Origin of the sequence: Paraburkholderia acidipaludis NBRC 101816, assembly GCF_000684975.1 — a bacterium.
GTDB classification, from domain to species: Bacteria; Pseudomonadota; Gammaproteobacteria; order Burkholderiales; family Burkholderiaceae; genus Paraburkholderia; species Paraburkholderia acidipaludis.
In genome coordinates this window covers 1-54,610 of the sequence record NZ_BAXZ01000008.1, presented here as the reverse complement: position 1 = coordinate 54,610, position 54,610 = coordinate 1, and the positions used below count along the sequence as shown (strand labels likewise).

Here is a 54,610-nt window from a genome sequence, read left to right as displayed (position 1 = left end):
GAACCCGTATGAGCATCAATCAGACCATGAGTTCTTCCGATACCGTCGAAGTGGCGCGCGAGGCGCCCTCGCTCAACTGGCGCGCGAAGCTCGCGCGCAACCCCGAGTGGTTCACGGCCGCGCTGATCGTGATCACCTGCGTAGTCGTCGCTTCCATCAACCCGCGCTTTCTGCAGTGGGCGACGCTCTTCGACCTGCTCCACTCGGCCACCACCACCTCGCTCTTCGCGCTCGGCACGCTCGTCGTGCTGGCTTCGGGCGGCATCGACGTGTCGTTTACGGCCATCGGCGCGCTCACGATGTACTCCATCACGAAGGCCGTATTCGCCTGGTGGCCCGACGAGCCGTTCTTGCTGATCCTGCTGACGGGGGCGCTAGGCGGCATCCTGCTCGGCCTGATCAACGGCTTCATCGTGCACCGGCTGCAGGCGCCCTCGCTGATCGTGACGATCGGCACGCAGTACCTGTATCGCGGGATCCTGCTGACCTTCGTGGGCACGACGTTCTTCATGAACATCCCGCACAGCATGGACCACTTCGGCCGCATTCCCCTCATGGCGTACCGCACGGTCGACGGGCTGGACGCCGTGCTGCCGATGTCGGTCATCGCACTCGTGGCGGGCGCCGTGCTCACCTGGTGGCTGCTCAATCGCACGATGATGGGCCGCGGCGTGTATGCGATGGGCGGCAGTCCCGCGATTGCGGAGCGGCTGGGCTTCAACCTGCGTGCGATCCGGCTCTTCGTATTCGGCTATACGGGATTTCTCGCGGGCGTGGCGGGCATTCTGCACGTTTCGAACAACCGGCTCGCCAATCCGTTCGATCTGGTGGGTTCGGAACTCGACGTGATCGCGGCCGTGATTCTGGGCGGCGCGCGCATCACGGGCGGCAGCGGCACCGTGGTCGGCACGCTGATGGGCGTGGCGCTCGTGACGCTCATCAACAACGTCCTGATTCTCGTGGGCGTGCCCAGCACCTGGCAGAAGGTGATTATCGGCGCGTTCATTCTCGTGGCCGGCACGCTGTTCGCGCTGCGTCGCCGCGGCTGAGATGCCGCGCGGCTGGGCCGGCCGGGGATGCCGGCCGCAGCCGGCAAGCCGACACAAGAGGCGGGGCAGACGAGGCGCGGCTCAGGCGCTACGCTTGCGCGGCTCTTCGCCTTTTTCGGTGATGATGGAGTCGAAGTCGTTCATCTGCGAAAAGCGCCAGGCCTTCACCACGCCGTACTTGCTCGTGTCGACGACCAGATGGCGCTGGACGGCGCTCGCCATGGCGGCCTGCTTGATCGCCACTTCGTGAAAATTCCAGCACGTCACGCCGCGCGTGACATCCAGGCCACCCGCCGAAATGAACGCCTTGTTGATGCCCATGCGGCGCAACATCTCGAGACTTTCCTCGCCGGAAAACGAATCCGACGACGGCACATAGACCCCGCCCAGCAGAATCATGCGCACGTTATGCATGCGGCGCAGCACTTCCGCAACGTTCAGCGAGTAGCACACGGCCGTGATCTGCAGATGCGAGGGAATGAGGCGCGTGAGCGCGGCCATCGTGGTGCCGCAATCGATGAAGATGGTGTCGTTTTCGGCAATGAGCCGTGCCGCATGTGCCGAGGCTTGCGCCTTGGCCGGCGCGAAATGGTCCTTCTCCGACTCCAGCGAGTAACCGACGGCATTGGGCACGTCTGCCGCGCTCACGATGTAGCCGCCGAGGTAAGTGAATCGCTCGGGATTGGCGGCAATATCGCGCCGCACCGTCATTTCGGAGACGCCAAGCAACGAAGCCGCATCGCGCAGATGCATGACGTTGTGTTTGGCGAGCGCGTCGGCAAGCGCTTGCAGCCGGTTCGTTTTGGCCATGTGGAGGTGGAACGCGGCGCCCGCCTCGGACGGCTTTGCCGCAGTTTCGTTGCTGTTCCGTCGCAGTTTCGTGCGGCGTTAGATTTGTTTCGGACGCTTGATCGAATTATAACAAATCGGCCGACTTGCCGATAGTCGCGTGAACGCGCAGACGTTGTAGAACGTCTGCGCGCAAAGGGGAGGGTAGGAGGGGCGGCGCGGCCTGGGTCGTGCGAACGAACGCTACGACAACGCACTCGGCAGTCTGGACAGGAGCGAAGCGAACACGGTGCGTAATTCCGTCTTGCCAAAGCGGCGCTCGCTGCGATCGCTTTCCACGTCGATCTTGCCCGTGTTGTAGACGTCGTAAAGGTCGGTAATGAGGCGCGCGTGATTTTCGCTGAGTCCTGCGCGCAGCAGCGTGGGTGTCCACGCGTCGCGCGGCAGCGTTTGTGCCCGGATCGGCCGTCCGCTGAGTTCGCCTAGCGTTGCTGCGATTTCGTTCACGCTGACGCGGCGCGGTCCCTCGATGCTCACGATGCGGAGGGGTTTGGCGCGTGGCGCGTCGAGCAGCAATTCGGCCGCGACTGTGCCCACGTCCTCGGCCGAAACGGTCGGGATCGGCTGGGTGAGCGGATGATGCAGGCTCGGCAGGACGCCGGACGCCAGCGCGGGCGGCAAAATCCTCGCCCAGTTCTGCATATGTTCTGCTGAACGAAGCAGGGTCAGGTGCGGTGCGACGTGCGTCAGCCGATGTTCGAGATAGTGATAAAGGCCCGTGATGCCGGTGTTCAAGGGCAGTTCCGCACCATAGTCGGAGATGGCGAGAACGACCGGAGGCGGGTTGGTGCGCAGTGCACTGGCTGCGGCGTCGATCATCTGGCGCATCGTCGTTTCGGGCTGCGTATCGCCTTCCGGCACGGGGCAGAGCATCTGCACGGCGCCGGCGCCCTCCAGCGCCGCTGCCACCGACTTCGTGTCTCTCAGGTCGGCGAGAGCGATTTCGCAGCCCAGCGCAGCGAGACGCTCGCCTTGATGGGCGCCGCGCACGACGGCGCGCACGCGCCGCCCGGCCTTGCGCAATGCGCTCGCACTCGCGTATCCCGCGCGGCCCGATGCTCCGAAGATGACGAACATGATTCGATCCTTGCTGACAGGGTGTGAGTCGATCATAGAGGGGCGAGATCGGCGGGGCGCGCAGGAACGGATGGAATCGTGCAGGAAAGGATGGCGCGCGACGCGCGGCGCCTTTGCGTTTCGTTGCGGCGGCCGCCAGGGATCATTAGACTGGCTGAAGGCGCGGCGGCACCGTAGCCGACGGCTTTGCACGGGACCGGAGACAGCATGGACGCACGGACGGCAGATTCGAACCGGGAAGCGAGCGCTCGCGCCAGCCTGCGTTCCAGCGCCAGGCTGGGCTGGCAGGGATTCGGCGCCGAACTGCTGGCCATTTCGGCGGGGCAGCATCGCATTCCCGCGGCGGATCATCACCGGATCGGGGTCCATGTGGGCTCCCCCGTGCGGGCCAACTGCGTATGCGACGGCCGGCATGTCGCGCGCCTGCAGGCGCATGGCGATGCCGACGTCGTGCCGGCCGGCCTCGAGGGCGTCTGGACCGACGATGCGGACTGCACCATTCTGCGCATCTGGTTCGAGGAATCTTTTGTCCGCACGATCGCGGAGCAACTGGACGGCCGCCGCGCCGGCAGGCAGATCCGGCCGCGCTTGCAACTGCGGGATTCCCGTCTGCAATATCTTGCCTGGACGTTGCAGGCCGAACTCGAAGCGGGCGAAGTCTCGGACCCGCTTTTCGCGCAGAGCATAGGCACGGCAATGGTGGTGCGACTGCTCGACGGCGCACCGCTACCCGGTGGCCGCCGCTCCACGCTCGGCCCGCGCGCGGCGGCGCGTGTAACCGATTACATCGAGGCCTGCCTCGATCAGCGGCTCATGCTCGACGAGCTTGCGGCGCTCGTGGACATGAGCGTGCCGCATTTCAAGGTGCTCTTTCGCGAAACGGTGGGTTTGCCGGTGCATCAGTACATCGTGCGCCGTCGCGTCGAGCGCGCGCGAGCGCTTCTGGTCGAAGGCGAATTGAGCGTGAGCCAGATCGCCCTGGAGGCGGGGTTCGCGCATCAGAGCCATATGGCGCACTGGATGAATCGTCTTCTGGGACTGACGCCGCGCGAAATCATAAGGAATTCGAAGTAGGCGAAGGCGCCGGCACGCCCGATCCGCGGAGCCGCTTTTCCCCCCATCGGTCGAACGGCCCGACCGTCCCCCGGCGCCTGGTTGCGCGCCATTAAACATTTCTTCATTTTGCTGCGGATTTCGCGCGAAGTGCGCCCCTCTATCCTTGCCTCACGAGATGCAACGCGATTCGGCCGGCGCCGCAAGGCCGACGGATTGAGCCACGGAGCGGCCGGCTGGCCGTAGAGGAGAGTGAAATGAAAACACGCTGGAATGGGGTATGCGCTGCGCTGATGTTGTCGATGTCCGCCCTCGCGCAGGCGCAGGGCGTGTCCGGCACACCGGCCGCCGGGCAGACCGGCACGGCGCCGCGGGCTGCGGCCACCGTGACGAGCGGCGGCCCGCTGACGCGCGCGCAGGTGTACCGGCAGCTCGTGCAGGCCGAGCGCGACGGGCAGCTTCAGATGCTCAACAGGACGATCTACGCGCACCACTGAGCGCGATGTTTGCATCCGTTGTGGCGAGGCGGCCGCGTGTTGCAACGGAACCGTATTGCGGCCGCTCAACCGAGATTCGATCTCATGAAATCACGTATCGTCACTTATGTCTTGCGCGCGGCAGTCTGCGTCGCGGCAGTGGCCGCCATGTCCGGATGCGCGAGCCTGAATCCGCAGCCGAACGGTCCGGGAGATTGCGTCGGGCCGCCGGACTTCTGCCAGCCGTTCTTCGGCTCGTGAGCGCTTTTTCGCGAGCGATCCCGATTGCGCGGCGCGCCGGAGCCGGCGGCGGCTGCGCTCGTGCGTCAGCGCGCGGCGGCGTGGCACACCGCCTCGACGCGGTTGCCCGCGGGGTCGAACAGGAAAGCCGCGTAATAAGCGGCGTGATAATGCGGGCGTAGCCCAGGCTCGCCGTCGGAGCGGCCGCCGTTCGCGAGTCCCGCTGCGAAGAACGCATCCACCTGGACGCGCGTCGCGGCCTTGAAGCACCAGTGCCGCTTGTTCGTGCCGATGGCGCTGGCGTCGAGATAGACGGCAAGACACGTGGACGCCGTGTCGTCCTGCGAGCAGCGTTCGCCATAGCCCAGGGCCTGGGGGCGGTCATAGACCTTGGCTGCGCCCAGTGCGCTCATGATGGCGTCGTAGAACGGCCGGGCGGCGTCGAGATCGGGCACGCCGATCGATACGTGGTCGAGCAGTTGCATGCGGTGCGAGTCAGAGTAGGTGGAGCGATCCTCATTCTATCGCTGGCCGCCTCACCATCGGGGCGCCTGGTCGGCAGCGAGCATCGCGAGACTCATGCGCGCGGTTCCGACGCGAGAGTCGAATGCTTGCCGCGCAAAACCCGACAGGGGCGCGACGAATTCGGGCGACGTCAGCGTCAGCGGGTCGACCGGCCGGTCGTTGATGCGTGTTTCGAAGTGCAGATGCGGGCCGGTTGTCGTTCCCGTGCGACCGACGTAGCCGATCAGTTGGCCTTGCTCGACGCGTTGTCCGGGTTTGAGCGCGCTTGCGTACGCCGATAGATGCCCGTAGCAGGTCGAATAGCCTTCGGCGTGGTGCAGCACGATATGTTTGCCATAACCCCGGCGGTCGGTCGCCATCTCGACGGTGCCTGCTGCGGCCGCGTAGATTGGCGTGCCAACGGGGGCGGTCAGATCGACACCCTTATGAAAGCGCAGTTCGCCATACACAGGATGCTCGCGCATGCCGAACGGCGAGCTGATGCGGCGATAGTCAAGCGGCATCGCGAACCGGCTTTCGGTGAGCGGCGCGCCCTCGGGCGTGTAGTACGCGCCGTGAGTTGCAGCCGGCGCGGCAAACCACAACGCGTTGTACGTCTGCCCCTGGATCCTCACTTCGATGGCTTCGATGCGCGGTTCCGCCGAGCCGTCCGCCGTGTCCATCACGATCCTGTACCTGTCGCCCACCTGCGCACGGGCGTCGACGTCCACGCGATGGCCGAAAATCCGGCCGATCTGCGCAATGACTTCGGCGGAAAAGCCGGCTTGCGCGAGCGACTCGCGTAGCGTCGAGTCAACCGCAACGGTACCCGCCTGCCCGGCTTTGATAAGCACTCCAGAACTCATGGCATCGCCGGGCGTGGTCGCTTTCGCTGTTTGCGTGAACGCGCTCGCGCCGCCCAGCGGCGTCACCCGGCCGGACCATTGATGCCCATTGCTGGAAAGACCTCGGTTCGCGAGCAGGCGCATCGATTCCAGCACCGAGCAAAGCGCATCGGCGGTGCGCTCGTTCGGCGGTATCGTCATCCTGCCTGACGTGATCGAAGCGGCAGGCCCGAATTCCGGCCTGCCATCGGACAAGCCGGCGAACGGTCCGGTGCAGACACCGCCGCTGACTGGTGCCGACGACCAGGCGTTCTCGACGAAATCGGCGGACCGCGCGACCGGCAACGCGCCTCGCGCGACGAGGCGGGGCCGGCCCGTATGACTGAACGCGTCGAATGCAGCCGCGGCCGATGCGGCGCGAGGAGCGCCCGTCACAGCGATGCACAGGGTCGCCAAAGCAATAACGCCAAGGATTTTCTTGCGCTTGATGATGAGGGAACGATCGGTCGCGGCGGCAATCGGCTGCCGCCAGGCAAGGGATGAATTCGAGCAAATCACGTCAGGATCTCGCGGTTAAAGCAATGGGTCGCTGCGGGGCTCGTATGCGGGTGCGGACACATGCTCTGTCCGAGAGATCTGCAACTCAGAATGGCCGAATGCAGAGGAAGCATTCGACGGACACGGTTAATACGAGACAGAGATCAGGATAGCCAGCCAGGCCTGCTGCCGACATCAGACTTTATCGAGATATTTGGCGCGGCTTCGTCGCAGCAGTTGGGGCGAGTGCGGCAGGCCGCCGCAGTCCATTCACTATAGGACTAGTTCGGTGTTTCTGGTGTGGGCGTAAGCCTATTCTGACATCCGCCTTGAAAACAACCTTGCCGGAGAAAAGCCATGAGCCCGAATTTGCTGCTTGATACGTTGCTTCTGCGTCGTCGCGCTGCCGTGCGATCCAACGACCGCCTGGTTCAGGCCGCCGCGCTGCTTTGCGGCACGCTGCTCTTCCTGCCCTTCCTGATCGGCTACTTCGTGGCGTGCAACGGCCAGTAACGCCTTTTGACCGGACCGGAGAATCTCTGTGATCCCGTATCTACTGCTCCAAATTTCCAATCTCATGAACTACTTCGATACCAGGATCAAGGCGACCGATTTCGTTGGCGCGGCAATGGCCGCCACGAAGCCGGCCCGCGACGCGACCGGCTTCATTCGACAGAACCACAGCAATCTCATGGACTTTGCGTGTGCTGCCGGGTGTGCCGCGTTTTCGATGGGCGTGATCGTCGGCGTTTATTTTTTGCTCGACAGCCTTTGATGTTCTGGTTGTCTATGCAACGACAACGACGTTAGAACCACGCGTCCTGCATGTCCAGCGTCGTGCGGTCGAGTGTCGTTAGCAGATCGAATTGCGGCGCCGTTTTCGGCAACTCCCACGCGAAGAAGTACTGAGCGGCGGCGAGCTTGCCGCGATAGAAGTCCGCGTCCTGTGCGACGGTCTGTGTCAGCGCGGCATGCGCCGCCAGTGCCTGTTCGAGCCAGATCCATGCCATTGCCACATGGCCGAAGGCTTCCAGGTACACCGAAGCATTGGCGAGCGTTACCGTGGCGTCGCCCGCCGACCACAGCGTCTGCGTGACCTCGACGAGGCGGTGCAGCGCGGCATCGAGCGCACGTGCATGCCCGGCCTGGGTTGCATTGCCGCTCGACTGAGCGCGGTCGAGCGTGGCCCGCACGCGCTGCACGAACAACTTCAACGCCGCGCCGTTTTCGATCACCACCTTGCGGCCGAGCAGGTCGAGCCCCTGGATGCCGTGCGTGCCTTCGTGGATCGGATTCAGGCGGTTGTCGCGGTAGAACTGTTCGACGTTGTACTCGCGCGTGTAGCCGTAGCCGCCGTGGACCTGGATCGCGAGGTCGTTGGCCGCAAGGCACCACTGCGAGGGCCAGCTCTTGGCGATCGGCGTGAGCAGGTCGAGCAGCAACGTGTACGGTGCGCGTTCGGCGTCGTCGGCAATTGCCTGCGCTTCGTCGATGAGCTTGGCGCAGTAGAGATTGAGCGCGAGCGCGCCTTCCACATAGCTTTTCTGCGCCAGCAGCATGCGGCGCACGTCCGCGTGCTCCATGAGCTTCACCTGCGGCGAAGCCGGATCCTTGCCGCCGGCGCCGGGCGGCCGCCCCTGCGGACGGTTGCGCGCATAGTCGAGCGCGTGGAGGTAGCCGGTGTAGCCCAGCATCGTCGCGCCGAGCCCCACGCCCACGCGCGCCTCGTTCATCATATGGAACATGCAGGCGAGGCCCTGGTGCGGCTTGCCCACGAGATAGCCGATCGCGCCTGCATGGCCGCCCGGCGTGTACTTCGTGCCCTCGCCGAAATTCAGCAGGCAGTTGGTCGTGCCGCGATAACCCATCTTGTGATTGAGGCCCGCGAGCACGACGTCGTTGTGCTCGCCGCGCGAGCCGTCCTCGTTGACGAGGTACTTCGGCACGACGAAGAGCGAGATGCCCTTTACGCCGGGGATCAGCTTGCCGTCCGGGCCGGGAATCTTCGCCAGCACCAGATGCACGATGTTTTCCGAGAGCTCGTGCTCGCCGCCCGAAATCCACATCTTGTTGCCGCGCAGCCGGTATTGCGCGCCGAGCGGCGCTTCGCCCTCGTATTCGGCGCGTGTGGCGATGTCCGAGAGCGAGGAGCCCGCTTGCGGCTCGGATAGGCACATGGTACCGAAGTAGCGGCCTTCGAGTTCGGGCCGCACGAACGTGTCGATCTGCTTCTGGCTGCCGTGCGCCAGCAGCAGATTGGCATTGCCGATCGTGAGGAACGGGTAGGCGCTCGTGCCCACGTTGGCCGCCTTGAACCACGCGAAGCCCGCTTTTTCGACGACGAGCGGCAACTGCATGCCGCCATATTCGTAGTCCTGACCGGCCGCCATCAGACCCGCCTCGCAGAACGCCTTCAGCGCGGTTTTCACCTCGGGGATGATCGTGACGGTCTCGCCGTCGAAGTGCGGTTCGTGCTGGTCGTTCTTCTTGTTGTGGGGGGCGAACAGATCGGTGGCGATCTTTTCGCACGTGTCGAGCGCCGCGTCGAAGGTCTCGCGCGAGTGGTCCGCGTAGCGCGGGATGCGCGTGAGGCTTTCGACGTCGAGCCATTCGTAGAGCAGGAAATTCAGGTCACGGCGGGAAAAGATCAGCGACATGGCGCACGCTCGCAAAAATAGTCGATTCCCGAAAGCGTACACAAAATAGAACGATCGTGCTATTGGAATTTTGCCGGGGTTTCACTTCGCCGCCACGCTGGCCGGATGCGCTGCGAGCGCGGCGTCGAAGAAGGTCAGTACGCGGGCGGCGGTCGCTTCATGCACCGCTTCACGATTCACCCCCGGGCCGTCCTTGCAAACGGAGGGCAGACGTTGCGCGCCGGCGGGCAGGCAAACGTCGATGAACGTGTAGTGCGATGCGCCCGGCAGCATCAGCAGGCTCGCCTGTGGCAGGAAGCCCGCAATCCGCTGGACGTTGGTGGCGGGCGGCGCGGTCGTGTCGTTGACGCCGGCGGCCAACGCCACCGGAATCTCGACGTCGGCGAACGAACTGGCGTCGAAGGCTTCGCCGAGGGCCGGCGCGATGGCGAAAACGGCTTTGACGCGCGGGTCGCGATACGAATCCCCGGCGTGTGCCATCGACTCCTTCATGGTGGGGGTAGGCGGCGCGCTCAGGCTCGGGCCGCCCGCTTGCCGTTTCGCTTCGGGCGGGGTGCAGATCGCGTCGGCCGCGGGCGAGCCGCAGAAAGCCTCGAACGCCGCGAGACGCGTGCGGGCGCCGGCCAGTTCCAGCACCGTGTAACCGCCTAGCGAGAAGCCGAGGGCGCCTATCCTGGCTGTGTCGATACGCGGCCCGAAAACCGGATCGGCAGTCAGGCCGTCGAGCGCTTCGCTCACGTCGGTGGCGCGCTCCCACCACAGCAGGAAGCCCTCGCGCGTGAGCGGTTCGAGCGCGTTGTTGCCCGGGTGATTGACGCCCGCCACGATGTAGCCGTGTGCCGCGAGCGCGGCGGCAAGCCAGTCCTCGTCGGTTGCCGTGCCGCCCGTGCCGTGCGAGAGCAGGATCAGCGGATAGCGCGCCTGCGCATTCGAAGGCGCAGTCGCCTGCGCGACAGGATGCCCGCGAAAGATGGGGTCGTCCGGCGGCCCGAATCCCCGGGGCATTTCGGGCAGGCCGGGATCGACGGGATACCAGATCGTCGCGACGAGCCGTTCGGTCTTTGCGCCGCGCCAGTTGCGTGCGACCGTTGGAACGAACGCGCGTTGCGCTTCGCCGACATGGTAGGGGGCGTCGCCGTCGGGCGTGTCCGCGCGGGCCGCGTCAGGCATCACACCCGGCGCCGCAAACAGCATCGCCGACAAGACGACGAACAGGGTCGCGGCAGGCGCGAAGCGGCCGTTGCGGCGGGGCATCGGTTTGCTTCGCGTACGCTGGCTTGGGTGAGTCGTGTCGTCTGAACGATTCATCATGTGGCCCTCAATTTCGCCGAGTTGCACCGGGTCTGCGTAGGTGTCCGATTCTATTGAATCCGCCCCGCGTTCGATACGAATGCGAGCAGGCCGGCGCTGCTGCATGAATGCTCTACCTGTTGCGGTGCGGCTCATGCTATCGTGCAGCCGCCGCGGGGTGGCAATGACAGGGCCAATAAGGAGAGCCGACAGTGATGACCGTGCTGGGCTGTATCGTCGGGAAGCACAATCCCTGGATCGTCCTGATCGCCGTATTGATATGCGGGGCGGGGTCGTGGGTCACCGCGCGGCTCGCACTGCGCGCGTTCGCTTCAACCGGCATGCAGCGCGCCGGCTGGATCTTCCTCGCGAGCATCTCCTCCGCCGTTGCGATCTGGTGCACGCATTTCGTCGCCATACTCGGTTTCGAGCCGGGCGTGCCCGTGGCGTTCGATCCGGTGCTGACCATCGACTCGCTGTTCATCGCGCTGGCCGGCAGTCTCGCGGGCTTCGCCATTGCCACGAGCCGCTGGAGGCGGGTCGCGCCCGCTTTGGGCGGCGCGGTGCTCGGGCTCGCCGTGGCGCTCATGCACTACACCGGCATGCTGGCGTACCGCGTCGAGGGGGCCGTCAGCTGGAACCAGACGTATCTCGTCGCCTCCATCGTGCTTTCGGTCGGCTTCGCCGCGTGGGCGCTGCAGCATGCGGCGTCGCGCGGGCCGGGCTCCGCGCTTTCGATGTCGGCGCTGCTCGCGGCCGGCATTGCCGCACTGCACTTCACCGGCATGACGGCCTTCGAGGTCGTGCCCATGACGATCCCCGGCTCGTTCTCCAATCCGTCCGCGCTTCACGCGCTGGCGCTCGCGGTGGCCGGCATGGCGTTCATCATTGCGGGCGCGGGGCTCGTGAGCTTCCTGCTCGACGACTCCGTGCGCGCGGAATCCGTCGAACATCTGCGGGTGATGGCGATGAGCGACATGCTCACCGGCTTGCCCAACCGCGCGAGCTTCAACGAGCGGCTCGACCTGGAGCTCGCGCGCGCGCAGGCGGAGCAGGGCAAGGTCGCGCTGATCGGCATCGACCTGAACCGCTTCAAGGAGATCAACGACCTGCGCGGCCACCACGCGGGCGATGAGGTGCTGCGCATTCTCGCGCGGCGGCTCTCGAGTCTCGTGGGCGAAGGCGAATTCGTGGCGCGCGTGGGCGGCGACGAATTCGTGGCGGTCAAGCGCTTCGGCACGCGCGACGATCTGGCCGAATTCCTCGGGCGTCTGGAGACGGCATTGTTCCGGACGATCCGCTACGACGACTGGGAAGTCGTTTCGGGCGCGAGCCTGGGCGTGGCGGTCTATCCCGACGACGCCACGACGAAGTCGGTGCTCATCAATAATGCCGACCTCGCGATGTACCGCGCAAAGGCGGACCTCACGCACGCGGTGTGCTTCTACGAGCCCGCGATGGACGAGATCGCGCGAGCGCGCCGCACGCTGGCCGCCGATCTGCGCGATGCACTGTCGCGTCACGAACTCAGCGTTCACTACCAGGTGCAGACCTCGGTTTCGAGCGGCGAGATCTGCGGCTACGAAGCGCTCCTGCGCTGGGAGCATCCGCGCCGCGGCTTCGTGCCGCCCTCCGAATTCATCCCGATCGCCGAGGAGAATGGCCTGATCCTCAACATTGGCGCCTGGGTGCTGCGCGAGGCGTGTTCGCGCGCGGTCTCGTGGACGCCGCCGTACAAGGTGGCGGTGAATCTTTCGCCGGTGCAGTTCGCCCATGCGGACCTGCCGAAGCTCGTCGAGGACGTGCTGCGCGAGACGGGTCTTGCGCCCGCGCGGCTGGAACTGGAGCTGACCGAGTCGACGATCTTCGCCGACCGCGAGCGTTCGCTGAAGGTGCTGCAGGAAATCAAGTCGCTTGGCGTGAGCGTGGCGCTGGACGATTTCGGCACGGGTTATTCGTCGCTCGATACGCTGCGCTCGTTCCCGTTCGACAAGATCAAGCTCGACCAGTCGTTCGTTCGGGAGACCGAATCGAACCGCCAGACCACGGCGATCATTCGCGCCGTGCTGGCGCTCGGCAAGAGCCTCGGCATTCCGGTGCTGGCCGAGGGCATCGAGACCCACGACCAGCTCGCGCTGCTTGCCGGCGAAGGTTGCGATGAAGTGCAGGGTTTCCTGCTGGGCCGGCCGGCGCCGCTCAGCCAGATCGTCGCGAGCGGCCAGCTTTCGCTCGACGTCGCGAGTCTCCAGCAGGCCGCGGCGGGCTGAGGAGACGGACGGCCTCAAGCCGTGACGCGCCCTTCGATAGGGTAGCCCGGATCCGTATAGCCCGGCGTCGAGGCGTGCCCCGGCGGAACGAGGGCATCGACGAATCGCTCGTCGGCCGCGTCGAGTTTCAGTTCGAGCGCCTTCATGTAACTGTCCCACTGCGCCTCGGTGCGCGGCCCCGCGATGGTCGCGCTGATCAGCCGGTTGTGGAGCACCCACGCCAGCGCGAACGCAACGGGTGTGGTGCCGCGCGCCGCGGCGTGCGCGATCAGTTTTTGCGCAACGGCGAGCGATTCGGGGCGCCATTCGGTCTGATGGATGCGCCGGTCGCCGCGGCCCGCGCGCGAATCCGCGGGCGGCGCGCCGTCGGTGGCGTACTTGCCGGTCAGCACGCCGCGCGCGAGCGGGCTGTACGAGACCACGCCCACACCGTAGTGCGCCGCGGCGGGGAGCTGCTCGATTTCCGCGGTACGGTCGACCATGTTGTAGAGCGGCTCGCTTGCCACGGGGCGGTCGATGCCTAGCTGGTCCGCAATGCGCGCAACTTCGGCAATACGCCAGCCGCGAAAATTGGATACGCCGAAGTAGCGGACCTTCCCCTGGCGGATCAGGTCGGCCACGGCGCGCACGCCTTCTTCCAGCGGCAGGCCGGGCAGCGCGCGGTGGAAGTACAGGACGTCGATGTAATCGGTGCCGAGCCGTCTCAGACTCGTTTCGACCGACTGCATGATCCATTTGCGCGATTGTCCCTGCTCGTTCGGACCCTGGGTGGTCGGGAATCCGAACTTTGTCGCGATGACCCAGTTGTCGCGGCGCGCGCTCACGGCGCGGCCCACGACTTCTTCCGAGCGTCCGGCGTGATACACGTCGGCGGTATCGATGAAGTTGATGCCCTGATCGAACGCCTTGTCGATGATGCGCTTTGCGGTTGGCTCGTCCGTCTCTCCGCCGAACATCATGGCGCCCAGACAGAGCGGCGATACCTTCAGGGCGCTGCGGCCCAGGTAGCGATAGTCCATTCGTTGCACTCCGTTTTCGTGATTCGTGATCCCAAAAGGGCGGGCATGTTGCCTCCACCGCTATTTGAATACGTTCGCGCGCGCGGATAAAGGCCCCGGGGCCGCATGCACTTATAAATCGTATTGATCAATGCGGTACGGTCCGTGACCGCCCGATGCCGGTCAGACGCGGTATCTCAGGGCCTCGACCACGAGCGCGAGTGCGCGCGAATGCTGGCGGCGGCTGGGATAGTAGACATGGAAGCCGGGAAACGTGGGGAACCAGTCTTCGAGCACCCACGCGAGGCGTCCCGCCGCGACGAGCGGCGCCACGAGGTCCTCCGGCACGTAGGCGAGGCCGTGACCGGCCAGCGCCGCGTCCACCATGGGATAGATGCCGTTGAAGACCAGTTGGCCTTCCACGCGCACCTGCAAGCTGCGCCGACCTTTGCGGAGTTCCCACGCGTAGAGGCCGCCGTGCGTGGGCAGGCGCAGGGCGATGCAGTCGTGGTCGACGAGTGCCTGCGGCGTCTTCGGCATGCCGCGACGTGTGAGATAGGCTGGCGCGCCGACGATGGCGAGCCGCATGTCGGGCGCGATGCGCGCCGCAATCATGTCTTTCGCGACCTGGTCGCCAAGCCGCACGCCGATGTCGTAACGCTGCGCGACGATGTCCGAAAGCCCGTAATCGGTGACGAACTCGATCCTGATGTCCGGGTATTTGTTCAGTAGTCCGGATAGTCTGGGCAGCAGGACGGTCTGGATCGCATAGTCGGTTGCCGTGATCCGCACGGTGCCCGACGGCTTGTCGCGCAACTCGCTAACGGCGTCGAGCTCCGCTTCGATCTCCTCGATGCGCGGCGCCACCGTTTGCAGCAGGCGGTCGCCGGCTTCGGTGGTGGAGACGCTGCGCGTCGTGCGGGTAAGCAGGCGTACGCCGAGCCGCGCTTCGAGCGAGCGGATCGTGTGGCTCAACGCCGGTTGCGAGACGCCCAGCTGCGCCGCCGCGCGGGTGAAACTTTTCTCGCGGGCGACAAGGACAAACGCCTGCAGATCGTTGAGGTTGTCTCGCGCCATGCATAAACATCGGTTAAAGGCTGGCCTGCATCGTACCACCGGCGGTATCGGCGAGCGCGCTGCGGCAGCCCATTCGTCAGACGTAAACCGTTGTCGGGCCTGCGCCGAGGGCTCCGTTATCCGGCATAGCGACGAGGCAGTTCTCTGCGCGATTGCGGGCGCGTCGCGCAGCGGTTTTCTCCCGAAGGCGACCTCGTGAGGGAAGTCTTCCTGTTTCGCAAACGTTTGCTGAACGGGTATCAAGTTGGCCGGGGATCGAGCCGAAAACGCGCACATAGCCATGAAATCCTGGAGGGGCTGGACGTGAAACGGGCCTTGTTCTTACTCGCTCTGCTGGCCGTTACCGGCTGCGCCCAGCTGCAGCAGGCCAATACGGCGCAGGCGGCCAAAACGCAGGCGTCGAACGAGATCATGCACTTCAACATTCCTGCCGACGCGCTGGGCGCGCGCGATCCGCAACTGAGCGCCGTGCTCGCGAAGGCGGGCGCGCTGGCGGCTGCGCAAAAGCAGCCGACGGTGATCCGTGTGACGGCACTGGGACAGGATCTGCCGTACCTCAATCAGGCAATCTGGAAGGGGGTGCCGCCGCAGGAGGCGAGCAGACTGACGCTTGAAAACCTGACCGCCGGTGCGGGCCAGACGTACAGCGTGTCGATCAAGCCGCAGCAAGCGGGGGGCTGACGCGATGCGCTTTTCCTTCGTTTTCCTTACGATATCGGTTTCATTGGCATCGACTGCGTATGCCGCATCGTCGAGCGCGAGCGCTTCCGTGCAGCCCGCTGCCGGCACCGTACCCACCGCCGCACCTGCTGCCACGGACAAGGTTTATCCGCCGTTGCCGACGCTCGCCATGCTGCCGCCGCCCACCAGCGACGACGATGACGAGGCGGCCCCGGCTACCCGCCACACCGCGAAGCACGGGAAGAAATCGCGCCACCCCGAGTGCCATTGCACTGCGCCTTCGCCGCATCTCGTGGTGTCGGACGAATCGCGCGCCTATTTGCAGGACGTCGAGCGCCAGCTCGATGTCGCGCTGGCGCGATGACGCGCGCCACAAAGGAACGACTCATGCCCGTGCCCGCTAACCTCAAGACACGCCGTTCGCGGCATTGGGCCGATCGCGCGCGCGCCGTGTGTATGGTGTGTGCCGCGTGGGCGGCGCTGGGTTCGTCGCCGGCAAGCGCGGCTACGGTCGCCGACGACTGCTTCGAGAAGGCCGGCGCCTATCAGGGCGTCAATCCGCTCGTCCTGCGTGCGGTGGCGTGGCGCGAGTCGAAGGGCGATGCGACGGCTATCAACCGCAACGCCAACGGCTCGATCGATGTGGGGCAGTTGCAGATCAACTCGGTCCATTTCTCGGACCTCGCCCGCCAGGGCATACCGAGCCGCGCACTGACCGACCCGTGCGTGAACATCTACGTGGCCGCTTGGCTGCTCAAGCAGAAAATGGTGCGCTACGGCAACACCTGGCGCGCGATCGGCGCTTACCACTCGGAATCGCCGCGCGAGCGCGACGCCTACGCGCGCAGCATCCAGGCGATTCTCGTTGCCTGGGGGCTGCTGCAGCCGGCGCACTGAGACGCACTGCATTCCCGGACGACATCGTCATGGAATTGACGATGTCGCCGCTAACACACCCGGCGGGCCGCTCGCGTTCTACGAGTGCGGCGCGCTCAACGGCGGCAAGTGCGCCAACAAGGTCGGGAATACGAGCTGGAACCCGGGCGTCCACGCTTGCGGGGCGTGCAGAAAGCTGCGGTGGATCTTGTCGATCGATTGATAGCTGAAAGCGTCGGCTTCGTCGGGGGCAAGCACCGGTCCGCCGTCCGAGCGTCCAAAGAAGATATGACCGTACTCATGCTCGACGAGTCCGCCCGGCAGCATCGCGCGGTAGCTGAACTCGAACGCTTCGGTCAGATCGCAGGCGAGGCCCATTTCTTCCAGGAGCCTTCGCTGCGCGGCATCGACAGTCCGCTCGCCCGGCAGCGGATGTCCGCAGCAGGTATTGGTCCACAGGCCGCCGCAGTGATATTTGCCGGCGGCGCGCCGTTGCAGCAGCAATTCGTCGCGCGAGTTGAACACGTACACGGAGATCGCCCGATGCAGCCGGCCTTGCCGATGTGCCGCGAGCTTTTCCATCGTGCCCAGTTGGTGGTCGTGTTCGTCAACCAGGATCACCTCGGTATCCGCCATAGGTCCGCTCCCTTGCACCCGTCCAGTCGAGCACGCCAAGCCGAATCAACGCATAGAACACACATGCCGGATGTCCATTGTTCAGGAGTGCGCCAGATACCAGTCGCGACCGCACGCTGGCGAGCGGCAGCAATTCGAGGTCGATCTGTTCGTCGGCGTCCGGTTGCAGTGCGCCCGAGGGTACGCCGCCCGTCGCAAGGAAACAGTGCGGCGTGCGATCTTCCATACCTGCTTTTTGGTGCGGGGTTTGGAATTCATCATAGTAGATCGCGGCACGGTCTCCGAGGTTATATGCGGCAGTCGATCGATTTTATGCCCGCTGGTTAGGGGCGAATAAAGCGAACGTCTATTTAGCTCTCCCAATAGCCTTCGCGGCGGTATAGCGCGGTATAGAAGTCGATGAATGCACGCACTTTCGAGGACACCGTCTTTTTCGGCGGATAGACCGCCCAGATGGCGGGTTCGGCGCGCGCAGGCCGTGCCTCCCAGTCGGGCAGCACGCGCATCAGGCGGCCTTCGCGGATTGCGGCGCCTGCTGCCCACGCGGGCAGCAGGGCAAGGCCGCGTCCGGCGACGGCAAGCTCGAGTAGCGCGTCGGTGTCGTCTACGCGCAGGCGGCCTTGCAGTTGCACGACGGCTTCCTGTTCCTGGCGTTCAGTCTTCGCTCGCGAGCGGTTGACGAGGAACCAGCGGTCGTCGGGCGCGAGCGCAAAGCGCAGCGCCGTGTGCTGTGCGAGGTCGTCGGGTGCGCGCGGCGAGCCATGCTGCGCCACATAGCTGGGGCTCGCGCAGACGATACGCCGATGCGGCGCGAGCTGGCGCGCCATCAATTGCGAATCGGGCAGCACGCCAATGCGGATCGCGAGGTCGATACCGGCGTCGATCACGTTGAGTACGCTTTCGGTGATCACGCAGTCGATATCGATCTTCGGATAGCGGTCCATGAAGTCGGGCAGGTGGCGCACGATGTGGCGCCGCCCGAACGCCCCCGGCATCGTCACGCGCAGGAGCCCGCGCGGCGAGCGGTTCAATGAGGCCGCGGCCTCGCGCGCTTCATCGAGACTACGCACGACCTCGTGCGCGTGTTCGCGAAACACCCGGCCGCCTTCGGTGAGCACGAGGCCGCGCGTGGAGCGGTTGAAGAGGGCGATGCCGAGATCGCGTTCAAGTTCGCTGATGTGGCGCGAGACGGTGGAGGTTTTGACGCCGGTTCGCTCCGCGGCCTGACTGAAGCTGCCGAGTTCGGCCGCGTGGAGAAAGGCGCGGACGGCGGAGAAGTAGTCCATGGGCAGCGCTCCCTGGGGATATCGGCCGATTGTACGGGAGCGGGCAATCCCCGCGCACCGGTTATCCCATTTCTGCAAAGCTGATTTCGGCAACGGGCCGTTCTGGCTCACGCGGCTCAAACCTATAGTGGCATCCAGCGACGCCGTGCAAGGATCGCACGGCGCGTATCCCCCAATCTTCGAGGACTGCTGCCATGAACCCGATCACGCACCCCGCACTCGCATTCGACGACGAGACCGTCACATGCGACGCTCAGTACTTCGAATACACGTCGTCCGCCAATCCGATCGGCGCAAAGCTGATTTCGCGGGTGCCGTACCACACGTTTTCCGGCGCGCTATACGACAGCGGGCACACGCGTGTCGTGCCGCTCGATCTATCGGCGGAGCTTGGCTGTGCTTATCAGGCTACCGGTCCGGGGCTGCTTGCGCATTTCGTGCGCATTCTGGCTGGCGAGTCGGTGCGCCTGAATCCGCAGGCCACTTCTCAAGTGTGCTATGTACTGGAAGGCTCCGGTGTCGTCACGCAGAAGGAGGCGGCATTCGAGTTCGGCACGGGCGACTTCTTCGCACTGCCCGGCGGCGCCGAGGCGCGGATCGAGGCCGTTTCGACGGCGCGCCTCTATTACGTCAACGACGCGCCGTTGCTCGCGTATCTGGGAGCCGGCTTCGGTCGCGCGCGCTTCGCGCCGACGCTCTATCCTGCCGCGCGTGCGCAGGCCGAGCTCGACGAGGTGGCGCGCGCGCCCGGTGCTGCGCAGCGCAACCGCGTAAGCATCCTGCTCGGCAATACGCACTTTCCGCAGACGCGTACCGTGACCCATACGATGTGGGCCATGTTCGGCGTGATCGCGGCAGGCACCACGCAGAAGCCGCATCGCCATCAGTCGATCGCGCTCGACTTCATTCCCGATTGCAAGCCCGGCGTCTATACCCTCGTGGGCACGGAACTGGATGCCGGGGGCAATATCGTGAGTCCGCAGCGGGTGGACTGGACACCGGGAATGGCGTTCGTCACGCCGCCCGGTTACTGGCATGCCCACTTCAACGAATCAGGCGAGGCCGCTTACGTAATTCCGCTGCAGGATGCGGGGTTGCAGACGTATCTGCGCGCGCTGGACATCCGCTTCGCGCATTGAGCGAGGCGGCTCGTCACTGAGCTTGACGTTCGCGCCGCGCGGCGACGCTGGGGCGGGCCTCGGCGAACTGCCAGGCGACGAGGCCGGGCACGTAGAACAGCAGATCGCGAACCCGCCGGGCGCCGGCGAGTGCGAGACAGGTGGGTGCGTCGAAGCCGAGCAGCCCGCCGATCAGCACGAAGCCGCCTTCCTGCACGCCAAGGCCGGCGGGCACGAGAAAGGCGGCGCTGCTGACAAGCTGGATCAGCGCCTCGATGACGAACGCTTCGACGAAGGTGGCGTCTGCGCCCAGCACATGCAGCGCGACCCATATCTCGAGCGCGAAGCCGGCGCATTGCAGCGTCTGCCACACGAAGAGATAGCGCACGACAACGCCGGGTTGCCGCCAGATCAGCTTGATTGCCTGGTCGATGCGCGCCGATTTGCCGACGAGTTCGTAAACCTTGCCGCTCGTCACGTGATTGAGCGCCTGGGCGGCGCGCTCAAAAGGACGTGCGTGCTGGACGACCGCGAAGAGGAGCAGCACGGGGGCCAGCGCCGCGATGCCCCAGGCGAGCTGGCCGACAACGCGTGCGGTATCCGAAGAAGTCTGTTCGAGCAGATAGCCGGCCGCCGCCAGGGCGTAGAGCAACTGGCTGATGAGCGTGAGCTGCATGTCGCCAACGAGGCTTGCCGCCGCCGTGGCGGGCCGTACCCCCATGCGCGTGAGCTGCCGGAACGACACGATCTCGCCGCCCACGCGCGCCACGGGCAGCAGGCCGTTGATCGATTCGCGCAACCACACGAGCCGCAGCATTGCCGAGAGCGCGGGGCGCTCGGCGGGACGGATCAGCGTGCGCCAGTCCCACGCGTTGACGAGCATCGGCAGGATGTGCACGGCCGCGGCCAGCAGCAGTCCCGTTCCCGCAGCCTGCAGCAGGTGGAAAATCGCAGCGGGATGGTCGTGCAGGACGAGCCAGATCGCGATAGCGAGGCCGACGAGGGCCGCCGCGCGTCCGAGATGTTTCATTGTTAAGCCACCACCCCTTATGTACCGTTCAAACGCCGTCCGGTCGTCATTCAATCGTCATGGAGCGGGGACAGGCGGCCGTCGCCATCGACACTGAAGCTGAAGCCGCGCCAGACCACGCGCGACGAGCCGAAGCTGGCGACGTAAATCATGAACTGCACGATATCCCATAGCGGCAGCAGCCACAATCCGCGGCAGGGTTCGCCGATGGCGCGGTCGGTCTGCCATTTGAGGCCGGCGCGGGCCGCGAGGGCGGCAAGCGCGAGGGCCCACGCGGCCGGCGCGCCGCCGCAGGCGATCAAGGCGGCGAGCGCGAGCGCGAACGGATGCATCAATACCGAGCCCAGATGGCCGCTGCGGTCGGCGGCGCGAATGGTGCGACTCCAGCGCAGTTCGTGCGTGAACAGCGCCGCGAAGGTGGTTTCCACCGAAGCGTGCCGCACGGTGAACGGCGGCACGGCCACACGCGCACCGGTGCGGCGTACCGCGGCGCCCACCGCGTGGTCTTCGGCGAGGTGGTGCGCGAACTGCGCGAGACCGCCGATGTCGTCGAGCGTCGCGCGCGTCATCGCAATCGTCTGGCCAAAGCAGGGGCGGGCGCGGCCGATGGCGAGGCCGGTCACGACCCCGGGCAGGAAATGGTAGTTCGTCGAGGCGGCGGCAGCACGGGGCCAGAAGCCCGGCGCGCACAGGCCGCGATAGACGCAGGTGACGAGTCCGACGCCCGGCTGCTGGAGCGCGCCGACGATGCGGCGCAGATAGTCGCGCTCGACGCTCACGTCGCTGTCCGCGAAGCAGAGCATGTCGTGCTCTGCATGGCACAGCATGTTGACGAGGTTGGCGATCTTGCGGTTGGGACCGTAGAGCCGCGAATCGGCCACGACGCTCACGTGCGCCTGCGGATAGCGCGCGCGCAGCGCCTCGACGGTTCGCAGCGCCGCGTCGTTTGCGTCGTGAACGCCGAACAGGTAATGCACCGGGCCCGGATAGTCCTGCTCGAAGAAACTGGCGAGATTGTGCTCGAGATGCCATTCGTCGCCGTGCAGCGGCTTGACGATCGTGACGGCGGGGTAGCTGGTGGGCTCGTTGCAGGACTGCGCGAAAAAGCGCCGCACGAACACGGCCGCGACACAGCAGTAAATGATGCCCAGCGCGGCGGCGGCCCCGCAGACGATGGCGAAGAACGATGACAGGGTAAACGCGACATGCAACAAGGTTTGCGGCGCGGCGGCGGCGAGCGCGAGTGCCGCGAACAGCAGCGCAAGCGCCGCCACGCCTGCATGCCCTCGGGTTCGGAGGGAGCGCGGGACGTCCATTACGTATTGTTTGCGCGCGCGGCGCGACGTACGAATCCTGTATTGCCGTAACAGCAAGCCTGCAGATGCAGCCAGTTCATGCGCGGTGTCCCCCGGTCGCGTGACGCAACTCGCAGTATAGGGGGCCAGTGTTGACGGCGGTGTGACTTTTTACGGGCTTTTATGTCACCGTTCATTACGCCGCGGATGCGGATGGGCGCTCAGGGCAGCGCCGGATCCAGGGTGTGGCGGTTCAGCCGGACGTGCAGCAACACGAGGCTCCGCCGCGGGCACTGCGCCGAAAGGGCCACGGTGCGGCGCTCCCATCCGACGAGGTGGGCATGGCGGCTGGCGAGCGCGCTGCGAAACGCCTCGCGGGCGAGGTGCCGCAGCCCCCAGGTGACACCCGCGATCGCGACGGCGATGCCGATGCGAAATGCCGGTGCGGTGAAGATGTCCTGCGGCACGCGAAATATGACAATAGAAATGAAAACGACAGCCTGAATCAAGGTTGCCGCAAGCCCCGCGAGATACAGATACGCACGGCATTGCTCGATGATCGTCGGCTTCATGATGAGGTCGGCTCCGGTGCGCTGCGGCTGAATCGCGATTTGCTCAGGACTGCGTGGCGTTGGCGGATCTTTCGATTTGCCTGCGCTTTGCCTTCAATCCTTCAGTCATTCCGTGGACGAGAGCGGCACGGAACGCGTTGAGCGCGATCGCCGAACCATGGTAGCGATCGAAGATTAAGGAATGCTGAAGCAGGCGAATGCGACGTCCGTAGCGAGCGCGCAGGAGGGGACGCGTGCGTCAGGCGAGCGACGCGGCGAACACGCGCCCGTAATTGCCGCCCAGCAGAAGGTCGACTTCGGGCGCCTGAAACCCGGCGGCGAGCAGTGCGTTGCCGAGTTCGGGCAACTGCTCGTAGTTGCGCAAGACCGGCGGTGAGATGAAGCCAAACATATCGGTGCCCAGGCCGACGTGCTCGACGCCCACGATGTCGGCCATGCGCCGGAAGCCGTGGGCCATGCCGGGGATGTCGCGAAACGAGCCGGCGCTCGGCCATATGCCGATCACGCCGCCGGTTTCGGCCACGGCGCGCGCATGATCGGGGCTGATCAGGCGGCTACGGTCGCGCGGGTGCAACGAGAGCGCGGTATGAGACAGCACGAGCGGCTTGGTCGTGACGGCGGCGGCGCGCTTCACGAGGTCGTAAGTCCCGTGCGCGACGTCGACGACAATGCCGAGCCGGTTGCAACGCCGCACGACGTCGGCGCCGAAGTCCGTGAGGCCGCCGTGCACGGGCGCTTCGGTCTGGATGTCACCGAGCTCGTTCACGCGATAGTGCGTGAGCTGCAGGTGGCGCAAATGATGCAGCGTCCAGGCCTCGTCCACGCGATCGATCTGGCCTTCCAGAAAATCGGCGCCTTCCGAGGCGATGATGACGCGCGGCCCTGTCGAGCCGGACGCCGGTGCCGAAAGTGCCGCCGCGCTCGTTACGACCTGCATCTGTTCCCGTTCGACCAGCCTCTTCGCACGGGCGAATTCCTCCTGGCTCAGGGCATAGAGCTCGCCCGGATTCGGATTCCGCCAGGCTTTGAAGCGCTTGCGATCGAACGAAACGCGCGTGACGACCGTATCCGTGACGATGGCGAGGCAGATCACGTTCATGCCGCCGGCGCGCATCGGTGCGCTCACGGGCGTGAGCGGCCGGTTCACGCCGATCCGCGGGTCGCGCGACACGATGACGTGGCCTGCGTGGCTGTGCATGTCGACCGTGACGGCATCCGCGGCAGGCTGCCATACGGGTGGGGGTGCAGCCACGCTTGCCGCCTCCGGCGTGGATGCTGCCGCGTCGTTATCCGGCTTGCCGGGATCGGTATAGCGAGCGAAGCGGCCTGGTGCGCAGGCCGCTAACCCCAGCGCGGCGCCCGCGGCCAGAAATGCGCGGCGGCTTGTCGGCGTGGCCGCATCGTGCTGCACCTTCGCCGGTTGCATGGCATGGGCATCGACCAGCCGGTAGCGCCAGCCCGCCGGATCGTCGTGCAGGCGCATCAGGCGGCCGCGCACGCAAACAGGTCCTGTTTCGAGCGGCATGGCGTGCCGCGCGTCCACTTCCACGCAGGACAGCGGATCGCGCGGCACGCAGCCGCCGCAGCACGGTTCGACGGCGGCGAGCAGGAAGTAATCGGCGTGGGTGGTCTGCGGATCGAGCGGAATCATCCAGCCCGTTAGCTCGACTATCGCGGCGTGCCGCGCCGCGGCACGATCGTCGCGGATTGCGGCCCATTCGATCCGGGGCGGTGCTGGGGAGGTCTGAAGCGGCATGATCTGCGTCGTTCGCATGAGGTGGCGGAAATCCGTCGCTGGCCGATGTCGTGCGCCGTTGTTGTGCGCAAGTTGCAAATTGTGCCTGCAATTCAGGCCCGTCTGCACAACATCCTTTCATCTTTCGGTTTGTCAGGTGTCCTTCGGGCTATGCCTGCCGGCGCGTTTTGATGTCGTCGCTCCTGATCTTCCGGCGCGTCAATTTCCTCACGGCCTGCTGCATAATCAGATGCCTGTGGAAATCCAGACACGTCTGCATTTGCAGGGCAAGCAGAGGGTGCTGCTGCCGATGAACGTCGGCTGAGATCGCAGGGGGCGTCAGTTGAAAAGATTGACGTCAGTCAAATTTGCGGGGGAGGTCTATCGTCGCAAGTCCCTGTCGCATCGCGCTTATAAGCAACGAGGAAAGTTGTGCATGCGATATTCGACATGGGCTCGGCTGCGCATCGATGCAAGAATGCGGGCCGCTTCGCACACTGCGACACGCTCGCCTGCGTGAGGCACACACGCACCTGGAGGTTCCCCTCATGAAAAACCACGGCCTGTCGCGGCGGGGTTTTCTCAAGGCCAGCATGCTGGCGGGCGTGGCGGTATATGTGGCGCCGATCGGCAGCCGCGCATTCGCCGCGCTTTTCGAAGAAAAACTCCTTACGCCGGTCAAATGGGATGCCGCCACGGGCGCGCCCAAGTTCCGCATCGATGGCATCGCCAAGGTCACGGGCTCGAAAGTCTTCGCGCGCGATATCCGCGCAACGGACATGCCCCACTGGCCCCAGCAGCAAGCGCACGCGCTGATCCTGCGCGCCACCCGGGCCGACCGCCTCTACGAAGGCTTCGACCTCTCGCTCCTCGGCGACGACCTGAAGCCGGACCGCATCGTCACGGCCGACGACCTTGCTCGTGACGGCCTCGTGTTCCCGTCGTTCTACGGCGACGACATGTTGCTGCCCGCGGGCAAGACGCCCGCCTATCTCGGCCATGCGGTGGCGATCCTCATCTACCACGACTTCGCGCGGTTCCGCTTCGCGAAGAGCGCGCTCAAGTTCCGCGACGACGTGATCCGCTACGGTGCGGTGACGGGGCCGCTCGAACGCGACCCGTGGGGCACGTTCCGCTTCGTGCGCGTGGGCGGCAGCACGCCATTCGACGACGACGTCTATTCGAGCCTCAAGGACGCGCCGATCTTCCCGAGCATGATGCGCAAGCACGAGCCGGTGTGGCCGGACGGCAACGAGCACGGCAAGCTCGACGAGCAGGGCATGTTCTACGCGGGGCAGATTGCGAGCGAGCTCGATCATCCTTCCGCCGACTGGCTCGTGTTCGACCGCGAGTACAACACGCAGTCCATCGACACCTCCGCGCTCGAACCCGACAACGCCAACGGCTGGTACGACGCGGCCACGCAGTCGCTGCATCTCGTGGTGCCCACGCAGTCGCCGCTCGAAGTGGCTGATTCCGCCGCGGGCATGGTCGCGAAGTGCCGCTTCCCGGTGAAGCAGCTCTTCCTGCATCCGTGCTACACGGTGGGCTACGGTTCGAAGGATCACTACAACGTGCCGTTCTACGGGCTCGTGGCGGCGCTTTACGGCGACGGCCGCCCGGTGCGCTTCGCGAACGACCGCTACGAGCAGTTCCAGACCGCGCTCAAGCGCCACGCCTTCAAGATGCACTACCGCATTGCGGTGGATCGCAAGACGGGCCTCATGCAGTCGTTCAAGGGCGATTTCGAGGCGAACGGCGGCGGCCGCTGCAACTTCTCGCCTTCGGTGGCGATGGTGGGCGCGACGGCCGCGCAGTCGATCTATTACTTCCCGAAGAACGACTTCGCCACGGTGGCGATTGCCTCGCGTGCGATCGACGCGGGCTCGGCGCGCGGCTACGGCACGCTGCAGAGCATGGCCGCGACGGAAATGGCGGTGGACGAAATCGCCGTGCAGCTTGGCATGGATCCGATCGACTTCCGCCTGAAAAACGCGCTGCGCACGGGCATGAAGAATACCCAGGGTGCCATTCCCGCGGGCGCCGTGCGCGCGGTGGACGTGCTCGAACAGGCCAGGGCACATCCGTTGTGGGTGCAACGTTCGAAGCGCAAGGCCGAATACGAGGCGGCGAATCCGGGCAAACGCTATGGCGTGGGCTTCGCTTGCGTGCAGAAGGACTTCGGCACCGGCGCCGAGGCATCGCTTGCCAAAGTCGAGCTCGACGAGAGCGGTGCGATCACGCTGCACCACACGGGCGCCGAGATCGGCACCGGCATGTCCACTTCGCAGGCCGTGGCCGTGGCGAAGTGGCTCGGCAAGCCGGCCGCCGAGATCCGCGTGGCCGTGACGGACTGGCCGGACCTGCCCGTCGTGACGAGCGGCGACCCGTACGTCATGAGCCAGGCCGATCAGGACCGCCTGAGCGCGAATCCGCGCTGGACGCCCAACATCGCCTCGCCTTCGAGCGCGACGAACTCCGCCTATTACTTCACGCACAGCACGCGCGAGGCCGCGCGCGCGGTGTTCCGCTATGGCCTGTGGCCGGCGGCGCTTTCGATCTGGGGGCAGGGCATTGGCGGCGGTCAGGCTGCGCCGTTCATCGTGCGTATCGAGGATGCCCGCTGGGTGGACGGCAAGCTCACCGCGGACGGGCTCGAACCGCTGCCGCTCGAACAGCTCGCCAAACAGGCGCATGCCATGGGCCTGCCGACCGGCGCCGTCGTGCACGTGTTCAACCGCTGGCAATGGGCCGAAGCCGAGTTCGATATCGGCGGCGGCACGATCGAACGTTTGCCGATTGACGGCCTCTCGCTGCGCTACGGCAGCGGCAATACCGCCGACCCCGGCGCGGCTGCCTCGGGTAACCCGGTTGGCAAGGCGGATGCCGCGGTTTCCGCGCGCGTGGCGATGGCGCCCGCAACGCTGCCGCCTACCGCGAACGGCTACCGCGTGCTGGACCGCAAGCGCGCGTTTATTCCGCCGATGAGCCGCAACAACGCGGCCGTGACCTATTACAGCGCGGTAGGCACGCTGGTCGAACTCGCGGTGCATGAGGCGACCGGCAAGGTGGAGCTGCTCACGCATCACTCCATCATGGAGTGCGGCAACCCGATGTCGCCGCAGCTTGTCTCCGGGCAGTTGCAGGGCGGGCTTGCGATGGGCATCGGCCACGCGCTGCACGAGTATCTGCCGCTCTACGAAGACGGTCCCGGCAACGGCACCTGGAACTTCAACCGTTATCAACTGCCACGCGCATCCGATGTTGCCGTGTGGACGCAGACGGGCGAAGTGCTGCCGCCGCTTTCCGAAACCGATCCGCCCAAGGGCATTGCCGAAGTGGTGATGATTCCGGTGGTGGGCGCGGTCGTGAACGGCGTCGCGCACGCCATCGGCCATCGTTTCACCGACCTGCCGGTGACCCCGCAAAAAATCCTGGAGGTGCTTGCATGACGCTTGCCCAATCCGCTGCATCCGCGGCCAGCGCCAGTGCCGCCGCGCCGGCAGAGCGACCGCTCGTGCAATATCGCCCCAAAGCGCTGAAGCTGACGATCAACGGCAAGGCCGTTGGCCCGATGCAGGTGCCCGAGGGCCTCATGATGATCGACTTCCTGCACGAGTACGCGGGCTTGACGGGCTCGCGGCTCGGCTGCGGCCAGGGCGTGTGCCACGCATGCGTCGTCATTCTCGACAAGCCGGACGGCACGAGCGAGGAGCTTCGCACCTGCATCACGGGCGCGCATTTCTTCGACGGCCGTTCGATCCGCACGATCGAAGGCCATGCGAAGCGCAACGAGGCCGGCGAGGTGGTGGAGCTTGCGCCGATCCAGCAGAAGTTCCTCGAGCATTTCAGCTTCCAGTGCGGCTACTGCACGCCGGGCTTCGTCAATGCCGCGACCGTGCTGATCGAGCGGCTCAAGCGCGAGCCGATCGCGAAGGCCGAGGTGGAAAGCACGATCCTGGCCGCGCTCGACAGCCACATCTGCCGCTGCACGGGCTACGTGCGCTACTACGAGGCGGTGAAGGAGGTGGTGATGAGCACGCCGGGTCTCGTGAAGGACGCGGCATGATGCGCGCGCTCGTCAATCGCTTCGCCTACGGCGCGCTGCTGGCCGCCTGTGCGCTGACGCTCGCCGCATGCGGGCGCGACGAATCGTCGTCGAATACCGCTGCCGCATTCACGCCGACGCCCGAACAGGTTGCGCGCGGCCGCTATCTCGTCAAGGCTGCGGACTGCGCGGCCTGCCACACGGCGAAGGACGGCGCGCCGTTTGCGGGCGGCCTGAAGATCGACTCTCCGTACGGCACGTTTTACGGCTCGAACATCACGCCCGACAAGGATCACGGCATCGGCAACTGGAGTGCCGACGACTTCTACGCGGCACTGCACGACGGCAACGCACGCGGCAAGCGGCTGTATCCTTCGATGCCCTACACGTCGTACCGGCAGCTCACGCGCGCCGACACCGACGCCATCTACGCGTATCTCATGACGGTGAAGCCCGTCGCGGTGGCCAACCAGGAGAACGACCTCAAGTTTCCGTACAGCCTGCGCTTCGGCATGGCGCTGTGGGACATGCTGTTCCTGAAGGACGCGTTGCCCGATGCGTCGACGGGCCAGTCCGCCGACTGGCAGCGTGGCCGTTACCTTGCGAATGCGCTCGGCCACTGCGCCGAATGCCATACGCCGCGCAACGTGTTCGGCCAGCTCGAGAACGCGAAGCCGCTGGCGGGCGCCGCGCTGGGGCGCGTGAAGGCGCCGAACGTCACGCCGGCCGCCCTCGCGGCGCGCGGCTGGACCGGTGCCGATCTGCAGACGTTCTTCAGCGTGGGCATCGCGCCGCAGGGATCCGCGTTTGGCGAGATGTATCCGGTGGTCCATCTGAGCACGCAATACCTCACGAAGGACGACCTGCGCGCACTGTCCGTCTACCTGCTGGGCGATGCGCCGCCCGCGCCGCAGCCGGTGAAGGTTGCCGATAGCGGATCGGCCGACACGGCTCAGCTTTCGGCGGGGCGTTCGGTGTATCTCGCCGTTTGCGCGGGCTGTCATGGGCTGGTGGGCGAGGGCAAGCCGCACGTCGCGGTGGCGATGAACGGCAACTCCACGCTGCGTCAGGCGGATCCGCACAATCTGCTGGTGGCGATGCTGGATGGTATCGATACGCAGAAGTTCTCGGGCCTCGAGAACATGCAGGCCATGCCGGCTTTCTCGTCCACGCTCAGCGACGACGAGCTTGCGCAGCTCGCCAACTATCTGCGCGCGACGTGGGGCGGCCAGCCCGGCAACGTCACGGCGCAGGACGTGAAGGCGCTACGCTGATACCGCATTATTGGCGGCTGTCCAAACACTGCCATACTGCCGGGTTTCGACCATGGCAGCCCAGACAACGAGGAGAGCAGGAAATGGCAGGCATTTCGGACATCGTCGATATCGGCGCGAATACGGGCGAGCGGATCGAGTATCGCGTGGCGCCGGAAAAGCGGATTGCGGGCGATCCGCTGCAGACACTTACGCAGTGCTACACGAGCCCGTGCGGGCAATTCAGCACGGGCATCTGGGCGAGCGCGCCCGGGCACTGGCGCGTGAACTACACCGAAATGGAATACTGCGAGATTCTCGAAGGCGTCTCCGTGATTCGCGACGAAGCGGACAACGAGAAGGTGTTGCGCGCGGGCGATCGCTTCGTCATTCCCTCGGGCTTCAAGGGCACGTGGGAAGTGGTGGAGGCCTGCCGGAAGATCTACGTCGCCTACGAGAAAGCGGCGGCGCCGGCCTGACGTTCCCCGCGCGCAACGGAAGATCAACCGGTGAGCGCGCTCGCGCTCACCGTCCAGGTGCCCGTGCCGCCGCCCGAAGTCACCGTGATGACAAACGTAGACGCGTTCTGCGCAACGATCGATTCGGTCGTGTCGGACGTTGCCAACTGCTGCGTGCCCGCGCTGATCTGACCGTTCGTGACCGCAAGCGCAACGGGCGTGGACACGTTGAAGGCCAGCGTCACGCCGCTCGACACGACGCTGACCGCGCCGGCCGAAGTGACTGTTGCGACGGAGCCGCCCGCATCGTCGTCCTCCGTCCAGGAAAGTCCGCTGACCGATATCGAACCGTCAAGCGTCGTACCGGACGACGATAGCTGCGTTCGCCCGATCGAGACGGCCGGGGCATTGGCGGTCGTGGTCGTAGTGCCCGTGGCCGCGTCGTAGCTGACGGCGAACGTGACGGCGCCGCTGAACGTCGTGGCGGCGTTTGGCGACGTGAGATCCAGCGCGCTGGCCGTTTCGGTCGCGGTATAGGACCAGTTCGCCGTGCGGCTGCCAACGGTGCCTTGCACGGCGTCGACCTCGAAGCTGACGCTGCCGGACACCGCGCTGGCTGCGGAGAGCGCGGGCACGGCAAGTTCCCCCTTGCACTGAGCGAACGAAACCGTGGCTGTCTCGCCGGCGCGAACGCCGGGAGCGCCCGTATTGCTCGTGGTGGTCGCGAGCGTGCCGCCCGTGGCGCAGTTCGTTGTCGTCGTGGGTGCGCCGGCCAGTGTGGCGGCGAGGAAAGGGCGCGTGGCTGCCATGTATAGCGCGGCGACGCCGGCGCTGGCGAGCATGCCCGATCCTGCCGCGTCGACAGCGACCGGCTCGCTTTGTACGGCGGTGGATAGCTTCAGCACGTTGGTCGAGGCGCCGCTGGTTGCGGTGCTGCCCGAGCCGTTTGCCGATGTGCCGGCGGGTGTGCTTGACGCTGTCGCCGACGATGCCGTGCTCGCGCCGGCGCGCTCGCCGCACCCGGCGTGGACGCCGCAGCGGCGCCGCTGCCGCCCGATATAGTTTGGCTTCCTGAATTTCTGCTGCTGCCGCCTCCGCAAGCGCTGAGACTTGCCAGGGCGAATGCGGTGGCCAGCGCGATGCCGGCGTTGAGCGCGGAAGGAAATGTCATGGAGGAAGCTCCTGGAAGTGTGGTCATGGGCTGGCCGTGTCACGGCGGGACGGGTTCATGGCCCGGCACCGTGGTGGTGTATCGAATTCGGCGAAATGCGCCGTGCGCGTTATGCAATCGAGCTGGAGCGCATCCTAAAAAAGCCTTCTTCCGAGCGTCAAGACAGATGTTTCCTACGCACGTCGGATTCCGACGCGCATCGTCGAACTCGCTCGATTTGGACTGCGAAAGCCCTCTTCTTCGACGTCTGGTCACGAGCATTGACGTTCTACAGTGCATCGCGGCAGTCACCATCGAGCGATGGATGGACGATGTGAACCACGTCAGAACGTCAAGGGGATGCGATGGCAGAGGGAGTATCGGCAAAGCGGACGGCGCGCCGCGCCTATGGCGCGGTGGCGGCATTCGGGATCGGCATGCTGGCGGGGTGCGGCGCGCATGCTCAGGAGGCCTACCTGAGCGGCGGCACGCTCGGCGCAGGGTTAGGCGTGGCCTGGCAACTCAATTCGTATGTCGGGCTGCGGGCGGATCTCGAGGGGATCGGCTTTTCGACCTCGCTGTCCGTCGACGGCGGCCGTTACGACGGACAACTCAGGTTGTTGCAGGGCGGCGTATACGGCGATCTGTTTCCGTTCGCTTCGAACGACTTTCGCCTGAGCGCGGGCATGTTGATCGACGACGATGCGTTCACCGGGCATGCAGTGCCTGATGCGTTCGGCAACTACGTGATCGGCAATACCTACGTGCCGGCCGTGGGTCCGGCTCCGCAGGCAACGGTGACGCTGCCGCGCGTGCTGCCGTATCTCGGGATCGGCTATGGCCATCGGCGTCCGGTGCGGGGTTTCGGCCTCGCAGTCGACCTTGGCGTGGCTTACGGCCGGCCGCGCACGTCGTATGACGTGCCGCCGATCTATCAGATGGTCGCTTCGCCCGAAGACATCGCGCTCGAAGAGCAGCGCCTGGACGAGAAGGTGAGCCGGTATCGTCTTTATCCCGTTGCCCAGATCGCTCTCACGTATCGGTTTTGACGACAACAATCCGCCAGCCGGTGCAGGCTGGCGGATTGTTGCGCCGCGGCGGCACCGCATCGCTCGATGGGTCAGTTCGCGCTTTGCCCCGAAAGCGCCTACTCTTTGGATATCGGGCTCGCGCCCTTTTGCGCGCCGTTCAGCCGCTTCGATGCGCGTTCATTGTCCTTCGCCAGCCGCGGCGCATCACGCGCTGCGCGCTCATCCGCATCACCCGCTCGCGGCGCGGGTTGGCCGTGCCGTCCTGTTCGCCTTGTTGCTGGCCCTCTGCGCGGCCGTGGCGGCGCCGCGCGCCGCAACCGGCGCACCAGCCGCTGTTGTCGTCATGACCGTGAACGGCGCGATCGGGCCGGCCAGCGCCGATTTCATCGTCCGCACGCTCGCGCGCGCCGCAAACCGGCACGCGCCGCTTGCGATTCTCGAACTCGATACGCCGGGCGGCCTCGATACCTCGATGCGCGAGATCATCAAAGCCATTCTCGCGTCGCCGGTGCCGGTCGCCGCATTCGTCGCGCCGAGCGGTGCGCGCGCCGCGAGCGCGGGCACCTATATCGTCTACGCGAGCCATATCGCGGCGATGGCGCCGGGCACCAACCTCGGCGCCGCTTCGCCCGTGCAGCTCGGTATGGGTGGGGTGGGCGGCGGCGGAGCGGGCGCCGCATCAGGCGTGTCAGGCACAGCCGGTGCGCCGCCGGACACCACGGCATCGACGGAGACCCGCAAGGCCATGCAGGACGCCGCAGCCTATATCCGGGGGCTCGCCCAGCTGCGCGGCCGCAACGCTGCGTGGGCGGAGCGCGCGGTGCGCGAGGCCGTGAGCCTTTCGGCCGACGAGGCGCTCGCCCAGCACGTCGTCGACCTGATCGCGCGGGATCCCGCCGATCTGGCGCGTCAGCTCGACGGCCGCACCGTGACGACGGCCGCCGGCACGGTGACGCTCGCCACCGCGCAGGCGCCGATCGAGACCGTGACGCCCGACTGGCGCGACCGCGCGCTGGCGATCATCGCCGATCCGAACGTCGCGTTGATCCTGCTGACGGTCGGCATCTACGCGCTCTTCTTCGAATTCGCGAACCCGGGATTCGTGCTGCCCGGTGTGGCCGGTGCGATTTGCGTGCTGGTGGGCCTCTTCGCCATGCAGCTTCTTCCCGTCAACTATGCGGGTCTGGGCCTCGTGGTGTTCGGCCTCGCCTGCCTCATCGCCGAGGCATTTTTGCCTACCTTCGGTGTGCTTGGCTTCGGCGGCATTGTGGCGTTCGCCATCGGCGCGCTCATGCTGATCGATACCGACGTGCCGGGCTACGGCATTCCGCTGCCGCTTATCGCGGGTCTCGCGCTGGGCGGCGCCGCGTTCGTGGCGCTGGTGTCGAGCGTGGCGCTGCGCGCCCGGCGGCGTCCCGTGGTGAGCGGCGCGGAGGCCATGGTCGGCAGCATCGGCGAGGTGATCGACGAGGGCTTGCGGCCCGGCGGCCCGCACGGCGCAGCCGGCCCCGCTGGCTCCGCTACGGCGGCGACGGGCTGGGCGCGCGTTCGCGGCGAACGCTGGCGCGTGGTTTGCGACACCCAGCTCGCGGCTGGTCGCCGGGTGCGCGTGACTAGCCGCAGCGGTCTGCTGCTTACCGTGACACCGCTAGACGATGTGCCATCACGCGGAGACTCATCATGATCGGATTCACGTTCGGGTTCACGAGCATTCTCATCGTCGTGGCGGCGATCTTCGTCGTGTCCGCGATCCGCATCTTCCGCGAGTACGAGCGCGGCGTGGTCTTCATGCTCGGCCGCTTCTGGAAGGTCAAGGGCCCGGGGCTCGTGCTGATCATTCCGGCCGTCCAGCAGGTGGTGCGGATCGAACTGCGCACCGTCGTCTTCGACGTGCCGGCGCAGGACGTGATCACGCGCGACAACGTATCGGTGAAGGTCAACGCCGTGGTCTACTTCCGCGTGGTCGATCCGGAGAAGGCCGTGATCCAGGTCGCTCGTTATATCGAAGCGACGAGCCAGCTCGCGCAGACCACCTTGCGCGCGGTGGTGGGCAAGCATGAGCTCGACACGTTGCTCGCGGAGCGCGAGCAGCTGAACGCCGATATCCAGCAGACGCTCGACACGCAGACGGACGCGTGGGGCATCAAGGTATCGACAGTCGAGATCAAGCAGGTCGACCTGAACGAGTCGATGCTGCGCGCGATCGCGCGGCAGGCCGAGGCGGAGCGCGAACGCCGCGCCAAGGTGATCCACGCCGAAGGCGAACTTCAGGTCTCCGAAAAATTGCTGCAGGCTGCGCAGCGGCTCGCGCAGCAGCCCCAGGCAATGCAGTTGCGCTACCTGCAGACGCTCACGACAATTGCCGCCGACAAGAACTCGACCATCGTCTTTCCGCTGCCGATCGATTTGCTGACCGCGCTGGTGGACCGTCTCGGGCCGCCCCGCGAGCGCTGAGCGGAGATCATGAAAAACGCCCTTGCGGTCGAAACCGCAAGGGCGTTTTTCATGGGTACAGCGGGTATTGCTTCGCGACGGTTACTTCGCTACGGCTTCGAGCGCGGCGTTGAACGTCGTGCTCGGGCGCATGACTGCGGCGAGCTTCGCGAAGTCCGGCTTGTAGTAGCCGCCGATATCGACCGGCTTGCCCTGCACGGCGGCAAACTCACCGACGATCTTCTGCTCGTTCTCGGCCAGCGTCTTCGCGAGCGGCGCGAAGTGGGCGGCGAGTTCCGCGTCTTCCTTCTGCGCGGCCAGCTCTTGCGCCCAGTACATCGCGAGGTAGAACTGGCTGCCGCGGTTGTCGAGCTCGCCGGTCTTGGGCGACGGGCCCTTGTTGTTGTCGAGCAGCTTGCCGGTGGCGGCGTCGAGCGTCTTCGCGAGCAGCTTGGCCTTCGCGTTGTTCGTCTTGATGCCGAGGTCTTCCAGCGAGACGGCCAGCGCGAGGAACTCGCCGAGCGAATCCCAGCGCAGGTGGTCTTCCTGAACCAATTGCTGCACGTGTTTCGGCGCCGAGCCGCCCGCGCCCGTTTCGTACATGCCGCCGCCCGCCATCAGCGGAACGATCGAGAGCATCTTCGCGCTCGTGCCGAGCTCCATGATCGGGAACAGGTCGGTCAGGTAGTCGCGCAGGATGTTGCCGGTGACGGAGATCGTGTCGAGACCGCGGATCACGCGCTCGAGCGAGTAACGCATTGCGCGCACTTGCGACATGATCTGGATGTCGAGGCCGGTCAGGTCGTAGTCCTTCAGGTAGGCCTCGACCTTCTTGATGAGCTCGTTTTCGTGCGGACGATACGGGTCGAGCCAGAACACCGCCGGCATGCCCGAGTTCTTCGCGCGCGTGACGGCGAGCTTGACCCAGTCGCGGATCGGCGCGTCCTTCACGAGGCACATGCGCCAGATGTCGCCTTGCTCGACTTCCTGCGTGAGCGCTTCGATGACTTCGCCCGTGGCGTTGTCGACGATGCGGGCCGTGCCGTCTTGCGGGATTTCGTAGGTCTTGTCGTGCGAACCGTACTCTTCGGCCTTCTGCGCCATCAGGCCGACGTTCGGCACCGTGCCCATCGTGCGCGGGTCGAAGGCGCCATTGGTCTTGCAGAAGTTGATGATTTCCTGGTAGATGCGTGCGAACGTGCTTTCCGGAATCAGGCACTTCGTGTCGGCCGGGCGGCCGTCGGCGCCCCACATCTTGCCGCCGGCGCGGATCATCGCGGGCATGGAGGCGTCGACGATCACGTCGTTCGGCGCGTGCAGGTTCGAGATGCCCTTGGCCGAGTCCACCATCGCCAGCGACGGACGATGCTCATGGCACGCGTGCAGGTCGCGGATCACTTCTTCGCGCTTCGATTCCGGCAGCGTCTCGATCTTCGTGTACAGATCGACCATGCCGTTGTTGACGTTCACGCCGAGCTCCTCGAAGAGCTTCGCGTGCTTCTCGAACGCGTCCTTGTAGAACACCTTCACGGCGTGGCCGAACACGATGGGGTGCGAGACCTTCATCATGGTCGCCTTCACGTGCAGCGAGAGCATGACGCCGGTCTTGCGCGCGTCTTCCATCTGCTCTTCGTAGAACGCCAGCAGCGCCTTCTTGCTCATGAACATGCTGTCGACGATCTCGCCGGCCTGGAGCGCAAGCTTCGGCTTCAGGACGATGGTTTCGCCGCTCTTCGTCACGAGTTCCATGCGCACTTCGCGCGCCTTCTCGTTCGTGATTGATTTTTCGCCATGGTAGAAGTCGCCGTGCTTCATGTGCGCGACGTGCGTGCGCGAAGCCATGCTCCACTCGGCCATGCTGTGCGGGTGCTTCTTCGCGTAGTTCTTGACGGCGAGCGGTGCGCGGCGGTCGGAGTTGCCTTCGCGCAGCACCGGGTTCACGGCCGAGCCGAGGCACTTCGAGTAGCGCTTCTGGATGGCTTTTTCTTCGTCGGTCTTCGGATCTTCGGGGAAATCGGGAACCTTGTAGCCCTTGCCCTGCAGTTCCTTGATCGCGGCGACGAGCTGCGGCACCGATGCGCTGATGTTCGGCAGCTTGATGATGTTCGTTTCCGGAAGCTGCGTGAGACGACCCAGCTCGGCCAGATTGTCCGGCAGGCGCTGCTCTTCCGTCAGAAATTCCGGAAACTCGCCGAGGATACGGCTCGCCACGGAGATATCGCTGGTCTCGACGTTCACGCCGGCCGGCGCAGCGAAAGTGCGGATGATCGGCAGAAACGCACTGGTGGCAAGCAGCGGCGCTTCATCGGTCAGGGTGTAGATGATGGTGGGTTGCTGGGTACTCATCGGCTTCTTGGCGGGGGTCAGAAAACGGGGTGGTAACACCACCGGCTGCGCGCAGTCGGCGTAAACACCCGGATTTTGCCTGATTTCGAGGTGAGACGGGGGCCAACGTGACCAGAAATTTCATATTGTGGAAATGCGTACCGCAGTTTTGAGTGCTGCCAGGGCAGGAATGAAGCCACCGTGGTCGTGGCATGATAGCTAACGCAACTAACGGTCAGTCCCGCGCAACGCCATCGGCCTTTCTCGCGCGCAGCCAGGCCTGTCTGAATATCCGTTGTTCTATTTTGTTTCGCAGAGAAAGGGGGGCTTGCTGTGGCAATGCGTCTCTGGAAGGATCGGGTCCACGGCCTATATTGGATTTCGTCCACGACATCCCGGCACATCCCGACATGGCTCGCACTTTCCCTCTCTATCCGAAGCATCCCGAACGCGTCTGCTGGGGCTGCAATCGCTATTGCTCAGCCGCCTCGCTCAGTTGCGGCAATGGTGCGGAACGAACGCCGCACCCCGTCGAACTGCTGGGCGAGGACTGGCTCGATTACGGCGACTGGGGCATCGAGCGGCCCGCCGCGACACCGCGGGAAACCGGCGCGCCGCGCGGCTGATATCCGCTCAGTTCGCCACGTTGCGCACGAACGCGGCGCATCCCGCGTCCATGAGCGGCTCCACCCGCTCGCGCGCCTCATCGGGCAGAAGATCGCAAAACCAGACGAAGCGGCACTGCCCCGGGCTCACCGGGAAGATCTGCATCGACGCGTGGTAGTGCTCGAAACGGCCGCCGCCGATGCAATAGGCGATGCGCATGCGCGGCTCGTCGATCGCTACGATGCGTTCCTCCACCACAGCGCCGTTTGCAAACGTGACGGTGCGCACCTTGCCGTCGAAGACGGCGTCCACGAGCACTCCTGCAAATGCCTTCGCCGCATCGCCCGGATCGCGCAACGCGCTCCAGGCTTGAGCCGCATCGATATCCAGCGTGAGTTCACGGACTAGCGTAGTCATGGCGTTATCTCCTTCGCAGACCCGTGAGCGCCGCGGCCTCAGTGCGAGTGCCGGTGATGCACGTCCGGGTAATGCGCGTGACTGTGGGTGAGGGGCGCGTGGTGGTGAGGGTGGGTATGCGGTTCGGTGCCGTCCCAGGCGAAGTTGTGTTCGTGCTGGTGATGCGTGTCGTGCCGGTGGCGGTGCGTGTGGTCGAGCGGATCATGCGTATGCACATGTTCGTGTCGTTCGCGAACGTGCAGCCACACGCCAATCGCCATGAGCGCGGCCGCGAGCCAGAATGTCGTCTCCGGACGCTGCGGCCAGAACAATAGCGAAAGCGCGACGCCGAACAGCGGCGCGACCGAGAAGTAAGCGCCTGTGCGCGCCGTGCCCAGATCGCGCAGGGCCACGACGAAAAGCACGAGACTCACGCCATAGCCCGCGAAGCCCACGGCCATCGCGCCTGCCATCGTGCCGGCGGTGGGCAGGTGGGCGCCGAGCGAAAGCGCAATGCCCAGATTGACGGGGCCCGCAAAGAGTCCCTTGAGGCAGGCGATCACCATGGCGTCGTTGGTGGACACCTTGCGGGTGAGATTGTTGTCGATGGCCCAGCACAGACAGGCCGCGGCCACGAGCAGCGCGTCGGCGGCGAAGCCCGCATGCGAACTGGGCCACGAGAGCAGGACGCCTCCCGCGACAATGGCGGCCATGCCGAGAAAGATCTGCGTATCGACGTTCTCGCGGAAGCAGATCCACGCGATCAGCGCCGTGAACACGCCTTCGAGATTCAGCAGCAGTGAGCTCGTGGCAGCAGGCGTGCTCGCAAGACCGAGCATCAGCAGTGCGGGACCGGCAATGCCGCCCGCGGCGATCGCGCCGGCGAGCCAGGGGATCTCGGCGGCTTTTAGCGACTGGTTTAGCGATTCGGTCTGCGATTCGCTCGCCGCGCGGCTGCCGTGCCGTAACGCAATGGCGATAGCAAGCCCCAAGCCGCTGCCCAGATAGAACAGTCCGGCGACCATGAACGGCGGCAGGGTGCCGAGCAGTGCCTTGGCGAACGGCGTGGTGGCGCCGAACAGCGCGGCGGCGGCGAGGGCCTGGAAAATGGCGTTCTTGTGGTGCGTCATGACGGTGTGCTGCGCGGGGCGATGAGCGCCATTCTACGCGCGCCGTGCGGCTTGGTATCGCGGCCCGCTGGGGCCGCGGTGGTCGGGGACCGTGCGCAATCTCGCCGTCGTTTTCATGCATTACAACGAGCAGCGTCCTGATATAGAACGGAAGCTGGCCAGCTTGTCGTTGCAATACGCTAGTGGACCGCTCCGGCTTTAATTATTTGTTCGGCAACGATGCGTAGGCATCGAGGACACGGGTCGAATAAACCAGCGCGGCACCTGCATTCAGCGCAATCGCAACGCCCAATGCTTCGGCGATTTCATCCTGCGTCGCGCCCAATTCTGCCGCCTTTTGGGTATGAACAGTGATACAGCCATCGCAGCGGGTTGTCACGGCTACTGCCAATGCGATCAATTCGTGGATCTTGGGCTCCAGTTTGCCGCTTTTTTCGACTCTGCCGCTGAGCGTTGCCATACCTTTCATCACATCGGGATTCAGCTGAGCAAAATCGCCAATACGGGCCTGCAAAGCATTGCGGTAAGCATTCCAATCTTGCATCAAGATATTACCTCCAGTGAATTTCCTGAAATCCGGATCATTCGTCGCTTCGATGAATACCGGCGTTACACAACTTCGTAGATGCGCTTCAATTCATCGTTAGTTTGGTGAGTTGAAATATTTTTAAATCGATGGCGATTGCTTTGTGCCAAAATGTACTTCTAGATTGAGTCATTATTGACATGTCGCGTCAATGCGACAACTGCTATATTCTTTCTATCTCAGAAAGAAAAACTTTCTCATGAAAGCACTTGCATTCTTCAATGCGCTGCGCGCCTTTGAGGCCAGTGCCCGCCACCGGAGTTTTTCGGCCGCGACCGCCGGGTTGAACGTGACACCCGCAGCGGTGGGGCAACTCGTCCGTGCACTCGAAGCTTGGCCAATAGGCAACCCCTACCCGGTTCACGGGCTTTCCAGTTTGGCGATCAAGCGGTCGGCGACGTTGGCGGACCATGCGGCGATGGTCAAGCTCGGCGGCCTGCCAGGAGATTCCGGCAGGGCCGCGGCATCTGATACGTAGAGGCCCGGGTTATCGAACACCTCGCCGTTGGCATCGACTACGCCATCCGCGTTCGACGTCCCGAGGCATGCGCCGCCCAGCGGCTGGACGGTGACTGGCGATCCGGGCGCGTAGATTTTCGTGCCCGTTGCGCGTTGAATGTTTTTTACTTCGTAATCGATTTCCTGATAAACGCTGCTTTCTCGCTTATCATAAATTATCCTGAATTTTCCGTAATTCATGTTCATCGAGCCGTTGTTGTTGTCCTTGCCAAGGGCGACGATGAATGAATTGCGGTGGAGCCATCGCCTGAGTACGGCGGGCATGGGGATGTCGTCGATGCCCTGGATCGCGGCGCGCAGAACCTGAACCGATTGACTGGTGGAACCGGCCGACCGGAACGGCCCGCAGAGCGGCAGACCCTCCGTGAGATCGTTCCGGCTGTTTTCCTTCCAGAGTGCGAAGTATCCGCCGTTGGTCCCGAACTGCAAACCGAGCCGCGGCATGCCGTCCAGTCCGCGATCGATATCGCGGCTTTTGAACAGCAGGCGAACCGTATTCAGACAACCCGCGGCAAGAATCACATGCTTTGCCAGAATGATTTCGTCGGTTTTGTTTCGATGATTCCGATAGTGGACGGCATAGCGCATGCCATCGGGGTCGGTGTCTTTCAGCTTGCGGATGGATGCCGCTTCGCAGAGGTCGCGAACCGCCAGGCCTTGCTGCATTGCCGGCCAGACAACGGAGAAATCCAGCGTTGTTTTGGCGCCGGACGGCGATCCCAGCACGCTGTTGTTCCGGTATTCGCATTCCCATCGCTCGATGCCGTGCGCGTCGATGATTTTCGAAGCGGTGCCGGCTTGCTTCGGAAAAAGCACGCCGATAAGCGGATTCCCGAGCCCGGCAGTGGACAATTTTCCATCGTAGTTCGTCTCGCCGATGCTGTTCGGAATCCTGTCTTCGTCCGTAGCAGCCCTGGCCTGCAGCAGATCGATGACCTCGGCATAGTATTTCTCCATGCCTTCTTTCGAGAGCTGCGGATGGCGGCCGTCCCAATACGCGGGGTTGGATGGCCTCGCCAGCATGCCGGCATAGATATGGCTGCCGCCGCCTACGTTGGAGGAGCAGATCACATTGATGCCCCGGCCGCGATAGGCTTCGACGAATCCCTTCCTGTTCAGGACCAGTTGGCCTCGAAACAAATGGGAGCGAATCGATCTCAAGCCGTGCGTAAAGGCCTTTGTTCCCTGCGGCAGCGGTGCTAGGTCCGTCATGCCGGTCGATCGATTCGGCACCGTATCACGCCAGGGGCCGCGCTCCAGCATCAGAACATCACATCCGGCTTCGATCAGACGCTTCGCAGCGATGGCGCCGCCGAATCCGCTGCCTATGACCAATATTTCCACTTTGTTTTTCATGACGATAGTTCAACGCCAATCAGAGAGGACTCCAGAAAATGTCGGAGATCGAACGGCCACGAGCATGGGGAGATATGTGGGAACTGCGCTCGAATTCCGAAAGCACAGCGAGATTCGAAACGCCGTAATCGCACGACAGAAAGGATCGGCCGTTGTCGAAGGCTCCAGGAAAAAATACTTCTCCCCGACAGAGCAGCGGCGAATTCGTGGCAAAGAAACGCGAGCCGTGCCACTGATTAGCTTGATAAATTGTCGCCGGCCATAAAGCCAAAGACAAGGAAGATAAAGTGTCTACCCTTGAAAGAGAAACTTTATCAGGCGCAGCACCGCATCGAAACGAGTCAACTAGCGCATCCTTGAACCCGCTCCCAAAACCCGGGTCGCCCAGCCCCTTGGCTGACTGCGATCGCCTCGGTGTCCGGGCTCTCGAGCTGGCCGATCGGTGACTGGCTGCTCATCTATACAATGCGACCGATTGTCGACAGACGGTTAGCGAAGGGCGCGTTAAATTCGAGTCGGCTACTTATACTTCATCCGACAACAGGAGATCCGTGAATGTTCATCGGATTTATTCCCGTGCTGGTTGCCTTCGCTGCCGCGCTGACTTCGTTGCGCAGCCAGAAAACTGCACGCCTCTTATGGGTCATTTGTTCGCTGCTGGTCGTCAGTTGGACTTTGTTCCATGGCCGTCATCATTTGCATGACCTTTCTACGTTGGGGTCGTGGTGACGAAAGCGAATTCGCGGCACCTGAGCGCTATCGATGCCGTAGCGCTGCTGGGCATCTGCCTCGTTCTGCTCGGGGCCTTCTACTACCAGCTCGTCAAGGGTGAACTCCCTTGCGCATTCTGCAATCTCATACGGGTAGGCTTCATGTTGCTCGGCAGCGGCCTGCTGCTGAACATCCGCTTTGGCACGAACGCCTGGAACTACGTTCTCAGCGCATTTGGCGCCCTGATCGGCAGTCTCATCAGTCTGCTCTTCATGTTCGCCAAAGCGCCGGCGTGGACCACGCCGACCGGCTCGGCCGTTTTCGGGCTGCATATGTATACGTGGACGTACATCCTGTTTACAGCGGCCATCATGTTCTGCGTGGTGATGCTGGCCTTCGCCTGTAGAAACCCGGCCTCTGTTCCGCCACAGGCTGGTGGAGGATACGCAACGCTTCGGTCGATCGTCACGGTTGCGTTCATCTTTCTCGTTGGCGCCAATCTCGTCTCGGCATTCCTGCAGAACGGTTTTCAGACGTTCAAGGCAGGTGGCCAGAAGCATTATCAGATGCTGTACGACGGGGACGTGATGAAGCCTTGAATGCAGACTCGTGGGGAAAGTGAAGGCGGGGCGGAGCAGAGGGGCGGATTACGCCAGCGCCGGCGGTGTCGGGCAGGCCCACTTCGCCCATAAATGCAGCGGAATGACCGATATGTTCCGGGTCGAACTGGTCCCGGGGCGCTTGCCGGCGTAATATACGGATGACTATATCGAGCCCTTTAAGGCCGGATCCGGCCCGGAGATCCGAGAATGGACATTGCGCCCGCCTCCGTCGAGCAGACGACCACGCTATATCTGACCGGCAGCCTCATGCGCCCGATGGCGCTCTCGCTCGACGCGCTCCGGCACTATCCCGGCGCGACATGCGCGCCGTTCGATTTGCGCTGCTACACCACGCAGCGCTTCATTCGCACCGTGGAGTCCTATCGCGGCGTGCGGCTGACCGAATTGCTCCGGCAGGCCGGCTTGCGTAACGACGTGCACGGCGACTTCAAGCGCATGGTCTTTCTCGCGGTGGGCCACGACGGTTACTTCGTGACGTTCTCATGGCACGAATTGTTCAATACGCCGGTGGGCGAGCAAGTGCTCGTCGCTTACGAGTGCGGCGGCACCCCGCTCGACGCGCAGGACGGCGCGCCCGTGCTGTTTTCCGGCGCCGATCTCGTGCCGGCACCACGGCACGTGAAGCGCCTGGCGCGCATCGAGGCCCGCGTGCTTGCGCTCTGACTCGACGATTGGCGTAAAACCTTGGCGTAAAACGACGGCGGTTCGCATGTCCCGGGAAGTTATCGACTCCTATCTGCTGCAGGTTCTTCATACTCTCATCACCGAATCGAGCGTTTCGCGAACCGCCAGGTTGCTCGGCCAGTCGCAGCCGACCATCAGCGTCGCGCTGCGCAAGCTGCGGACGATGACGGGCGATCCTCTGCTGGTGCGCAGCGGCAGCCACATGGTGCCCACGAGCCACGCGCTCACGCTGATCGAGCCGACCGCGCAGGCGCTCGCCGGCATTGCCGCCGTGCTGCACCCGACAACGGCATTCGATCCCGCAACCACGCGGCGAACCTTCCATATCGGTTCGCCCGACTATCTGGACGTATTCTTCCTGCCGGCCGTCGTCGACGCGTTTCATACCCAGGCGCCGCGCGCGCACCTCGAGTTCCAGCATCTGATGATGGTGGACGGGGGCTACGAGTACAGTCTCGAAAGCGGCGCGCTCGATCTCGTGATAGGCAACTGGCGCACGCCGCCCGAGCATCTTCATCTGCAGCCGCTGTGCAAGGACGACCTGGTGTGTCTGCTGCGCATGGAACACCCGATCAAACCCGGCATGCTGAGCCGGGAGGTTTATCAGGAAGCCGGGCACCTGGCCGTCGCCACGCACCATGCCTCCGGGCCCGGCACGATTGACATCGAGCTGGCGCGCAGCGGGCTTTCGAGGAATGTGACGACCACGCTGCCGTATTTCGGCATGGCCCCTTATGTCTTGATGCGCTCGAATCTGCTGTTCACGACGACACGCGGACTGGCCGCGCATTACTGCAACCTGCTTCCGCTCAGGATGGAGCCTATCCCCGGCGAGCCGCAGGCACTCACCTATTACCAACTCTGGCACGACCGCACCCATCGCAGTGCGGCGGCGATCTGGCTGCGCCATCTCGTGGCCGGGGTCGCGAAGGGACTCGCACGCTGAAGATCGGCGAACGCGGCGCGGCGCCCATAAAAAAACCGCGAGCATGGCTCGCGGTATGAAAACGCCTGGCGTCGGTGTCCGGTAGACAGGTAGGGACCAGACGGGGACGCCAGCGCGCAACGGGGGTCGGTCAGCAGAAACGGCCCGTTGTCGAATGGGCCTTTGCCGCATCCGGTTGTCGTGACTCCGCTGGACGCGCGGCCTAAGCGCACCCGCTCGTCGTCATCTGCTTCAACAACGCGGCCTTGTCCGCCGTCGCGGCACCCAGCAGGGCAAAGCCGGTCATGCGCTTCGTCTCCCTGCTTTCGCAAACCGCGCGTACCGCGTGAGGCGGGTCTTGCGTGGCCACCTCGACCGTCCACTGTCCGTCCGGTGCCGCGGGCGTCACCACCACGGCCGGCACGGCAGGGGTCTTGACGACAACGGGCATGACCGGGAACTCGACGCGCGTAAGCGTTCCGCACAGCGTGCGGGCGAGCGCTCGCGCGGCATGCATGATTGGCAGTACATAGGGCTGCACGCGGCCTTCGATTGCCGCGCAGTCGCCGAGCGCGTAGACGTCCGGCGCACGGGTGCGGCACCAGGCGTCTGTGCTGATGCCGCCTTCGATCCGCAGGCCGGCTGCCTTCGCGAGCGCCGTTCTCGGCACGAGACCGATTGCGGACACAACGATATCCGCGTCGAGCGAAGTGCCGTCGGTCAGCGTGAGCCGATAGCCCGGCTCGCGTCGGGAAACCGCGGCGACTCCGCGATCCAGCCGCATATCCACGCCCGCATCGGACAGCGCGCGGGAAAACGCGGCGCCGGCTTCGGCCGGCAGCAACCGGGAGAGCGGCGCACTGGCGGGGTCGATCAGGCTGACCTCATGGCCAGCCACGATCAGATCGTTGGCGAACTCGCAGCCGATCAGGCCCGCGCCGAGTATGGCTACCGAGCGGCACGACGTGAGCGCCTCGCGAAAGCGCACGTAGTCGCCGAGGTCGTTGACGGACAGAACCTCCCCCGCGCCGTCGCCTTCGATCGGGATGCGGCGCGGATCCGCGCCGGTCGCGAGCACCAGCGCGCGATAACGCAGCCGTTGCCCGTCGACGACGATCGCGTGTTCGTCCGGCACAATCCGTTCGACGTGGCGATGGGTCCAGACGCGCGCACCCAGCTGCGCGGCCATCACCTGGGCGTCGAAGCTCGCAAGCTCATGTGGCGCCTTCTTCATCGCGAGCGCGTTCGACAGCGCGGGCTTCGAGTAGAAGCTGCCGTCGTCGCGGCTCACGATGACGACGGGCGTTTGCGCGTCGAGCTTGCGCAGCTCGCGCGCCACCGTATAACCGGCGAGACCCGTGCCGACGATCACGACAGGATCGGTTTGGGTAGCAGGGTGCAGGTTTTGCGTCATATCGTCACCACCTTCATGTCGAAGTCGTGCTTGCCCGTCGCGCAGTCGGGGCATATCCAGTCGTCCGGTACATCCTCCCAGCGCGTGCCCGGCGCGATTCCCTCATCAGGCCGCCCCTCGGCCTCGTCGTAGCGAAAGCCGCAGATTACGCATTCCCAGATTTTCATCGCGTTTCCTCTCCGGCCCGCATCACCAGACATACGATTGACCGAGCCCGATCTCCGCGAGCGCGCGGCGGTAGGCACCCGAGGAACGGTCCGCGAGGATCGGCGCTTCCTGAGCGCGGTCGATCGGCAGATCCTCGGGGCACTGCAGTTCGACGATCGCCCGATCCTCCTCGAACACCTGGCGGTTGAACGCGTAGACGTCGTCGAGCGGCAGATCCTTGTCGAAATTGCGGGCGATCGGCACGAAGAGACGCGTGAGGCGTGCCGAAACCGGGCTGGCGGCGTTGAGAAGCGCCAGTCGTCCGTTTTCGGGGAAGTGGACCGTGAGCCTCGCGAAGAACGGCACGTCCACTTCGAATACGCGGCGCCACAGGAAACCTTCCGGCGCGCGATGCTGCATCGACTTCGGAAAATTGCTCACCGTGCTGGCGTACTCGGCGCGCAGGCCGTTGGGCCGCCGCTCTACCGAGTATTGCGGGACCACGGGATTCCTTCGGTCTGCGAAGCTGTCGTGATGGATCCAGGCGAAATGCGCGACGTCGATGAAGCCTTCCGTCTGCCGTCCCGCCGAGGCGCGAATATCGATCGAGGGCGGGAGGATCTGCTGATACCCCTCCGTGTTCCACGCCGGGAAATCGGGCAACGGCAGTTCGCCGCCGCCAAGCGACACCCACACGAGGCCATAGGCTTCCTGCGCCGCGTACGTGGTGAGGCAGAGCCGTTCAGGAATCGGGCCTTCGGGCTGCGAGGGAATATGGCTGCATTTGCCGCTCGCTCCGTACGCCAGACCGTGATACGGGCAAACGAGATTGCCATTGTCGACCCACCCCCGGCTCAACGGCGCGCCGCGATGGGGGCAAACATCGCGTGCCGCCACAATCCGTTCTCCTGAACGAAACAGGACGAGCGGCTCGTCGAGCAGCGTGACGCCCAGCGGCTTTTCAGCCACGTCGTGCGCAAAGGCGACGGGATGCCAGTAGCGGCTCAGAATCTCCCAGTCGCGGGAGTCGAAGGTGCAGTTGCGGGGCGTGGCAGGCGACCCTGGGCGGGTCAGCGTGATCACCTGAGGTTGAGTCATGCGCGTCTCCTGAATCGTGTGAGTGCATCACGGCGGCCTGGCCGATGGCTTCGACCTCGCCGTGTGTGCACAACGATATTCAGATGCGAGCGCTCATCCCATCCCTTACCGGTCATGTAGTCTATGTAAGGACAGGCATGGTCTTCCCGCGTTGCTGCGCCGCTCGACGAAAAAAAAGCCCGCTGCGGGGCGGGCCTTGAACCATGTCAGTGGAGACATGGAGGAGACAGAGACCAGTCTAGTCCGATGATTGACGCGTCGCAACATTTCAATAGTTAAATATTGTCACGTTGTGTGAATTGTGATTGATGCGCGCGTTCAGGACGCCCAGAATGGACGCTCATGCGCGTTAAGCGAAGGCGTGCGAAGGGTGGCGGCCGGCACGATAGCGTGCGGGTGCGTCGGCGAATCGAGGCAGTCATTCAAGTGGAGGATCGTATGGGCATTCTGGACGAAGTGGGTAAGGTTGCCGGCGCGGTAGCCGCCGTGGAGGCGACGGAGAAAGTCGATTCGGATGCGGGTTTCCTGACGAAGGCCGCGGCGGCCGTGGCGGGCTTTGAAGGCGCGGGTGCGCTGGAGTCGATGGTCGAAAAGAAGAAGGAAGAGGAGCAACAGCCGGCGGACGACAGCGCCCAGCAGGCTGATGGTTCCGATGCGCAGACGTGATTTCGGACGGCCAGCTCGAGCCGGGGGGCGACGGGACGGCCGGTAGCGCACACACTGATTGGTGAAGTTTGAAAACAAGCCGCGGTCTTCGACCGCGGCTTGTTTTTTGCGGCACCGGATTGGCACCGCTCGAATCGCCAGCCAAAGGACCGCGATTTTAAATAAGGCATCCTGATCATCGAGTTGCCGATTCAAGCTTTCCTAACACCATTATCGAATCCTTACACGACCGCAACGAAACTTTCACGCTGTGCCGTTACCGTAACGTCGATTGACCTCCCGTTCGTCCGAACAAGATGTTCTCAAGTCCTTTACGGAGACGTTACAGATGGCCATCTCATCCCCCCGCTTTCTTCCCCGTTGCGCAGCTCGCGCATCCCTTCTTACCCTTGCTCTTGCCAGTACCGGTGTGTTTGCCCAGGTGCCGGGCCCGTTCTTCGGCGGCCCCGGTCTGCTGGTGGTGAGCCGCAGCGTGTACGACAATCTGTCGAGCAACGTGCAGACCGGCGAAGTCCTGCCGCCCAACTGCCAGAACACGCAGGCCGGCTGCTCGACCGGCAACGGCGCGACGAATGACGGAACGTATCCTTACGTCTGGAACAACGCGCTCTACGATGGGAGCTTCGGCGTCACGGCGCGCATCTTCCTCGACACCATCACGCCCGGCGGTCAGGTTATCGGCACGCTGGAAGTGCCGAACAATCTGCATCCGGCCCAGGGCGGCGATCAACTGGTCACGAGCTTCAGTTCGAAGTCCGAACTTGCACTCAATGTTTCGAGTGACGGACGTTATCTGACGTTCATGGGCTACGTCGCGCCGGTCAACGCGATCGACGTGTCGAACGCGAACACGCCGGGTGCGAACGATCCGACGAATCCGGACGGCCAGACGTTCTATCGCGCCGTCGCGCGGCTCGACCGCGAAGGGCATTTCACGTTCACCGAAACGAACGCCTACAGCGGCAACAACGGCCGCGCCGCGATTCTGAACAACAGCAACGGCAACGGCCAGGGCTTCTACTACACGGTCGGCAACGCGGGCAACGGTTCGAATCCGCAGCCGACGAACGTGATTCTCGGCGCGGGTTCGCAATTCATCGAGCCGACGAACCAGCACGAGGCGCAACAGTCGCCGTCCACGCCGGCGCCGCTGGCGAGCTTCTCGGTTACGGAACTTGGCGCGAAGGCCGACAAGGTGGGCAAGGACGACAACTTCCGCGGCCTGACCGTGTACAACAACGTCGTGTACTTCACGAAGGGCAGCGGCGGCAACGGCGTGAACACGGTGTACTTCGTCGATACGACGGGCAAGGCGTGCCCGTCGGGCGTGGGCGTACCGGTGGCAGGCGCGAAGCTGCCGACCACGCCGCTTGCCTACAACCCGGCAACGGTGCAGTCGAGCGGCCTGCCGAACAACGTGTGTATTCTCTCGGGCTTCCCGTCCACGCCAAACAAGACGGCGACGACGCTTGCGTATCCGTTCGGCGTCTGGTTCGCCAATGCGAACACGCTCTATGTTGCCGACGAAGGCGACGGTTATGCGGGCGGCGCCGATCTCTATACGCACGCCAAGGCGCAAACCACCGCGGGCCTGCAGAAGTGGGTGTACAACGCGAGCTCGAAGTCGTGGAAGCTCGCGTATACGCTGCAGAACGGTCTGGATCTTGGCGTGGCGTACACGGTGCCGGGCTATCCGACCGGCCAGAACAGCGCGACGGGTCTGCCCTGGGCGCCCGCCACGGATGGCCTGCGTAACCTGACGGGGCATGTGGACGGTGACGGCACGGTCACGATCTGGGCGATCACCTCGACAACCAGCGGCAACGGCGACACGGGCGCGGACCCGAACCGCCTCGTCGCCATTCGTGATGTGCTGAGCAATACGTCGGTGTCCGGCACCTCGCAGGAGCACTTCGTCACGCTGCGCACCGCCGGCTTCGGCGAAGTGTTGCGCGGGGTGCAGCTCGCGCCGGGCGGGTTCTTCGGCCAGCCGTTCTGAGCGTAGTTGAGTGAAGCGCCGATTGGGCGGAAGCTCGCTCAATCGGCGTGCGGCGATCCGGCGTGTCTACGCAGGTTCTTGCCGGCATTCAGGCTCAATACGTGGCGGCTCGTCCGCCAATGGCGTCGAGTTCGGCGAGCGCGACATCGGAGAGAGGCAGGAGGGCAGCCTGCATGTTCTCGCGCAGATGGGCGAGCGAGGACGTCCCCGGAATCAGCAGAACATTGGGCGCGCGATGCAGGAGCCAGGCCAGTGCAACCGTCATCGGCGTCGCGCCAACCGATCGCGCAATGCGGTCGAGCGCATCCGACTGGATCGGCGTGAAGCCGCCTAACGGGAAGAACGGTACGTAGGCGATGCCTTGGCGGCCGAGATCGTCGATCCATGCATCGTCGGCGCGGTGAACGAGGTTGTAATGATTCTGCACGCAGACAACGGGCACGATGCGCTGCGCTTCGGCCACCTGCGCCGCCGTCACGTTGCTCAGGCCGACGTGGCGCACGAGTCCCTTTTCTCTCAGCGCCGCAAGCGCGGCGACCTGCCGCTCGATCGAGCCTTCGCTCGGCGCGTGAATGTCGCCCATGACGCGCAGGTTCACCACGTCGAGCGCGTCGAGACCCAGATTGCGCAGATTGTCGTGCACCGAGCGTTCGATGTCGGCGGGCTCGAGCGCGGGCAGCCAGGCGCCCTGGCTGTCGCGCACGGCGCCCACCTTGGTGACGATCACGAGGTCGTCCTGATACGGATGCAGCGCTTCGCGGATCAGCTGATTCGTGACGTGCGGGCCGTAAAAGTCGCTCGTATCGATGTGATTGACGCCCAGCGCCAGCGCCTCGCGCAGCACGGCCAGCGCCGTAGCGCGATCCTTGGGTGGCCCGAAAACGCCGGGGCCGGCAAGCTGCATCGCGCCGTAGCCCATGCGGTTGACGGTGCGGCCGGCGAGCGGCCAGGTGAGCTGGGTCGTGGTCATGGTGTTTCTCCTTGAAGGCGGAACGGGGACGCACGCAGTATGGCAAGCTTCACGTTGTTGGATAATCCATGCCAATGTGCACGGGCTGTTCAAAAAGGTGAACGATGTCTCCGGAGATGAATGATCTGGCCGCCTTTGTTTCGGTGGCGCGGGCGGGCGGTTTCCGCGACGCGGCGCGCGTGGCCGGCGTTTCGGCGTCCAGCCTCAGCATTGCCGTGCGCCGGCTCGAAGCGAAGCTTGGCTTGCGGCTTCTGAACCGCACCACGCGCAGTGTCGCGCCCACCGAGGCGGGGCAGCGCCTGCTGGAGCGGCTCGCGCCGCTTTTCAGCGAAATGGAGGCGGCGCTGGACGTGCTGAACGGATTCCGCGAGCGGCCGGTTGGCACCTTGCGGCTCAATGTGCCGTCCAGCGCCGCGCGCATCATCCTGCCCGCGGTTCTCGCGCCGTTCCATAAAGCGTACCCGGAGATCCGCGTGGAAGTGGTGGTGGAGGATGGTTTCGTCGACGTGCTCGAGATTGGGTGCGATGCGGGTATCCGCTACGACGAACGCCTCGAGCAGGACATGATCGCGCTGCCGATCGGCCCGCGCGTGCAACGCTTCGCGACGGCCGCGGCGCCTGCTTATCTGGATCTGCGGGGCCGCCCCACGCATCCGCGCGAGCTGCTCGAACATGCGTGTCTGCGCGGGCAGTTTTCCGGCGGCGCAATGGCGGTCTGGCAGTTCGAGCGCGACGGCGAAGTCGTGCGCCTCGACCCGCCCGGTCCGCTCGTGGTGAGGCCCGGCGCCGCCGTCGATCTGACGATCAGCATGGCGCTGGCGGGCGCGGGCGTCGTGCACATTTTCGAAGGCATGCTGCGGCCGCATCTGGACAGCGGCGCGCTGGAGCCGATACTCGAACCGTGGTGGCCGGCGTTTTCCGGACCGTTTCTCTATTATCCGGGGCGCAGGCACCTTCCGGCGCCGCTGCGGGCATTCGTCGAATTTCTTCGTGACCAGGCAGAAGCTGACGTGTCGTAGTCCTGATCGATGGGCGTGGCTTGACTGCCCTGGGACGTGCGGACCGGGAATGATCGCGCGGTCCGCGTTCTGCTGCTATTCGGTTCAGTCCTTGCGCGCCGCTGGTTTCCAGCCGAACTCCACGAAGGCCCGGCACAGCGCTTCCATGCCTTTCGCGTCTTCGTCGTCGAAGCGGGCAAGGTGCGGGCTATCCACGTCCCAGACGCCGATCAGCGTGCCGTCGGAAGCGACGAGCGGCACGACGATTTCCGATTGCGAGGCGGAATCGCAGGCAATGTGGCCGGGAAACGCGTGCACGTCGCGGACCACCTGGGTCTCGCGCGATTGCGCGGCCGCGCCACAGACACCCTTGCCGAGGCCGATTCGCACGCAAGCGGGCTTGCCCTGAAACGGGCCGACAACGAGCTCGTGGCCGTCGAAGAAGTAGAAGCCGGCCCAGTTCAGGCCTTCGAGCGAGTTGAACACGAGCGAGGAGAAGTTCGCCGCGTTGGCGATGCGGTCGGATTCACCCTCGATCAACGCGCGCGCCTGGGCGGCCAGCGTGGCGTAGAGGGAGGATTTTTCGGCGGGAAGCGTGTCGGAAAGCGAAAACATGTGCAGCACCGGGGTTGGGCGTGGTTGCGTTAAGGCGCGCGCGGCGCGCGAGTTGAGACCGTTAGTTTACGGGAGTTCGGCCGTTTTTGCCGTGGGGCTCATGTGTCGCCTTTTACGCATCACGCCGTTGCCGTGGCCCATTGCACGAACACGCTGCCGGCTTCGCGCAGCACGGCCTCGCGACGGTCCATGGCGAGGCCCGGTGCGTCGTAATACGCCGCGACGAGCAGCGGGCCGCGCCCCGGCGGCCGAACGATCGCGTAGTCGTTCGTTTCTCTCTCGACACTGGTTCCCGGCCGGTCCCCCGCAAGCCAGTCCGCGGGCAGCGCGGCGCGCAGCCGGTTGAGCCCCGGCTTGCACGCGATCATCCAGTTTTCCAGTTGCCGGCGCGATTGAAGGCTCAGCGCGTCACCCAGCAGCAGGCTTCGCGCGGATTGCGTAATGGCCCGAGGCGTCGTGGTGTCGAGCAGGCCGCTGTACCGGTTCGAGTCGGGCTCGTAGCGGTCGAAGCGGGTGACCGTATCGCCCATGCTGCGCGCGAACCGCGTCAATGCCGCCGGGCCGCCCGCGCTGCGCATCAGCAGAATGGCCGCCGTGTTGTCGCTCACTTCGACAACGGCCTGGCATAGCGCGCCGACGGTCATCGCGCCTTCGCCCACGTGCGCCTTGGTCACCGGCGAAGTGAAGATGAGGTCCTGTTCGGTGTAGCGCACGAGACGCGCCAGGCTTTCCTGCCCGGCGTCCACGCGCGCGAGTATCAGCGCGGCCAGCAGCCCCTTGAACGTGCTGCACATGAGGAAGCGTTCGTCGGCTCGCCAGGCGAGCGTTCGGCCCGATGCGGTGTCGATCGCGAATACGCCTAGCCGACCGCCGTGGCGGCGTTCGATGGCGGCGAGCGGAGGTTCCGAGGCAAACACGGCAGGGCTCACGCTGCCGATGCCGAGCAGCAGGGGGAGCCCGACGGTCAGTTTCCGACGTGTTGCAGAGAGGGGCACAATGTCCAATCCATTGACGGGTGCGGCTATTCTAGCGGCCTTCCGGCTGGCGAACAGGGGATCACACTGCCGCTGACCGCCACGCCCGTTGCTCGATTATTCACATTTCGTGTTGAATGGCTCCACACTGGGGCGGCTTTTCCCCGGCGCGTTTTCAGGCATGCTGGCGGACATGAGGCGCGGATCAATGTCGATCTGCGCGAGCCAAGGAGAACGAGACATGAGCAAGACGTACAGGATCGCCGCCATTCCGGGCGACGGGATCGGCCAGGAAGTGATGCCCGAGGGCGTGCGCGTCGTGCAGGCCGCCGCGGCGAAGTTCGGCCTTTCGGTGGAATTCGCTCACTTCGACTGGGCGAGCTGCGACTACTACCTCGAACACGGCAAGATGATGCCCGACGACTGGTTCGCGACGCTCTCGCAGTTCGACGCGATCTATTTCGGCGCGGTGGGCTGGCCCGACAAGGTGCCCGACCACATCTCGCTGTGGGGCTCGCTGCTCAAGTTCCGCCGCGACTTCGACCAGTACGTGAACCTGCGCCCGGTGCGCCTCTTGCCCGGCGTGCCGTGTCCGCTCGCGAACCGCAAACCCGGCGACATCGACTTCCTCGTCGTGCGCGAGAACACCGAGGGCGAATACAGCTCGGTGGGCGGCAAGATGTTCGAGGGCACGGAGCGCGAGTTCGTCCTTCAGGAGTCCGTATTCACGCGTCACGGCGTGGACCGTATCCTGAAATACGCGTTCGAGGTGGCGAACCAGCGCTCGCGCAAGAAGCTCACGGCGGCGACCAAGTCGAACGGCATCGCCATCAGCATGCCGTACTGGGACGAGCGCGTGGCCGCGATGGGCGAGCGGTACCCCGAAGTGAAGTGGGACAAGCAGCACATCGACATTCTTTCGGCGCGCTTCGTGCTGCAGCCCGACCGCTTCGACGTGGTGGTGGCCTCGAACCTCTTTGGCGACATCCTCTCCGATCTCGGCCCGGCGTGTACGGGGACCATCGGCCTGGCGGCTTCGGCGAACCTGAACCCGGAGCGCAAGTTCCCTTCGCTGTTCGAGCCCGTGCACGGCTCGGCGCCGGATATCTTCGGCAAGAAGATCGCCAATCCCATCGCGATGATCTGGTCGGGCGCGATGATGCTCGAGTTTCTCGGCAATGGCGACGCGCAGTATCAGGCCGCGCATGATGCGATCATGCGCGCGATCGAGAAGGTGCTTGTGGAGGGGCCGCGGACGCCCGATATGGGGGGGGCGGCCAATACGGCCGCTGTGGGTGAGGCTGTTGTGGCTGCGATTTGAGTTTTACTTGCGGTTGTTGCTGGTTT

Annotated in this window: 56 protein-coding genes and 1 pseudogene; 30 read left to right on the top strand and 27 right to left on the bottom strand. The window is 64.9% G+C overall.

Annotated features, from left to right (window positions below; translation table 11 throughout):
- The first annotated feature begins 8 nt into the window (after positions 1 to 8).
- Positions 9 to 1,049, top strand: a complete 1,041-nt coding sequence (locus BAC01S_RS11670) for an ABC transporter permease (RefSeq protein ID WP_027794923.1) — start codon at positions 9 to 11, stop codon at positions 1,047 to 1,049.
- Between the two features lie 81 nt (positions 1,050 to 1,130).
- Here the strand turns inward: BAC01S_RS11670 and BAC01S_RS11665 are convergent, their stop codons facing one another.
- Together BAC01S_RS11665 and BAC01S_RS11660 are read right to left on the bottom strand one after the other, a co-directional pair.
- Entirely contained in the window at positions 1,131 to 1,859 is a 729-nt protein-coding gene (locus tag BAC01S_RS11665; RefSeq protein WP_027794922.1) for a DeoR/GlpR family DNA-binding transcription regulator, read from the bottom strand.
- Positions 1,860 to 2,081: 222 nt separating this feature from the next.
- Positions 2,082 to 2,975, bottom strand: a complete 894-nt coding sequence (locus tag BAC01S_RS11660) for an NmrA family NAD(P)-binding protein (protein WP_027794921.1) — start codon at positions 2,973 to 2,975, stop codon at positions 2,082 to 2,084.
- A gap of 207 nt (positions 2,976 to 3,182) precedes the next feature.
- On the opposite strand from BAC01S_RS11660, the gene BAC01S_RS11655 reads away from it, so the two are divergent.
- The 3 genes from BAC01S_RS11655 to BAC01S_RS35090 all read left to right on the top strand — a co-directional run bounded on the left by BAC01S_RS11655 (position 3,183) and on the right by BAC01S_RS35090 (position 4,765).
- Positions 3,183 to 4,049: a helix-turn-helix transcriptional regulator gene (locus BAC01S_RS11655; RefSeq protein ID WP_027794920.1), complete on the top strand. Its 867-nt coding sequence runs from the start codon at positions 3,183 to 3,185 to the stop codon at positions 4,047 to 4,049.
- 236 nt (positions 4,050 to 4,285) lie between these two features.
- Positions 4,286 to 4,525, top strand: coding sequence for a DUF4148 domain-containing protein (locus BAC01S_RS11650; protein WP_027794919.1), 240 nt, complete (start codon positions 4,286 to 4,288; stop codon positions 4,523 to 4,525).
- A gap of 84 nt (positions 4,526 to 4,609) precedes the next feature.
- Positions 4,610 to 4,765 (top strand): hypothetical protein, encoded by a 156-nt coding sequence (locus tag BAC01S_RS35090; protein WP_169740119.1) that lies wholly within the window; start codon positions 4,610 to 4,612, stop codon positions 4,763 to 4,765.
- A 65-nt stretch (positions 4,766 to 4,830) separates the two neighbouring features.
- Here the strand turns inward: BAC01S_RS35090 and BAC01S_RS11645 are convergent, their stop codons facing one another.
- Together BAC01S_RS11645 and BAC01S_RS11640 are read right to left on the bottom strand one after the other, a co-directional pair.
- Positions 4,831 to 5,229 (bottom strand): VOC family protein, encoded by a 399-nt coding sequence (locus BAC01S_RS11645; RefSeq protein ID WP_027794918.1) that lies wholly within the window; start codon positions 5,227 to 5,229, stop codon positions 4,831 to 4,833.
- 51 nt (positions 5,230 to 5,280) lie between these two features.
- Positions 5,281 to 6,294 (bottom strand): M23 family metallopeptidase, encoded by a 1,014-nt coding sequence (locus tag BAC01S_RS11640; RefSeq protein WP_245616574.1) that lies wholly within the window; start codon positions 6,292 to 6,294, stop codon positions 5,281 to 5,283.
- A 693-nt stretch (positions 6,295 to 6,987) separates the two neighbouring features.
- On the opposite strand from BAC01S_RS11640, the gene BAC01S_RS34600 reads away from it, so the two are divergent.
- On the top strand, positions 6,988 to 7,143 hold the full coding sequence (locus BAC01S_RS34600; protein WP_156954394.1) for a hypothetical protein: 156 nt from the start codon (positions 6,988 to 6,990) through the stop codon (positions 7,141 to 7,143).
- Positions 7,144 to 7,258: 115 nt separating this feature from the next.
- A complete protein-coding gene (locus BAC01S_RS34595) occupies positions 7,259 to 7,405 on the top strand; it encodes a hypothetical protein (RefSeq protein ID WP_156954393.1) in 147 nt (48 codons plus the stop codon).
- 31 nt (positions 7,406 to 7,436) lie between these two features.
- Here the strand turns inward: BAC01S_RS34595 and BAC01S_RS11625 are convergent, their stop codons facing one another.
- Together BAC01S_RS11625 and BAC01S_RS11620 are read right to left on the bottom strand one after the other, a co-directional pair.
- Positions 7,437 to 9,287, bottom strand: a complete 1,851-nt coding sequence (locus tag BAC01S_RS11625) for an acyl-CoA dehydrogenase (RefSeq protein WP_027794915.1) — start codon at positions 9,285 to 9,287, stop codon at positions 7,437 to 7,439.
- 81 nt (positions 9,288 to 9,368) lie between these two features.
- The gene (locus BAC01S_RS11620) at positions 9,369 to 10,541 is read right to left on the bottom strand and encodes an alpha/beta hydrolase family protein (protein ID WP_052408743.1); all 1,173 of its coding nucleotides are present in this window, start codon (positions 10,539 to 10,541) and stop codon (positions 9,369 to 9,371) included.
- Positions 10,542 to 10,792: 251 nt separating this feature from the next.
- Between BAC01S_RS11620 and BAC01S_RS11615 the strand changes: the two genes are divergently transcribed.
- Complete coding sequence (locus tag BAC01S_RS11615) at positions 10,793 to 12,844, top strand: putative bifunctional diguanylate cyclase/phosphodiesterase (protein ID WP_218001681.1); 2,052 nt, start codon at positions 10,793 to 10,795, stop codon at positions 12,842 to 12,844.
- A 14-nt stretch (positions 12,845 to 12,858) separates the two neighbouring features.
- Here the strand turns inward: BAC01S_RS11615 and BAC01S_RS11610 are convergent, their stop codons facing one another.
- Positions 12,859 to 13,863: an aldo/keto reductase gene (locus BAC01S_RS11610; protein ID WP_027794912.1), complete on the bottom strand. Its 1,005-nt coding sequence runs from the start codon at positions 13,861 to 13,863 to the stop codon at positions 12,859 to 12,861.
- Positions 13,864 to 14,025: 162 nt separating this feature from the next.
- Complete coding sequence (locus BAC01S_RS11605) at positions 14,026 to 14,919, bottom strand: LysR family transcriptional regulator (RefSeq protein WP_027794911.1); 894 nt, start codon at positions 14,917 to 14,919, stop codon at positions 14,026 to 14,028.
- A gap of 303 nt (positions 14,920 to 15,222) precedes the next feature.
- Here BAC01S_RS11605 and BAC01S_RS11600 point away from each other — a divergent pair, with 303 nt between their 5' ends.
- The 3 genes from BAC01S_RS11600 (at position 15,223) to BAC01S_RS11590 (ending at position 16,497) form a co-directional block, all read left to right on the top strand.
- On the top strand, positions 15,223 to 15,600 hold the full coding sequence (locus tag BAC01S_RS11600; protein WP_027794910.1) for a hypothetical protein: 378 nt from the start codon (positions 15,223 to 15,225) through the stop codon (positions 15,598 to 15,600).
- Between the two features lie 4 nt (positions 15,601 to 15,604).
- Complete coding sequence (locus BAC01S_RS11595; RefSeq protein ID WP_027794909.1) at positions 15,605 to 15,964, top strand: hypothetical protein; 360 nt, start codon at positions 15,605 to 15,607, stop codon at positions 15,962 to 15,964.
- 92 nt (positions 15,965 to 16,056) lie between these two features.
- Positions 16,057 to 16,497 carry a lytic transglycosylase domain-containing protein gene (locus BAC01S_RS11590; protein ID WP_043202015.1) on the top strand — a complete coding sequence of 147 codons (441 nt, stop codon included), beginning with the start codon at positions 16,057 to 16,059 and terminating at the stop codon, positions 16,495 to 16,497.
- Between the two features lie 78 nt (positions 16,498 to 16,575).
- Here the strand turns inward: BAC01S_RS11590 and idi are convergent, their stop codons facing one another.
- The 3 genes from idi to BAC01S_RS11575 all read right to left on the bottom strand — a co-directional run bounded on the left by idi (position 16,576) and on the right by BAC01S_RS11575 (position 18,398).
- Positions 16,576 to 17,112 carry an isopentenyl-diphosphate Delta-isomerase gene (gene idi / locus BAC01S_RS11585; RefSeq protein WP_027794907.1) on the bottom strand — a complete coding sequence of 179 codons (537 nt, stop codon included), beginning with the start codon at positions 17,110 to 17,112 and terminating at the stop codon, positions 16,576 to 16,578.
- Positions 17,084 to 17,338, bottom strand: coding sequence for an NUDIX hydrolase (locus BAC01S_RS34590; RefSeq protein WP_156954392.1), 255 nt, complete (start codon positions 17,336 to 17,338; stop codon positions 17,084 to 17,086). The genes idi and BAC01S_RS34590 overlap by 29 nt, the downstream gene beginning before the upstream one ends.
- 124 nt (positions 17,339 to 17,462) lie before the next feature.
- Positions 17,463 to 18,398: a LysR family transcriptional regulator gene (locus BAC01S_RS11575; RefSeq protein WP_027794905.1), complete on the bottom strand. Its 936-nt coding sequence runs from the start codon at positions 18,396 to 18,398 to the stop codon at positions 17,463 to 17,465.
- 194 nt (positions 18,399 to 18,592) lie between these two features.
- Between BAC01S_RS11575 and BAC01S_RS11570 the strand changes: the two genes are divergently transcribed.
- Complete coding sequence (locus tag BAC01S_RS11570) at positions 18,593 to 19,537, top strand: cupin domain-containing protein (protein WP_027794904.1); 945 nt, start codon at positions 18,593 to 18,595, stop codon at positions 19,535 to 19,537.
- Positions 19,538 to 19,550: 13 nt separating this feature from the next.
- Here BAC01S_RS11570 and BAC01S_RS11565 read toward each other — a convergent pair whose 3' ends face one another.
- From BAC01S_RS11565 to BAC01S_RS35370, 4 genes are all read right to left on the bottom strand, one after another.
- Complete coding sequence (locus tag BAC01S_RS11565; RefSeq protein ID WP_027794903.1) at positions 19,551 to 20,546, bottom strand: lysylphosphatidylglycerol synthase domain-containing protein; 996 nt, start codon at positions 20,544 to 20,546, stop codon at positions 19,551 to 19,553.
- Positions 20,547 to 20,596: 50 nt separating this feature from the next.
- Positions 20,597 to 21,862: a bacteriohopanetetrol glucosamine biosynthesis glycosyltransferase HpnI gene (gene hpnI, locus BAC01S_RS11560; RefSeq protein ID WP_084168537.1), complete on the bottom strand. Its 1,266-nt coding sequence runs from the start codon at positions 21,860 to 21,862 to the stop codon at positions 20,597 to 20,599.
- Between the two features lie 200 nt (positions 21,863 to 22,062).
- Entirely contained in the window at positions 22,063 to 22,413 is a 351-nt protein-coding gene (locus BAC01S_RS31080) for a hypothetical protein (protein WP_043201988.1), read from the bottom strand.
- Between the two features lie 238 nt (positions 22,414 to 22,651).
- The gene (locus BAC01S_RS35370; protein WP_218001679.1) at positions 22,652 to 24,169 is read right to left on the bottom strand and encodes a dipeptidase; all 1,518 of its coding nucleotides are present in this window, start codon (positions 24,167 to 24,169) and stop codon (positions 22,652 to 22,654) included.
- Positions 24,170 to 24,305: 136 nt separating this feature from the next.
- Between BAC01S_RS35370 and BAC01S_RS35085 the strand changes: the two genes are divergently transcribed.
- The 5 genes from BAC01S_RS35085 to BAC01S_RS11525 all read left to right on the top strand — a co-directional run bounded on the left by BAC01S_RS35085 (position 24,306) and on the right by BAC01S_RS11525 (position 29,928).
- The gene (locus tag BAC01S_RS35085; RefSeq protein WP_169740118.1) at positions 24,306 to 24,473 is read left to right on the top strand and encodes a hypothetical protein; all 168 of its coding nucleotides are present in this window, start codon (positions 24,306 to 24,308) and stop codon (positions 24,471 to 24,473) included.
- A 223-nt stretch (positions 24,474 to 24,696) separates the two neighbouring features.
- Complete coding sequence (locus BAC01S_RS11540; RefSeq protein WP_027794900.1) at positions 24,697 to 27,600, top strand: xanthine dehydrogenase family protein molybdopterin-binding subunit; 2,904 nt, start codon at positions 24,697 to 24,699, stop codon at positions 27,598 to 27,600.
- Positions 27,597 to 28,217, top strand: coding sequence for a (2Fe-2S)-binding protein (locus BAC01S_RS11535; protein WP_027794899.1), 621 nt, complete (start codon positions 27,597 to 27,599; stop codon positions 28,215 to 28,217). The genes BAC01S_RS11540 and BAC01S_RS11535 overlap by 4 nt, the downstream gene beginning before the upstream one ends.
- Positions 28,214 to 29,470 carry a cytochrome c gene (locus tag BAC01S_RS11530; protein ID WP_027794898.1) on the top strand — a complete coding sequence of 419 codons (1,257 nt, stop codon included), beginning with the start codon at positions 28,214 to 28,216 and terminating at the stop codon, positions 29,468 to 29,470. Before BAC01S_RS11535 ends, BAC01S_RS11530 begins: the two co-directional genes overlap by 4 nt.
- Positions 29,471 to 29,553: 83 nt before the next feature.
- Entirely contained in the window at positions 29,554 to 29,928 is a 375-nt protein-coding gene (locus BAC01S_RS11525) for a cupin domain-containing protein (RefSeq protein ID WP_043201985.1), read from the top strand.
- A gap of 23 nt (positions 29,929 to 29,951) precedes the next feature.
- Here BAC01S_RS11525 and BAC01S_RS31075 read toward each other — a convergent pair whose 3' ends face one another.
- A complete protein-coding gene (locus tag BAC01S_RS31075) occupies positions 29,952 to 30,716 on the bottom strand; it encodes a hypothetical protein (protein ID WP_156954391.1) in 765 nt (254 codons plus the stop codon).
- Between BAC01S_RS31075 and BAC01S_RS33295 the strand changes: the two genes are divergently transcribed.
- The 4 genes from BAC01S_RS33295 to BAC01S_RS11505 all read left to right on the top strand — a co-directional run bounded on the left by BAC01S_RS33295 (position 30,706) and on the right by BAC01S_RS11505 (position 34,542).
- Positions 30,706 to 30,969, top strand: coding sequence for a hypothetical protein (locus tag BAC01S_RS33295; RefSeq protein ID WP_156954390.1), 264 nt, complete (start codon positions 30,706 to 30,708; stop codon positions 30,967 to 30,969). The genes BAC01S_RS31075 and BAC01S_RS33295 overlap by 11 nt on opposite strands.
- 453 nt (positions 30,970 to 31,422) lie before the next feature.
- A complete protein-coding gene (locus BAC01S_RS11515) occupies positions 31,423 to 32,106 on the top strand; it encodes a hypothetical protein (RefSeq protein ID WP_027794896.1) in 684 nt (227 codons plus the stop codon).
- 151 nt (positions 32,107 to 32,257) lie between these two features.
- Entirely contained in the window at positions 32,258 to 33,772 is a 1,515-nt protein-coding gene (locus tag BAC01S_RS11510; protein ID WP_027794895.1) for an NfeD family protein, read from the top strand.
- Positions 33,769 to 34,542 (top strand): slipin family protein, encoded by a 774-nt coding sequence (locus tag BAC01S_RS11505; protein WP_027794894.1) that lies wholly within the window; start codon positions 33,769 to 33,771, stop codon positions 34,540 to 34,542. The genes BAC01S_RS11510 and BAC01S_RS11505 overlap by 4 nt, the downstream gene beginning before the upstream one ends.
- 81 nt (positions 34,543 to 34,623) lie before the next feature.
- On the opposite strand, the gene BAC01S_RS11500 is transcribed toward BAC01S_RS11505, so the two are convergent.
- Positions 34,624 to 36,867, bottom strand: a complete 2,244-nt coding sequence (locus tag BAC01S_RS11500; RefSeq protein WP_027794893.1) for an NADP-dependent isocitrate dehydrogenase — start codon at positions 36,865 to 36,867, stop codon at positions 34,624 to 34,626.
- A gap of 389 nt (positions 36,868 to 37,256) precedes the next feature.
- Between BAC01S_RS11500 and BAC01S_RS11495 the strand changes: the two genes are divergently transcribed.
- On the top strand, positions 37,257 to 37,472 hold the full coding sequence (locus BAC01S_RS11495) for a DUF3079 domain-containing protein (RefSeq protein WP_027794892.1): 216 nt from the start codon (positions 37,257 to 37,259) through the stop codon (positions 37,470 to 37,472).
- Positions 37,473 to 37,479: 7 nt separating this feature from the next.
- On the opposite strand, the gene BAC01S_RS11490 is transcribed toward BAC01S_RS11495, so the two are convergent.
- The 3 genes from BAC01S_RS11490 to BAC01S_RS31070 form a co-directional block, all read right to left on the bottom strand.
- A complete protein-coding gene (locus BAC01S_RS11490; RefSeq protein WP_027794891.1) occupies positions 37,480 to 37,869 on the bottom strand; it encodes an SRPBCC family protein in 390 nt (129 codons plus the stop codon).
- A 38-nt stretch (positions 37,870 to 37,907) separates the two neighbouring features.
- A complete protein-coding gene (locus tag BAC01S_RS11485) occupies positions 37,908 to 38,978 on the bottom strand; it encodes a DMT family transporter (RefSeq protein ID WP_027794890.1) in 1,071 nt (356 codons plus the stop codon).
- A gap of 202 nt (positions 38,979 to 39,180) precedes the next feature.
- The gene (locus tag BAC01S_RS31070) at positions 39,181 to 39,525 is read right to left on the bottom strand and encodes a carboxymuconolactone decarboxylase family protein (protein WP_043201981.1); all 345 of its coding nucleotides are present in this window, start codon (positions 39,523 to 39,525) and stop codon (positions 39,181 to 39,183) included.
- 238 nt (positions 39,526 to 39,763) lie between these two features.
- Here BAC01S_RS31070 and BAC01S_RS34585 point away from each other — a divergent pair.
- Positions 39,764 to 39,916: pseudogene (locus tag BAC01S_RS34585) on the top strand (LysR family transcriptional regulator); the annotation flags it as partial.
- Positions 39,917 to 39,924: 8 nt separating this feature from the next.
- Here BAC01S_RS34585 and BAC01S_RS11475 read toward each other — a convergent pair.
- Entirely contained in the window at positions 39,925 to 41,439 is a 1,515-nt protein-coding gene (locus tag BAC01S_RS11475; protein WP_027794889.1) for a GMC oxidoreductase, read from the bottom strand.
- A gap of 555 nt (positions 41,440 to 41,994) precedes the next feature.
- On the opposite strand from BAC01S_RS11475, the gene BAC01S_RS34580 reads away from it, so the two are divergent.
- The 4 genes from BAC01S_RS34580 (at position 41,995) to BAC01S_RS11455 (ending at position 44,403) form a co-directional block, all read left to right on the top strand.
- Complete coding sequence (locus BAC01S_RS34580; RefSeq protein WP_156954389.1) at positions 41,995 to 42,168, top strand: hypothetical protein; 174 nt, start codon at positions 41,995 to 41,997, stop codon at positions 42,166 to 42,168.
- On the top strand, positions 42,162 to 42,749 hold the full coding sequence (locus tag BAC01S_RS11465; protein ID WP_027794888.1) for a disulfide bond formation protein B: 588 nt from the start codon (positions 42,162 to 42,164) through the stop codon (positions 42,747 to 42,749). Before BAC01S_RS34580 ends, BAC01S_RS11465 begins: the two co-directional genes overlap by 7 nt.
- A 210-nt stretch (positions 42,750 to 42,959) precedes the next feature.
- Entirely contained in the window at positions 42,960 to 43,436 is a 477-nt protein-coding gene (locus BAC01S_RS11460; RefSeq protein ID WP_027794887.1) for a molybdopterin-dependent oxidoreductase, read from the top strand.
- 46 nt (positions 43,437 to 43,482) lie between these two features.
- Positions 43,483 to 44,403, top strand: a complete 921-nt coding sequence (locus tag BAC01S_RS11455; protein ID WP_027794886.1) for a LysR family transcriptional regulator — start codon at positions 43,483 to 43,485, stop codon at positions 44,401 to 44,403.
- Between the two features lie 202 nt (positions 44,404 to 44,605).
- Here BAC01S_RS11455 and BAC01S_RS11450 read toward each other — a convergent pair whose 3' ends face one another.
- The 3 genes from BAC01S_RS11450 to BAC01S_RS11440 are packed head-to-tail and all read right to left on the bottom strand — an operon-like array spanning position 44,606 to position 47,041.
- A complete protein-coding gene (locus BAC01S_RS11450) occupies positions 44,606 to 45,796 on the bottom strand; it encodes an NAD(P)/FAD-dependent oxidoreductase (RefSeq protein ID WP_043201978.1) in 1,191 nt (396 codons plus the stop codon).
- Complete coding sequence (locus BAC01S_RS11445; RefSeq protein ID WP_027794884.1) at positions 45,793 to 45,963, bottom strand: rubredoxin; 171 nt, start codon at positions 45,961 to 45,963, stop codon at positions 45,793 to 45,795. The genes BAC01S_RS11450 and BAC01S_RS11445 overlap by 4 nt, the downstream gene beginning before the upstream one ends.
- Positions 45,964 to 45,985: 22 nt before the next feature.
- A complete protein-coding gene (locus BAC01S_RS11440) occupies positions 45,986 to 47,041 on the bottom strand; it encodes an aromatic ring-hydroxylating oxygenase subunit alpha (protein WP_027794883.1) in 1,056 nt (351 codons plus the stop codon).
- Between the two features lie 438 nt (positions 47,042 to 47,479).
- Between BAC01S_RS11440 and BAC01S_RS11435 the strand changes: the two genes are divergently transcribed.
- On the top strand, positions 47,480 to 47,707 hold the full coding sequence (locus BAC01S_RS11435; protein WP_027794882.1) for a hypothetical protein: 228 nt from the start codon (positions 47,480 to 47,482) through the stop codon (positions 47,705 to 47,707).
- Between the two features lie 409 nt (positions 47,708 to 48,116).
- Positions 48,117 to 49,706: a hypothetical protein gene (locus tag BAC01S_RS31065; protein WP_245616573.1), complete on the top strand. Its 1,590-nt coding sequence runs from the start codon at positions 48,117 to 48,119 to the stop codon at positions 49,704 to 49,706.
- Positions 49,707 to 49,800: 94 nt separating this feature from the next.
- On the opposite strand, the gene BAC01S_RS11425 is transcribed toward BAC01S_RS31065, so the two are convergent.
- On the bottom strand, positions 49,801 to 50,676 hold the full coding sequence (locus BAC01S_RS11425) for an aldo/keto reductase family oxidoreductase (RefSeq protein WP_027794881.1): 876 nt from the start codon (positions 50,674 to 50,676) through the stop codon (positions 49,801 to 49,803).
- A gap of 116 nt (positions 50,677 to 50,792) precedes the next feature.
- Between BAC01S_RS11425 and BAC01S_RS11420 the strand changes: the two genes are divergently transcribed.
- Positions 50,793 to 51,695: a LysR family transcriptional regulator gene (locus BAC01S_RS11420; RefSeq protein ID WP_245616572.1), complete on the top strand. Its 903-nt coding sequence runs from the start codon at positions 50,793 to 50,795 to the stop codon at positions 51,693 to 51,695.
- A gap of 84 nt (positions 51,696 to 51,779) precedes the next feature.
- Here the strand turns inward: BAC01S_RS11420 and BAC01S_RS11415 are convergent, their stop codons facing one another.
- Complete coding sequence (locus BAC01S_RS11415; RefSeq protein WP_027794879.1) at positions 51,780 to 52,289, bottom strand: GAF domain-containing protein; 510 nt, start codon at positions 52,287 to 52,289, stop codon at positions 51,780 to 51,782.
- 119 nt (positions 52,290 to 52,408) lie between these two features.
- Entirely contained in the window at positions 52,409 to 53,284 is an 876-nt protein-coding gene (gene bla, locus BAC01S_RS11410) for a class A beta-lactamase (RefSeq protein ID WP_027794878.1), read from the bottom strand.
- Positions 53,285 to 53,504: 220 nt separating this feature from the next.
- On the opposite strand from bla, the gene BAC01S_RS11405 reads away from it, so the two are divergent.
- Complete coding sequence (locus BAC01S_RS11405; RefSeq protein WP_027794877.1) at positions 53,505 to 54,584, top strand: tartrate dehydrogenase; 1,080 nt, start codon at positions 53,505 to 53,507, stop codon at positions 54,582 to 54,584.
- Positions 54,585 to 54,610 lie beyond the last annotated feature (26 nt).

Coding starts and splice junctions, on each gene's coding strand:
- BAC01S_RS11670 (WP_027794923.1), top strand. CDS start 9: ATGAGCATCAATCAGACCATGAGTTCTTCCGATACCGTCGAAGTGGCG.
- BAC01S_RS11665 (WP_027794922.1), bottom strand. CDS start 1,859: ATGGCCAAAACGAACCGGCTGCAAGCGCTTGCCGACGCGCTCGCCAAA.
- BAC01S_RS11660 (WP_027794921.1), bottom strand. CDS start 2,975: ATGTTCGTCATCTTCGGAGCATCGGGCCGCGCGGGATACGCGAGTGCG.
- BAC01S_RS11655 (WP_027794920.1), top strand. CDS start 3,183: ATGGACGCACGGACGGCAGATTCGAACCGGGAAGCGAGCGCTCGCGCC.
- BAC01S_RS11650 (WP_027794919.1), top strand. CDS start 4,286: ATGAAAACACGCTGGAATGGGGTATGCGCTGCGCTGATGTTGTCGATG.
- BAC01S_RS35090 (WP_169740119.1), top strand. CDS start 4,610: ATGAAATCACGTATCGTCACTTATGTCTTGCGCGCGGCAGTCTGCGTC.
- BAC01S_RS11645 (WP_027794918.1), bottom strand. CDS start 5,229: ATGCAACTGCTCGACCACGTATCGATCGGCGTGCCCGATCTCGACGCC.
- BAC01S_RS11640 (WP_245616574.1), bottom strand. CDS start 6,294: ATGACGATACCGCCGAACGAGCGCACCGCCGATGCGCTTTGCTCGGTG.
- BAC01S_RS34600 (WP_156954394.1), top strand. CDS start 6,988: ATGAGCCCGAATTTGCTGCTTGATACGTTGCTTCTGCGTCGTCGCGCT.
- BAC01S_RS34595 (WP_156954393.1), top strand. CDS start 7,259: ATGGCCGCCACGAAGCCGGCCCGCGACGCGACCGGCTTCATTCGACAG.
- BAC01S_RS11625 (WP_027794915.1), bottom strand. CDS start 9,287: ATGTCGCTGATCTTTTCCCGCCGTGACCTGAATTTCCTGCTCTACGAA.
- BAC01S_RS11620 (WP_052408743.1), bottom strand. CDS start 10,541: ATGCCCCGCCGCAACGGCCGCTTCGCGCCTGCCGCGACCCTGTTCGTC.
- BAC01S_RS11615 (WP_218001681.1), top strand. CDS start 10,793: ATGACCGTGCTGGGCTGTATCGTCGGGAAGCACAATCCCTGGATCGTC.
- BAC01S_RS11610 (WP_027794912.1), bottom strand. CDS start 13,863: ATGGACTATCGCTACCTGGGCCGCAGCGCCCTGAAGGTATCGCCGCTC.
- BAC01S_RS11605 (WP_027794911.1), bottom strand. CDS start 14,919: ATGGCGCGAGACAACCTCAACGATCTGCAGGCGTTTGTCCTTGTCGCC.
- BAC01S_RS11595 (WP_027794909.1), top strand. CDS start 15,605: ATGCGCTTTTCCTTCGTTTTCCTTACGATATCGGTTTCATTGGCATCG.
- BAC01S_RS11590 (WP_043202015.1), top strand. CDS start 16,057: ATGGTGTGTGCCGCGTGGGCGGCGCTGGGTTCGTCGCCGGCAAGCGCG.
- idi (WP_027794907.1), bottom strand. CDS start 17,112: ATGGCGGATACCGAGGTGATCCTGGTTGACGAACACGACCACCAACTG.
- BAC01S_RS34590 (WP_156954392.1), bottom strand. CDS start 17,338: ATGGAAGATCGCACGCCGCACTGTTTCCTTGCGACGGGCGGCGTACCC.
- BAC01S_RS11575 (WP_027794905.1), bottom strand. CDS start 18,398: ATGGACTACTTCTCCGCCGTCCGCGCCTTTCTCCACGCGGCCGAACTC.
- BAC01S_RS11570 (WP_027794904.1), top strand. CDS start 18,593: ATGAACCCGATCACGCACCCCGCACTCGCATTCGACGACGAGACCGTC.
- BAC01S_RS11565 (WP_027794903.1), bottom strand. CDS start 20,546: ATGAAACATCTCGGACGCGCGGCGGCCCTCGTCGGCCTCGCTATCGCG.
- hpnI (WP_084168537.1), bottom strand. CDS start 21,862: ATGGACGTCCCGCGCTCCCTCCGAACCCGAGGGCATGCAGGCGTGGCG.
- BAC01S_RS31080 (WP_043201988.1), bottom strand. CDS start 22,413: ATGAAGCCGACGATCATCGAGCAATGCCGTGCGTATCTGTATCTCGCG.
- BAC01S_RS35370 (WP_218001679.1), bottom strand. CDS start 24,169: ATGCCGCTTCAGACCTCCCCAGCACCGCCCCGGATCGAATGGGCCGCA.
- BAC01S_RS11540 (WP_027794900.1), top strand. CDS start 24,697: ATGAAAAACCACGGCCTGTCGCGGCGGGGTTTTCTCAAGGCCAGCATG.
- BAC01S_RS11535 (WP_027794899.1), top strand. CDS start 27,597: ATGACGCTTGCCCAATCCGCTGCATCCGCGGCCAGCGCCAGTGCCGCC.
- BAC01S_RS11530 (WP_027794898.1), top strand. CDS start 28,214: ATGATGCGCGCGCTCGTCAATCGCTTCGCCTACGGCGCGCTGCTGGCC.
- BAC01S_RS11525 (WP_043201985.1), top strand. CDS start 29,554: ATGGCAGGCATTTCGGACATCGTCGATATCGGCGCGAATACGGGCGAG.
- BAC01S_RS31075 (WP_156954391.1), bottom strand. CDS start 30,716: ATGGCAGCCACGCGCCCTTTCCTCGCCGCCACACTGGCCGGCGCACCC.
- BAC01S_RS11515 (WP_027794896.1), top strand. CDS start 31,423: ATGGCAGAGGGAGTATCGGCAAAGCGGACGGCGCGCCGCGCCTATGGC.
- BAC01S_RS11510 (WP_027794895.1), top strand. CDS start 32,258: ATGCGCGTTCATTGTCCTTCGCCAGCCGCGGCGCATCACGCGCTGCGC.
- BAC01S_RS11505 (WP_027794894.1), top strand. CDS start 33,769: ATGATCGGATTCACGTTCGGGTTCACGAGCATTCTCATCGTCGTGGCG.
- BAC01S_RS11500 (WP_027794893.1), bottom strand. CDS start 36,867: ATGAGTACCCAGCAACCCACCATCATCTACACCCTGACCGATGAAGCG.
- BAC01S_RS11495 (WP_027794892.1), top strand. CDS start 37,257: ATGGCTCGCACTTTCCCTCTCTATCCGAAGCATCCCGAACGCGTCTGC.
- BAC01S_RS11490 (WP_027794891.1), bottom strand. CDS start 37,869: ATGACTACGCTAGTCCGTGAACTCACGCTGGATATCGATGCGGCTCAA.
- BAC01S_RS11485 (WP_027794890.1), bottom strand. CDS start 38,978: ATGACGCACCACAAGAACGCCATTTTCCAGGCCCTCGCCGCCGCCGCG.
- BAC01S_RS11475 (WP_027794889.1), bottom strand. CDS start 41,439: ATGAAAAACAAAGTGGAAATATTGGTCATAGGCAGCGGATTCGGCGGC.
- BAC01S_RS34580 (WP_156954389.1), top strand. CDS start 41,995: ATGTTCATCGGATTTATTCCCGTGCTGGTTGCCTTCGCTGCCGCGCTG.
- BAC01S_RS11460 (WP_027794887.1), top strand. CDS start 42,960: ATGGACATTGCGCCCGCCTCCGTCGAGCAGACGACCACGCTATATCTG.
- BAC01S_RS11455 (WP_027794886.1), top strand. CDS start 43,483: ATGTCCCGGGAAGTTATCGACTCCTATCTGCTGCAGGTTCTTCATACT.
- BAC01S_RS11450 (WP_043201978.1), bottom strand. CDS start 45,796: ATGACGCAAAACCTGCACCCTGCTACCCAAACCGATCCTGTCGTGATC.
- BAC01S_RS11445 (WP_027794884.1), bottom strand. CDS start 45,963: ATGAAAATCTGGGAATGCGTAATCTGCGGCTTTCGCTACGACGAGGCC.
- BAC01S_RS11440 (WP_027794883.1), bottom strand. CDS start 47,041: ATGACTCAACCTCAGGTGATCACGCTGACCCGCCCAGGGTCGCCTGCC.
- BAC01S_RS11435 (WP_027794882.1), top strand. CDS start 47,480: ATGGGCATTCTGGACGAAGTGGGTAAGGTTGCCGGCGCGGTAGCCGCC.
- BAC01S_RS11425 (WP_027794881.1), bottom strand. CDS start 50,676: ATGACCACGACCCAGCTCACCTGGCCGCTCGCCGGCCGCACCGTCAAC.
- BAC01S_RS11420 (WP_245616572.1), top strand. CDS start 50,793: ATGAATGATCTGGCCGCCTTTGTTTCGGTGGCGCGGGCGGGCGGTTTC.
- BAC01S_RS11415 (WP_027794879.1), bottom strand. CDS start 52,289: ATGTTTTCGCTTTCCGACACGCTTCCCGCCGAAAAATCCTCCCTCTAC.
- BAC01S_RS11405 (WP_027794877.1), top strand. CDS start 53,505: ATGAGCAAGACGTACAGGATCGCCGCCATTCCGGGCGACGGGATCGGC.